The organism is Ohessyouella blattaphilus, from assembly GCF_024721265.1.
GTDB classification, from domain to species: domain Bacteria; phylum Bacillota; class Clostridia; order Lachnospirales; family Lachnospiraceae; genus Aequitasia; species Aequitasia blattaphilus_A.
This window is the reverse complement of sequence record NZ_JAMXOC010000001.1, coordinates 1-57,671: the sequence shown is the minus strand read 5'-3', so window position 1 is coordinate 57,671 and position 57,671 is coordinate 1. Positions and strand designations below refer to the sequence as shown.

Sequence of the window (57,671 nt, the reverse complement as noted above, 5' to 3'; positions counted from 1 at the left end):
GCCAAGTTTATCTGTTATGGGGAGCATGCATGAGGTAGGCTATTGGGAAGGTGCTATAGATGAAAATACGCCTACAAATCCAAGGTCGATGTATGGTATTTCTAAGAATGCTTTGCGGCAAGCGGCTTTTCTGTTAGGTGAGAATAAGACGAATATAAAATGGCTTAGAGCATATTATATTCTTGGAGATGACGAGCGCAGTGGCTCTATATTCGGGAAAATAATTAAATGGGAGAGAGAAGGACAAGAGAAATTCCCATTTACTTCAGGGAAAAATCGCTATGACTTTATTACTGTCGATGAGTTGGCAAAGCAGATTGCATGTGCTTCTATTCAAGATGAAGTGAGTGGAATTATTAATTGCTGTACAGGAAAACCAGTATCGCTTGCAGATAGGGTTATGCAATTTATTGAAGAGCATAATTTTAAGATTAGACCAGAGTACGGTGCTTTTCCTGATAGAGCGTATGATTCGCCAGAAATATATGGAGACGCAACGAAGATTAATAAGATAATGAGTAAATGGTCATAAATTATAGGAGGACGGTTAGATGGAAAGAAAACAAAAAACATATCTAGTAACAGGTGGAGCGGGTTTTATTGGATCAAATTATATTTTATATATGTTTAGAAAATATGGACAAGAAATTAGAATTATCAACGTTGATAAATTGACATATGCGGGTAACTTGGAGAACCTTCGAGCTGTGGAGAAACAAGAGAATTATTCATTTGTTCATGCTGACATATGTGATGCTGAGGCAATAAACAAAGTATTTGAAGAGAATGATATCGATAGAGTGGTTCATTTCGCAGCAGAAAGCCATGTTGATCGAAGTATTAAAAATCCGGACGTGTTTGTCAAAACAAATGTCTTAGGTACATTAGTTATGCTTAATGCTGCTAAGGCGGCGTGGGAAATAGGAGACAACGTATATAAAGAAGGAAAGAAATTCTTGCATGTATCAACAGATGAAGTATACGGATCACTGGGGGATGAAGGATTCTTTTATGAAACGACACCTTATGATCCACATAGTCCTTATTCGGCAAGCAAAGCTTCTTCAGACATGTTGGTAAAATCTTATATGGACACATATAAATTCCCAGCAAATATTACAAATACAAGTAATAACTATGGTCCGTATCAGTTCCCGGAAAAGCTGATTCCACTTATTATTAATAATGCACTTCAAGGAAAAAAATTGCCGGTTTATGGTGATGGAAAGAATGTAAGAGATTGGTTATATGTTGAAGACCATGCAAAGGGAATTGATATGGTTCAGGAAAAGGGCAAGCTTTTTGAGACGTATAATATTGGGGGACATAATGAAAAGCAGAATATTGAGATTATCCATATTATTTTAGATACTCTTAGAGAAATGCTTCCTGATAATGATCCGCGGAAAGCAAATGTGAGTGAGAGCTTGATCACATATGTAGAGGATCGCAAGGGACACGATCGTAGATATGCCATTGCGCCAGATAAGATTATTAAAGAAATAGGATGGTATCCAGAAACCAAATTTGAGGATGGAATAAAACTGACTATCAAGTGGTTTTTTGAAAATGAAGACTGGATGAATCGTATAACTAGTGGCGACTATCAGAAGTACTATGAGGAGATGTATAAACACTAATATTTGTGGCCGTAGAAAGGAACGCTAATGAAAATATTGATCACAGGAGCCAAAGGGCAATTGGGAACAGATTTGAGTACGGAGCTTCAAAAAAGAAAACACGCTGTTATAGGTATAGATATAGATACGGTAGATATTACAGATAAGAATGCAATTCAGAAAGTGATTTGTGATAATAATGTCGACGCAGTAATTCATTGTGCTGCGTATACAGCTGTGGATGCAGCAGAGGAAAATCCAGAACTATGCTGGGAGATAAATACGCTTGCAACTCAATTTATCGTAGATGCATGTAAGGAAGTCAGAGCAAAACTGTTATTTCTAAGTACTGACTACGTGTTTGATGGTGAAGGCACACATTATTGGAAACCAGATGATGAAAGACATCCGTTAAATGTGTACGGTGAAACGAAATGTAAGGCTGAAGAATATATTGAACAGAATCTAGATAATTATTTTATAGTTCGCACAGCATGGGTATTTGGATTAAGTGGGAAGAATTTTATTAAAACTATGTTGCGTTTAGGTAGTGAACGACAAGAGATTAACGTTGTCGATGATCAAGTAGGGTCACCAACATATACGATTGATCTATCTATATTATTAGCCGATATGATAGAGAGTGAAAAATATGGCCGGTATCACGCGACTAATGAGGGAGTGTGTAGCTGGTATGAATTTGCAAAGGCAATATTTGAAATAAGTAAGATGAATGTGAATGTTTTGCCTGTCTCGAGTGATACATACAAAGCTGCGGCCAAGCGACCGAGCAATAGTAGACTAGATAAAAGTAAGTTAAGCGAAAATGGTTTCACGCGTTTACCGTGTTGGGAGGATGCTTTGAAACGATACTTATCTGCTACTAAAATGTAGGTGTTCGAATAGAATAAAATTTGAAAGGAAATGATGGTTTACGTGTGTAACCAAGAATTTGAAATTATATGACGAAATTAATTAGTGTTGTAATACCTTGCTATAATGAAGAACAAAGTATTGATAAAATGTATGATCGAATAACTAAAGTGTTCAAGGACCAGTTGTCAGCTTATCGATATGAAATTATTTTTGTTGATGATTATTCACAAGATGAAACAAGGACAAAGATAGAAGAGCTATGCATGAAAGACAAGAATGTTAAAGCGGTATTTAACGCACGCAACTTTGGTTTTCATAGAAATGTTTTTTCGTCGCTCACCTACGGTAAAGGCGATGCAGTTTTTTTACTGTTTGGAGACTTGCAGGATCCGCCAGAAAATCTCCCCAAATTTGTTGAGAAGTGGGAAAAGGGAAAGAAGGTAGTTATCGGGCAGAGAAGTAAAAGCGATGAAGGAATATTTATGACATTTATGCGCTTTTTGTATTATAAAATAATAGATTGGTTTTCTGATACAAAACAAATTGATCGATTTACGGGATATGGATTATATGACAGGGAATTTATTAATGTTCTTGAGGAAATTGATGATATTCAACCATATTTTAAAGCGATTGTAGCAGAGTATGGAATGGAACTGGAAATCGTTCCGTATGAGCAAGATAAAAGCGATCGTGGTAAATCGAATTTTAATTTTTTAAGAAACTATGATTTTGCAATGCAAGGCATTACATCATCTACTAAATTATTGATGCGACTAGCAACTTTTATCGCAATGATAATCGCGGTGATATGCGTCGGTGTTGCGGTGTGGGTTTTTGTGAACAAGCTTTTACATTGGAATACGTATCCAGCAGGGATGGCATCATTGATGGTTGGTATTTTCTTCTTGGGAGCCATTCAACTTTTTTTTATCGGAATCCTAGGAGAGTATATATTGAATATTAATGGTAAAACGGTTCATAAACCAAGGATTGTAATTGGAAGAAAAATTAATTTTGATAATGCGGAGAATAAGTCGTAAAGGAAGGGCTCATGATGAATATAGCAAGACGATATGAAGCGGGAAAAAAGTGGTGGAAATCCACAGAAGAGCCATCTAAGCTAGAGTGGGGATTGATGCTTATAGTGTTGTTGTTTGGAACGGCTTTTTTTCTATACGGAGATATTCAAGCAACGATTGAACATTCTTTTAACCTTATAGATAGTGTTTTGCAAGGTCGTTTTTTTGATTTTTATCAAATTGCGATAGAGAACAACACTTTCGGACATCCTGCTGTTTATGATATACCTATTTATGTTATCTTTGCGGTATGGAATATACCGATTTATTTGGTGTTTAAAATGACGGGTATAGATTATCTCGCATCCTTTCCGTGTATGCTTTGGTCTAAGTTAATGGTGGTCTTGTTTGTAGTGTTGACGGCTCGAGCACTTTATTTGCTGGCAAGAGAACTAGGGATTGAAAAGAAAAGGTCAAAATGGATTGTTTTCTTTTTTTTGACCAGTACAACTCTGGTTATACCTTGTTTTGTAATCGTTCAATATGATATAATTTCTGTTTTTGTAATGCTTTTAGGAATGAAGGCATATGTAAGAGGGGAAAAAAGAAAATTTATTCTTTATTTTATTTTGGCAAATACGTTAAAGATGTTTTCGCTATTTATTTTTATTCCGTTAGTTTTGCTAAAGGAAAAAAAGATAATAAGGATATTAGGGCAGTGTATTTTAGGAGTTTCGGGACTTATAGCATGTAAGTTGATATTTAGTAGTAACGTATTTTATCAAATATCTACAAAAAGTTTTTCGTCACTATTAATTAATCGTCTACAGACAACAGGGTTTACATGGCAATATGAAGTGTATGTTCTGCCTATATTTATTGTGTTTATTGTTGGGTTATTTATTTATGCATATATTATGGAGGCAAAAGATGAACGTGAATTAGGATATTATGCTGTATATATTGCGACTGTTGCATTTGTTGGTCTGATGACGCTGATTCTATTTAATCCATATTGGATGGTTCTTATTAGTCCTTTTATTCTACTTGTAATTTTTATGAATCCTCGTTTTTTTAAGTTAAACATCCTCTTGGAAACGATAATAAGTGCGATTCTTTTATTTGTTTCTATTGTAATTAATTACTGGGTTTTTGGGCAATCCACAATGACGCGAATGCTGTTTGGAGTCTTCTACCCAGAAGGGCGGAGCGCAAGGTTTACAACGATAAATGATTTGTTTAGAACGCTTGGGCTTGATAAATATATCAACTTTGCATTTGGTGCATTAGTTGCATGTGTAATTGCATTTTTTATCATCAATTACCCGTCAAAAGTTTTTCGCAACTTGCCGATGAAACTTAAAAATCAAGAAACAGTGGAAAGAAGTGTCGTTTGGAGTCGTTGTGCTGTTCCGTGTATGCTGATAGGGATGATGCTTTTGTTGGTTGTAATTCCAGGCAAGAACATGGTTTATTCTGTATCAGCAGAAGCTAGTATTGACTTGGAAAATAATCTTTTGCAGGAAGGGCAAGTAGCTTGTGAAAAGATAAGGCTAGATAAAACGCTTCAGGTAGAAAGCGTTGAGGTTGCCTTTGCAGATATTGCTTTTGAGTGGATAGATTATTCTGCGGTAAATTTTGATATTTATTTAGAAGACGAACTTTTGGGCCACTATGAGAGCGCAGCAAATCTAATGGAAAATGGTGTTGCAAAATTCGAGTTAGCAGATATGGTGCTGGATAAAGATAAAACATATTTAGTGAAAATATATGGGACGAATGGAAAGGATACTCCGTTAAAAATTAAAATAAACCTAAATACAGATGATAACCAGACAACGGTAGGCGGGAAAGATGTAAAAGGTGATTTGTGTATGAATATGTATGGAAAAGAAGTTGGTTTATAAGTTCTGTGTATTGAGAAAGTAAGTTTTACAACTGATAATAAGTAGATCGAGAGTATCTAATGGATGAGAATTGAACCATAAGATGCTCTCGATTTACTTTAGAGGAATTTAATGGACAAAAAAAATGATGTTTGTTATAATTCACACTAGATAAGAATGACGTTTTACAAGTGTAAAGGGGAGTATTATGAATCAAAAAACAAAAGGGAGCAATAATGCGATGAAAAGAGTTGTATCGGTAATACTTATTTTTGCTATGGTTTTTACAGTGGGAAGTTTTCAAGCTGTTTTCGCAGTAGAGAGTGGTGATGTCGTACAAGATAAACAGGATTTAATCGGAGAGAACAACGAGGTTCCGGTTTTGAATGAGGGTGATGCAGAGTCAAATCCTAATGCTGAGGTGGCAGAGCCGCAACAAGAAATAGATGTGATTAGAGAACAGGGAAGGATAAATTATTTATATATCGAAAGTCCGTCGATTGCTCCAAATCAACAACAGAATATAGTCGTTTCTTTTGGTGATGGTTCAGAAAATCTGAATAATATAGAGTTGAAGGTTAGTTGCCCAGATGGGAGCACTGATAAATTGACTCCTAGTCGTATAGAAAAAGAGATTATTGTTTTTACGAATACATATGATGTTGAGAATATAGGAGTCTTTACGTTAGATTCGTTTTGCGTGTCAGTTGACGGAGTGACACAAGAGATCGTTTTGTCTGAGGCTGGAATCGAAGCAACTTTCAATGTTGCGCTCGGGGCTGAAATAGTAGAAGAAGATATTAGCGCCTCTGTTATAGACTTGTCGGGTGAAGAGGATGTTGAAACGGCTGTAGAAGCGACACTTGAGTCGAATGCAGTAAAGTTAAACAATAATGAATTATCAAGAAACGTATTATCTCGTTCGGCAAATGGAAATATTGTTGTTGTCTTAGATCCGGGGCATGGTGGGCGTGATCCAGGAGCAAGTGGGAATGGTCTGGTTGAGAGTCAAGTGAATCTTGCAATTGCATTGGCCTGCAGAGACGAATTGCAACAATACGCCGGCGTTGAAGTGGTGTTAACAAGAACTACTGATGTGCATCTTGGGGCGGATACAGCTGCAGATCTTGAAGCGAGGGTTCAGATTGCTAAAGATGCTGGAGCTGACTTGTTTGTTTGTCTACATAATAATTCTGCATCTAGTTCAGCATCCGGTGCTGAAGTATATTATCCGAATTCGAATCATAATAGTAGTGTCCATAACTCTGGGAAAAACGTCGCTCAGCTAATTCAAAATGAGCTTGTTGCATTAGGGTTCGATAACAGAGGAATCAAAGAGGGGTATTCGAGCGATGGTTCTGGAGATGATGCGTTTTATGTAATTAGAGAATGTAAGGCAGTTGGTATTCCGGCTGTGTTAGTGGAGCATGGCTTCCTAACAAACGCCTCAGATGCTGCGAGACTTCGTGAACCAGAGAAGCTTGGAATTGCCAATGCCAATGCGATAGCTAGTTTTTTTGGCTTAACTAAAGAATGCGCATTAATGATTAAGCCGAGTAGAAATGTAACGATTGGAGATACTGTTACTTTTCAAATTAAAACTGAATATATAGAAAATTCGAGCCAGTATAAGAGTTACCGTGTAATCTGCAATCCAGGTAATGGAAATTGGGTTGAACTTAGTTCGAGTTCTAAGGATATGATACGAACTTGGACGGCAGACAGAAGTTTTACCGATGGTACGATTCTTCTTGAAGCACTACGTGTAGATGGTACAACGGAACCACTTTGGAGTTATGCTCAATCGATGAGTGTGAAACCGGCAATTACGAAGATAAAGTCCCTGAATTTTAGTGAGATTAGTAATGGCAAAATCACTATTGACAGCGAAATTGAAAGCACTGATCGAGATTTGAAATATACTTATGAGGTATATGATATGAATACCTGGAAAGGTTTGGTGACGGAGAGTGAAAATTCAAAAGTTGAATGGAAACCAAGCAAGACTGGGCAATATTTGATTAATTTAACAGTGAAAGGGAAGTATGGAGAAAAAACAAGTCTTGCATGGGGGACAGAGGTAAAGGCAAATGCCAGTATTTTGAGTTTCACAGCAAACAAATCTACTCCTCAAACGGTTGGTAGTCAGATGACATTGTCAGGACGCGCAGATATAAGTTTTATGAGCCCTACTTATCGCTATATATATTACGATGGAACGAGTTGGAATGAGATAGCGAGTTCTAAGGTTCAGAAAGATGTTATGTGGACGCCGCAAAAGGCGGGAAACTACCTCTTGTGCTACCAAATTCTTATGCCAGATGGAAGTAATATAGATCGTTTTATGGGATACGATATTACAGGTCCATCTTTAACAATCAACAATTTAACTGTGAGTAGCTTAAGCGGAGATGGAAAAATTACGCTAAATAGTAAAGTGACTTCTACAGATACAGAACTAAAATACACGTATGAAGTGTATGATATGAAAACATGGAGCACCGTGAAAAGGGATAGCTCTACCTCAGCAGTAGAATGGACTCCAAAAAAAGAGGGAACGTATCTGGTGAATGTAACGGTTACAGGAAAGTCGGGTACAAGGGAAAGTCGCGCAGTAGGAACTAGTGTGGTAGGCACAGCCAATATCACGAAATTTACAGTAGATAAAAATACTCCTAGAGCGATAGGTGAAGAAATTACACTCTCAGGTCGAGCAAGCGTCAACATGCAGAACGCGACGTATCGTTACATTTATTATGATGGAAAGACTTGGAATTTGATAGCGAGTGATACAAGTCAAAAAGATGCTGTATGGAAACCGCAAAAGGCTGGAAACTATACTTTGTGTTATCAAGTGGTGATGCCAGGAGGCCGTGAAGTAAATCGCTTTATGGGATACGATATCACAGGGCCATCTTTAACAATCAACAATTTAACTGTGAGTGGCTTGAGCGGAGATGGAAAAATTACGCTAAATAGTAAAGTGACTTCTACAGATACAGAACTAAAATACACGTATGAAGTGTATGATATGAAAACATGGAGCACCGTGAAAAGGGATAGCTCTACCTCAGCAGTAGAATGGACTCCAAAAAAAGAGGGAACGTATCTGGTGAATGTAACGGTTACAGGAAAGTCGGGTACAAGGGAAAGTCGCGCAGTAGGAACTAGTGTGGTAGGCACAGCCAATATCACGAAATTTACAGTAGATAAAAATACTCCTAGAGCGATAGGTGAAGAAATTACACTCTCAGGTCGAGCAAGCGTCAACATGCAGAACGCGACGTATCGTTACATTTATTATGATGGAAAGACTTGGAATTTGATAGCGAGTGATACAAGTCAAAAAGATGCTGTATGGAAACCGCAAAAGGCTGGAAACTATACTTTGTGTTATCAAGTGGTGATGCCAGGAGGCCGTGAAGTAAATCGCTTTATGGGATACGATATAACGGGGCCGTTCTTGACAATCAAAAGCTTGACTGCGAGTAGCTTGAGTAGGTATGGGAAGGTGACTCTGAATACGGAGGTAACCACTACAGATACAGACTTAAAATACACGTATGAAGTGTATGATATGAAAGTATGGAACACAGTAAAAAAAGATAGCTCTACCTCAGCAGTAGAGTGGACTCCAACAAAAGAGGGAACTTATTTGGTTAATGTGACGGTTACGAGTGCATCCGGTCTAAAGGAAAGTTACGCTGTTGGGACGGAGGTTGCATATCAGGCGGAAATTACGGGTTTTACATTAGACAAAAGTAATCCACAAACGGTTGGAACGGTAATTGGAATGCTAGGTTCTGCTAAGGTGGATGTAGAAGGGGCCATATTCCGGTATATATACTTCGATGGGGTTACGTGGAATGAAATTTACTCCTCTAATAAGCTTGAGCGAGCAACGTGGACGCCAACGCGAGCTTCAGAGTATGATATTTGTTTTCAAATTATACTACCTAATGGCAGAATTCTTAATAAAATGTATCATTATCATATAACAGATGTGCATTCTATTTTAGGAAAAACAGAGGTTAGTGTTCAGCAACTTTGCAATTATTATAAGAAATCAGGCGCAACTTTTCCAACGGATCGATACAAGTGTCCTACGGGAAAAAATCCGTCTGATTATGCATCAACGTTAGAAGCGTTCTGTACAATGTATGTCCAAGAGGCCAATAAGTATGGTGTTAAGGCGGAAGTTGCTTTTGTTCAAGCTATGCTGGAAACCAATTACTTACGCTATGGTGGAGATGTGAAAGCAGAGCAATTCAATTTTGCGGGTCTCGGAGCAACGGGAAATGGTGAACCGGGAAATGTGTTTGCAAACGTGAGAACTGGAGTTAAAGCTCAAATTCAACATTTATATTGTTATGCAAGTACAGAACCTTTGCCGTCAGGTGAGCTGTTGGTAGATCAGCGGTGGTCAAATAATCTGCGCGGAAAAGCGCCCTATGTAGAGTGGCTTGCTATTAAGAAAAATCCATATGGTACAGGTTGGGCTGCTGCTGAAGATTACGGCGAGAGTATAGTTAAAGGTCTGAAAATCATTCAGGGACTTTAAAAGTCTAAAAATTGCAAAAAGAAGAGGGTTAATAGATGGGAAAAAGAGGGTTGGCATTCGTTTTGGTGATATCATTAATAATTAGTAGTTTGTCTTTGGGCAGTATAGTACAAGCGCAGGATTCACCGACAGAAATTAAAACTTTGACGCTGAAGAAAGAAATAGTATTAGAAGGACAGGGCATGGAGCAACAGTTGTCAAAGTACGAGGATAATGTGATTGAGGGGTTGTTGGCATGTGAGCAATTAGCCATCATTACGAAAGATTATTCTTTTACGTGGGATGACTATGTGTACTTAAAAAATCAATTTGTTCAACTTAAAGAACTAGATTTAAAAGAGTGCCAGTTTGCGGATACAAGTGTTTGCGAGAATATCCAAAAAGACATGTGGGTTAGCACCTCGTTTTCGACATCGCTAGTGAATGACGAGCAGCAGAAAGATGATATATCCAGTATGCAAGATATAACTGCATCTGAAGTCGAAAATCTTTCTCGCGGAATCGAATTACGTGTGCAACTTAACGGCTTTTGTATAATTAATAATGGCAGTTCTATAGACTTGGGTGTTGCTTATGATTCAAATGATCCAGATGTTTTGTTTGCGTTTGAAATTTATGATTTGCAAACAAAAAAATGGATAACTGTGGCAAATTGGCAGAAGGGTAACTGGGTAACTTGGCATCCTATAGCACGTGGTAATTATTGGCTTCACGTAAAGGCGAAGTTGACTGATGGAAAAAGCGTGACGTACACTCAAGGTTATTTCTATGAAGGTGTTAGTTTGGAACTTCAAGCGCTACATATACTTGATAAAGTCGATCATTATGATTTGGGAATCGCCTATAAAACAAATGATAAAAATGTAAGTTTTACTTGGAAAACCTATAATTTACAAACAAAGACCTGGGAAACGATTTCCGAGAGCTATAAAGGGAATTGGGTATCTTGGGAACCGAAGAAAAAAGGAAGTTACTGGATACATGTTGAGGCGAAGGCGGCAAATGGATTAAAAAAGTCGTATACTCAGAGTTTTTATTATTCGGGAAAATATCTAACATTTGAAGGGATATGTCAAATTCAACAAAAAAATCAGATTGATTTAGGGGTGGCGTATAAATCGAATGATAAGCATGTTGAATTCAAATGGCAAGTGTATGATATAAGTTCACAAACATGGTCGACCATTAGAAAATTCGGAAAAGGGAATTGGGTATCCTGGAAACCAAAAAAATCAGGTGATTATTTGATTCATGTAGAAGGAAGAACCAGTACAGGTGAAAGTGTTTCTAAAGCAATAGGGTATCATGTTGTAGGTCCTAAAATTCAGACGTATACAGCTAATCCCAAGTCTCCATATTGGGTAAATAAGTCGATTTCTTTTGCAGGTGAGTATTCGGATTTTACCCAACAAGTGAAGAGAGAGCGTTTCTTGGTTTATGATGGAAGAAGTTGGACAGAAATGCCTATGGTAGATGGGGTGGCGACTTGGACAGCGAAAGAGGTTAGGCAATATGCTGTTTGTTATCAACTACTTGATGAAAATAATAGCGTTTTAGATGAGAAGTTTCAATATTATAATATTGAAACTCCGTATTTACGCCATAATGGTATTTATGTTCGTTATGATGGTAATCGAACATATGGGATTGCAGCCAATGTTAGTACAAATGATCGCGACGTAATGTATAAGTGGCAATATTACGATGTGACAAATAAAAAGTGGTATTTAATAAGTGACTGGAGTCGCTCGAATGCATCTACATGGAAGCCGCAGTCACAGGGATACTATTGGTTACATGTGACCGCTAGACGAAGTGACGGTGTGGAAAGTTCGTATACGTTAGGGTATAGTGCAAGCTTTATAAAAGTATTAGGCTCGTTTAGTACTCAATCTACAAATAATGCCAACGGTTGGCATAATATGGCGTTAGCGCTGAATAGATGTAATGGTGTTACACTTATGCCAGGTCAGACTTTTTCGTTTTCACTTCAAACAGGTCCTTGGTCTGGAGGAAATGGATATGTAATTGGAGGAGTAGTTGGTGGTCAAGGCTGGGGAGGCGGAGTATGTCAAGCCTCGACAACACTATATGGTGCTGTAATTAGAAGCGGAATGACGATTGTGGAAAGAAAAAATCATAGTGTGCCGTCAACTTATTGTCCACGTGGCTTAGACGCGATGGTAGCAACAGGAAGTTCGGATTTGAAGTTTAGAAATGATTTTAACTTCCCAGTTACAATTCGCACGTCTGCATACGGGAATGTACTCTATGCAGAGATTGTAGGAGATGATCCAGGCTGGTTTGATAGGATTGAACCATTTTCATGGTCAACGGGTGGTGGTTCTTATGCCGCATGTCGTGTGTATTATAAAAATAATGTAGAAGTGTATCGAAATGCTCTGCCAAATTCATATTATTAGATTTTGATGAGTAAGTATAAAGCCGCTAATTTCCGTAGGATATTAGCGGCTTTATACTTTTGATATTGTTATTAGATGTATATTTTGTTATACTTTATAGGATGTTTTGAAAAGATTTGAAAAAAGGAGGAATAACGGTGAAAGGAATTATTTTGGCAGGAGGTTCAGGAACAAGATTATATCCACTTACAAAGGCGGTTTCAAAGCAAATAATGCCAGTATATGATAAACCAATGATTTACTATCCTCTATCCATACTGATGCTAGCAGAAATAAATGAAATATTGATCATTTCGACGCCCCGTGATGTCAAAGTCTTTGAAGAATTACTTGGAGATGGATCACAACTCGGGTTAAAGCTATCTTACGCTATTCAGGAAGAACCGCGAGGTCTGGCTGAGGCGTTTATTATTGGTGAAGATTTTATTGGTCAGGATAATGTAGCTTTAGTTTTAGGAGATAATATCTTTTATGGGCAGAGTTTTTCACGTATATTAAAGAATGTTGTTTCGCGGGAAAAAGGGGCGACTATTTTTGGTTACTATGTACGTGATCCTAGAGAGTACGGTGTAGTGGAGTTTGATGAAAACAACAAAGCTATTTCGATAGAAGAGAAACCTGAGAGACCGAGATCAAATTATGCGGTCCCGGGTCTTTATTTCTATGATAATGATGTTGTTGAGATCGCAAAAAATACAAAGCCTTCTGCGCGAGGTGAATTAGAGATTACAAGTATTAATAATGAATATTTGCGTCGAGGAGACCTGTATGTGGAGACACTAGGAAGAGGGTTTGCATGGTTGGACACAGGCAATCACGATGCACTTTTAGATGCCGCCGATTTTGTGGCTGCTTTCCAAAAGAGGCAAGGTCTATATATTTCCTGTATTGAGGAAATTGCGTATAAGCGTGGATTCATCAATAAGGAACAGTTAATTGAACTTGCAAAGCCGCTTGCAAAGACAAGATATGGTGAATATTTGATGGAGATTGCAGAAGGATTATAAGAAAGAGGTAAAAAAATGGGACAGATTCAAGTGGAAACATGTGAAATTGAAGGGCTTAAAATTATTACGCCAACAATTCATGGTGATAAACGTGGCTACTTTATGGAGTCATATAATCTTGAGGATTTTAAAAAAGCGGGTATCGATACAGTTTTTGTGCAAGATAATCAATCATCTTCGACAAAAGGTGTTTTACGCGGATTACATTTTCAAATCAATTTCCCACAAGATAAGCTCGTCAGAGTTTTACGGGGCGAGGTATACGATGTGGCTGTTGATTTGAGAAAAGGATCGCCTACATATGGTCAATGGCAGGGGGTACTGTTATCAGAAGAAAATCATAAGCAGTTTTTTATTCCTAAAAATTTTGCACATGGTTTTTTGGTATTATCCGATAGTGCTGAGTTTGCATATAAGTGCTCGGATTTCTATCATGCAAACGACGAAGGTGGAATTCTGTATAATGACCCAGCGTTAGATATAGATTGGCCAATCAGCGAAGGAATGGAGCTGAATATCTCTGAAAAGGATCAAAAGTGGCCTGTTTTATCAGATATTAGATAATTGGAGTAATGCATGAAAAAGTATATCAATAATTTTATGAAATATCGAGAATTACTACTTGAGTTGATACGAAGGGATATTAAGACAAAATATCGTCGTTCGGTATTGGGGATGTTATGGTCAGTGCTTAACCCATTGGGAATGATGGTGGTTTTGTCAGTTGTATTTTCAAATGTGTTTAGAGCGAATATTGAGAATTTCCCGGTATACTTAATGTGTGGTCAACTAATTTTCAACTTCTTTAATGAAGCTACAAATGTGGCGATGGGGTCAATACTTGGAAATGCATCCTTAATCAAGAAGGTATATTTGCCGAAATATATTTTCCCAACAGCTAAAATTTGTTCTACTTTTGTCAACTTAATGACCTCGTTTATTGCACTGTTGGTAGTAGTTGTTTTTACAAGAACACCAATACACCCAACTATTTTTTTGGTGATATTCCCCATTATATATGTGTTTCTTTTTGCTTTGGGCTTTGGAATTTTCTTATCAGCGATTGTAGTTGTTTTTCGAGATATGCAACATTTTTATAGCATCTTGGTGACCGCTTGGATGTATTTAACTCCTATTTTCTATCCAATAGATATTTTGCCGAACTATCTTAAGATTATTGTCGGGTTAAATCCTTTAGCAAATATTATCGAAATGTTTCGTGAGGTCGTGTTATATGGAGCGGTTCCCAGTATGGTACTTCATGTTAAGTGTTTAGTTAGTTGTGGGATTGCATTAGTTGTAGGCCTGTATGTTTTTTATAAACAACAGGATAAATTTATTTTAAGAGTTTAGTCATGTAGGAAGGACAGTTATGCAAGATACAGTAGTTCGCGTAAATGATGTTTCGATACAATTTCGACTTTATAAAGAAAATGTTGATAGTTTGAAAGAATATCTAATTAAGAAATTTAAACAGAAATTAACATATGATGAATTCTGGGCGTTACGGAATATCAACTTTGAAATAAAAAGAGGAGAGTCCGTTGCGCTAATAGGGAAAAACGGTTCTGGGAAAAGTACTTTGTTGAAAATTATTGCGGGGGTTTTAAAACCAACAAAAGGCGTTGTTCAGACGTATGGAACAATCGCACCAATGATTGAATTAGGAGCAGGGTTTGATATGGATCTTACAGCTCGAGAAAATGTGTATCTGAATGGTTCTATTCTCGGTTACTCTAAGAGTGAGTTGCGGAAGCAAGAAGAGAATATTCTTGAGTTTTCAGAACTTTACGATTTTTTTGATGTTCCGATTAAAAATTTTTCTTCAGGTATGATTGCTAGACTTGGCTTTGCCATTGCAACCATTTACACGCCGGATATTTTGATAGTAGATGAAATTTTATCAGTAGGAGATTATAATTTTCAACAAAAATGCCATAAAAGAATTCAAGAGATGCTCTCAAAGGGAACAACACTATTATTTGTTTCTCATAGTATTGAGCAAGTGAAAGAAATCTGTGATAGAGCGATTTTGTTAAGTCACGGAGAAATGCTTGCAGATGGCAAAACAGAAGAAGTGAGTGAAATATATAGTAGTATGTGAAAAACCTAATGGAGAATAAGCATGATAATTAAAAGTGAAGCAAAACGGTTAATGATATATTTTTTCTACGATGCAGATGGTATTGTGGATAAATATGTTGAATTCTTTTTGGATGATGTAAAAAAAAGTGTCTCAGAAATAATTGTAGTTTGTAATGGGAAGTTGACAGAAGACGGTAATAAAATTTTGTCAAAATATGGAGACGTTATTGTCCGAGAGAATAAAGGTTTTGATGTTTGGGCTTATAAAGAGGCGCTGATGTCAAAGGGCTGGGATCAACTTAATGAATATGATGAAGTGATTTTGGCTAACAGTACCATTATGGGGCCGATTTATTCTTTTTCGGAAACTTTCGAAAAGATGGATAAAAAGGATTTGGATTTCTGGGGAATCACGTTATATTTTGAATACGAGGGAGATCCTTTTGGGTATTCGCCATATGGTTACTTACCTGATCATATCCAATCACATTGGATTGCGTGTCGTAGGAGTTTGGTATCTTCAAAAGAGTTTCAGAATTATTGGGAAGAGATGCCAATGATAGAAAATTATGAACAAGCGGTTGGAAAGCACGAGTCTATTTTTACGAAAAAATTTGCGGATTTAGGCTTTAAGTGGGACATATCGGTTGAAATGGAGGATTTACGGCAATTCAGTGGATACCCTCTGATGATGTGTCCAAAGTTGTTACTTGCTGAAAAAAGATGTCCTATTTTTAAAAAACGTAGTTTTTTCCATATGCATTCTGATTTATTGCGCAATACAACGGGTGAGCCTACTCGGGAAATGTTTGACTTTATAGATCAAGGTACAGAGTATGATACAGATTTGATTTGGCAGACAGTTATACGAGGGGTTAATCAATATGATTTATTTAGAACTTTAGGATTAATGTATACATTGCCAACACATCTATTAGATAAAGAGCTATTGAAAGAGAATTTGCAAAGCAAACAAGTTGCCCTGGTGATGCATATCTATTTTACGGATTTACTTGAGGAATCCTATCATTCAGTTTCGGCAATGCCGACACAAAGTGATATATATCTTACGACGGATACAGCAGAAAAAAAGAAAGCGATTGAAGAAAGATTTGCGGATTTTCCATGTAATAAATTGGAAGTACGTCTGATCGAAAATCGAGGTCGAGATGTAAGTGCTTTGCTAGTAGGAGTCAAGGATATTATTATGAACTATGATTTAGTGTGTTTTGTTCATGATAAAAAAACTGCTCAAGTAAAGCCGGGGACGGTAGGAGCATCATTTGGGTATAAATGTTTTGAAAATACGCTTTCGAATGAGGATTTTGTTGGAAATGTAATAAATACTTTTTTTGCAAATGAACACCTAGGTATGCTTTCGCCACCAGAACCTAACCATGCGGAGTTTTATCCAACGATGGGTCTAGAGTGGGGGCCTAATTTTGATGTTACGAAAGAACTAGCTGAGGATCTTGGAATATCTGTTCCGATGTCAGCAGGGTGCCCACCTTTAGCGCCATTAGGAACAATGTTCTGGTTTAGACCTTGTGCTATGAAATCCTTATTTGAGCAGGATTGGAATTATAGTGATTTTCCAGAGGAGCCAAATGAAATAGATGGAACGTTATTACATGCAATTGAGCGAATATACCCGTTTGTTGTTCAGGATGCTGGATATTATCCAGGTATTTTGATGTCGGATAAATTTGCTGCGATAGAATACAACAACTTAAAATTTTATATTCGTGGCATTAGTCAGTATTTCTCATATAATGGGATAGGGCCTTATTATGAAGATAGCTTAAATTGGTTAGGGATGATGTTGTCACATAAGGGTATCATACGAGCAGCAATTAAGATGAAAATCAAGCAATTTCTAAAACGTGTTTTGCCAAAGCGTTTTCACAAACCATTAAAGCAACAATGGAGAAAAATGAAGGGTTAGTTTATATGTTTTTTTCGTTTTATAAAGTAAAAAAGACGCTTGCATATGTTAAAAGATACGGGTTTAAAAGTGTATATACTAAGTATAGGGATAAAAAGCTATCTACGAACTCCCAGTACCAGTCATGGTTGCTTTCTCAACGTATTAGCGACAGTATTGCGGAAGAGCAGAGTATTAAGAAATTTGAGGCACAGCCTCAAATTTCTATTATAGTCCCTTTATTTAATACTAATCCTCTCTTCTTACGAGAAATGATTCACTCAGTTCGTACACAAACTTATTCGAATTGGGAATTAATTTTAGGGAATGCTAGCCCTGAGAATAAAGAGATGGAGAGCGCGCTCCTAAAGGCGATAGGTGAAGAGAAACGTATTCAGGTATTTGAAATTAGAAATTCTGGAATATCTGAAAATACAAATGAATTAATTAAACATGCAAGCGGTGAATATATAGGTTTATTAGATCATGATGATGTAATAGAAAGAGATGCGCTTTATGAGTATGTGAATTACTTAAATGTTCACGGAAGTAAGGCGTTATTATATTGCGATGAAGATAAAATGGAAAGTGATTCGGATGGTGGAAACCGTCGGTTTTATGATCCTAATTTCAAACCGGATTTTAGTCTTGAAATGATTAGAGCGAACAATTATATTTGTCATTTCTTAATGATTAGACGAGATGTACTTCAAAAGATAGGTGGGCTTGATTCGAAGTATGAAGGAGCACAAGACTATGATTTGATTCTACGAACGATTGACTATTCAAGAGAAGTAGGCCATATTGACAAAGTGTTGTATCATTGGCGAGTTCATAATGCTTCTACAGCGGATAATCCACTAAGCAAGGAATATGCCTATGAGGCAGGATTACACGCACTGGAAAACCATTTAACGCGTAATCAAGAGAATGGTGTTCTGAGACATACGGACAGTCCCGGGTTTTATGAAATAGAGTACGGTTTGAAAAACGAAAAAAAGGTGTTGATTGTTCTAGAAGATAACAAAGATATTGAGATTGCCTTGAATAAAATGTCTTTTAAAGACCTACCGTTCATAGAAATAGAGGTAGTGAAAGTCAAAAGGAAGGTGACGGCGAAGAGTCTAAATCGTATTGTTTTTGATGCGAAAGCTCATCAAGTTATCTTTATTGGATATATGGTTAGTGGAATTAAGCAAAGAGATTTAACACAGTTGATAGTAAATTGTGCAAGAGACGGAGTCGGGGTTGTTGGGGGCAGAATTATTTACAAAAGAAGAGTTTGCAGTGCAGGTATTACCTTCAAATCAGGAGAGTGCAGAGATTTATTTGCGGGATATAAAAATTATCTAACGGGTTATATGCATCGATTAAATATGCAGAGAAATGTATTAGCGTTGCGTTCAACGTGTTTTGCTTATGATATAAGTGTTTTTAAGAGGATGCAAGGATTAGATGAGGCTTTAGATTTTGAAATATCTCATATTAATTATTGCTTGGCGTGTGAACGTGTGGGCGAAGCCGTTGTGTATTGTCCAAATATTAGTGTTGACATTAATGATCCATTGCCATATGTTTCTGGAGAAAATGTGAGCTGGAATGAACGCGATCCATATTATAATCAGAATTTGTATGCTGTTAATCTTAAGTGCTAGTGAGAAGGTGTGAGATGGATAAAGTAACGATTGTTATTCCGAATTATAACGGTTGTTCTATGCTAGATATTTGCCTTGAGTCAATTATTAAAAATAATACTCTTGAAACGAGTATAGTTGTTGTTGATAATGGCTCGACGGATAATAGTAGAGAGATGGTTAAAACTAAGTATCCAAGTGTACGTTTCATCGGACTAGACAAAAATTACGGTTTTTGTAAAGCTGTTAATGTGGGCATCAAAAGTGCGTATACAGATTACGTGTTGCTTTTAAATAATGATATTGAAATTGATGCATTGTTTGTGGAAAAAATGTACTCGGCGATTCGATTGTCGAATAAAATTTTTTCGGTTGAAGCCTGTATGATACAATATTATAATCGCACGTTAATAGATAGTGCAGGGACCTTCTATAATGCTTTTGGATGGGCTTTTGCACGTGGAAGTGGTAAAGCTGTTGGAAAATATTCCAGATCAATGAAGACTTTTGCTACCTGCGCAGGGGCGGCTATATATCGGAAAAGCGTTTTTGAGGAGATAGGTTATTTTGATGAAGCGCATTTTGCGTATTTAGAAGATGTTGATATTGGATATCGTGCACGTCTACATGGATATATAAATAAATATGAAGCCGAGGCAAGAGTTTATCATATGGGGAGTAAAACTAGTGGTTCTAAGCACAATGGTTTTAAAGTAAAACACTCGGTGCAGAATAATATCTATCTAATTTATAAAAATATGCCGTTTATTCAGATCGTGGTTAACTTTCCTTTTCTGTTGTTTGGTTTTTTGATTAAATTTATCTTTTTCTTTTTGAAAGGTTTAGGGAGGGATTATGCGAAAGGTTTTGTTTCGGGGTTTCGAGTTGCAAAGCAAAATCACGATAAAAAAGTGTGTATTAAGCCCTGTATGATAGGTTCTATCATGAAAATTCAGCTGGAATTGTGGCTAAATCTCATCAGAAGATTTTCTTAAGAATGTTGCAAAAAGGCACTTTATGATGTATCATATGTAATGGTTTGTAACAAATTTGTAATAAATATAGAGCCTTTATAGGCGGGAGAGTGCGATGATTTCGAGGCTGAATGTTGAGCGGGAGAGAAGAAGAAAAAGAAAAAAAAGAATTCGAGCACTAATTTTAGTGCTGGAAGTTATCATACTTTTAGCGCTTGGTGTAGTTGCGTTTGCTATGCGGAAGTTGGATTTAATGGATAAGGTTAATATCGAATCTGTTATTACAAATGAGACTCTAAATGATGAGGACTACACAAATATTGCTCTTTTTGGAATCGATGCACGTGAAGGGGAAACAATAGGAGTTCGAAGCGATACAATAATAATTGCGAGTTTAGATAATGTGAATAAAAATCTTCGTTTAGTCTCTGTGTACAGAGATTCATTTTTGCGTCTAGAGGGAACAGAAGGTCCTTATTATGCGAAAGCTAATGATGCGTATGCGATTGGTGGGCCGCAAGAGGCTGTAAATATGCTTAATCGTAATTTGGATCTTAACATTCAAGATTATGTAACCGTTAATTTTGGGTCGATGTCTGATATAGTAGATCTACTTGGTGGTATAGAAATCGGTATGATGCGTGAAGAAGTGATTCATATGAATAATTATTGTGTTGAAACATCAGAGGTCACAGGTAAAGAGTATGAACCAATTGAACCGCCAGAGGTAATGGGGACATATAATCTAAATGGTGTTCAGGCTGTATCGTATGCAAGAATCCGAGCCACAGACGGCGGTGATTTTAAAAGAACAGAGAGGCAACGCCTCATTTTGGAAAAAATAATGGAGAAGGCAAAACAAACAAATATATTCCAGTTAAATAAAATTGCGAATAAAGTCTTGCCGGAGGTGTCAACGAGTCTTGATATAAAAACAATCTTAAAAATTGGCGAAGCGTTGTTAAATTATGAAATGCTTGACTCAACAGGCTTTCCATATGAAACGGCATTGCCAAGCGAGATACCAGGATATTCGGGGTCATACGTGGTCCCTGTCAATTTATTGAATAATGTTACACAGTTGCATAATTCTCTTTTTCCTGATGTAGAGTATGTGCCGTCGGATATGTTAAACTTGATTAGTGGAGATATAATATACTTGACGGGTATTGCAACGTTGGAAGACGCATATTATTAAGAATACGAAAGGGAGCATTGATGGCGAAAACGCAAAGAAGATATCGAAGAGGAAGACGAAAAAGAAGATGGAGTATACAGAAGAAACTACTTGTTTTTTTTGTAGTTATTATTGCAACACTTTTGACATCTGGAATAATCTATGCAAGTAGCAAACTTACAAAACTTGATATTAATAAACTGGATCCGGAAAAGCTAAGTATAAGCGACGAAGTTGTTCATGAGAAAGGGTATTTGAATGTTGCCTTATTTGGCATAGATTCTCGCGATGGCACACTAGGGGAAGGAAATCGTAGCGATACTATTATGATTGCTAGTCTTAACAAGGAAACAGGCGATATAAAGTTAGTATCCATTTATCGAGATACACTTTTGGAGATGAGCGATGGCTCGTTAAATAAGGCAAATGCTGCGTATGCTTTTGGTGGACCAGAAGAAGCTGTTTCTATGATAAATAAAAATTTGGATATGAATATTGAAAAATATGTATCGGTCAATTTTAATGCCTTAGTTGATGTTGTAGATGCACTTGGTGGAATAGAAATTGGTATGACGGAAGCAGAAGCAATGCATATGAATAATTACGCGGTGGAAACAGCTCAAGTAACAGGCAGAGAATATACTAGAGTTGAACCGGCATATAATACTTATAATTTGAATGGTGTACAGGCTGTTTCATATGCGAGAATTAGATACGAAGGTAATGGTGATTTCCAACGCTCGGAGCGTCAAAGACTGGTTATTGAGAAGATATTAGAAAAGGCAAAAAATGCAAACTTGAGTGCATTGAATAAAATAATTGATGAAGTTTTCCCGCAAGTATCGACAAACTTTACTTTAACTGAAATGTTGGATTATGGGAAAAAAGTAGGTGACTATAACATAAATGAGACTTCAGGATTTCCAGCAGACAATACTACTGACTTATTGAATGAGGTAGGAAGCGTTGTTATTCCGAATACGCTAGTATCTAATGTAGCGGCGGTACATTCCTTTCTTTTTCCAGAAACAGAATATTTGTCATCGACTACATTGAGTGCTATTGAAGTAAAGATTTCTGCAAAGGCAGGGGATCGCGCGAGTAACTCCAGTACGTTTGGGGATGACGATGTGGATATTGATGACTTCGGGAATAATGCCGGAGTCTATGAGGCGCCACAGACAAATTATCCAGAGACGCCACAGACTAACTACCCGGAAAACTCTCAGGATAATCCAACTGATACAGGTGGAGACTCTCCTGTTGAAGAAACGCCGATTCCAGGAGATGGAACGAGTTGAAATAACCCCAATAAATGTGTGACGAAACAAAATATCAGAGCCGATAAATCTAGATTTTATCTGCTCTGATATTTTGTTTGTGGAAATAGGAGAGATTACCAATGTATTCCAACGGCATAATCTACGCATTGCCCGTATGGATTCCTTGCCTCGCAATAGAGAAGGAAGGTTCCTTTATGCGGGATAAGCCAATTTGTCCAGTTGGAAGAAGTATCCCAATCCTTAATTGTGTGCCATTTTTTAGTGCTCAAATCATAATAAAGCCAACGATAATCGTTATCTGTATAGGAACTTAAGTTGATGCCAGCACTTAGTTTGTTTGAAAAGAATTGAGGAATGTAAATACCGTTTGTTGTAAAAGTAGGTTTAGAATAGTTGAAGGCAGTAGTGCACGATTCAATTAGGCCGGTTTTTTGCGAACGAACCTCACAATGGAGCCAATAAACTCCGTTTTTGGGTAGTTCAAATGTAATCCAATTGCTTTTGGATTGCCAATCACTAAGTAAGAACCAGTTCTTCTGTTTAACGTCATAGTATTGCCATCGGAATTCCTTTGAAGTATAATCAGGGGCCACATTGACACCAGCCTTGATTTTGTACGTGTTTAGGGTTGGTATATATATACCGTTTACATGGAATTCCTTAGGTTGTGTATAATAGAAACCATTGGTAGAACTTATAATATGCCCTGTGATAGTTGAACGGACACGACAGTGGAGCCAGTAGGAGCCACTTTTAGGAGGAGTCCAGTTTATCCATGAAGCGTAAGGACTCCAATTCTGGATTAAATACCATTTTTGCTCTTGACAATCATAATACTGCCATTCGAATTCTTTATTACTATAATTAGGTGAAATATTGACACCGGCACTAATTGTAAGCCTATTTATATTTGGAATATAGATTCCATTTACATCGAACTCGGCGGAGCCTGTTGCGACAGTGCTTGCAGTGCTATATGTTTTGTCTTTGTCTCTAATTGTGACATTTATTTGATATTGTCCGCTTTGCACGAGGTGCCAAGTGATGTCTTGCTGCGGTGACCAATCTATTGTGATTTTCTGCGAAGTGTTTTTAGTATTGATTATATCCCATTTATATTCTGCTTCGTTGCTGTAAGTGCCACTGACTGTTGCTGTAGCTTTTAAGACTCCATCAGATATATGACTTGTTATATATTCGCATTTAATAGGGGGGGCATTTTGACTAATCATACCATAAATTTTGTTCATTCCAGATTTGTTGGGATGGATTCCGTCGTAGCAATCGATTTCTTCTAGACCGGCTTTGCGAAGATCGATCACCTGCGCATTGTATATAGTGGCAGCCGCGTGGATAGCATTGCAATAATAATCTAAGTCAGAATCAGGTGATTCACGGATTCTAAAAGGCGTTATACAAATTATTTTAGCAGAAGGATATTTTGTACGCATCTTAAAAAGAGCTGTGTGGTACGCGTTTGTAAATGTATCGACGAGACCTATTTGGTTTGGATTATAAGTGCCGATTTGCGGACGCCAATAAAAATCGTTTGTTCCTCCGAAAAATAGTATTACATCGGGGGTTCCACCATAAGCTAATCTATTAATTCGGAAATCAGAAGCCATGTAGCTGTTTTTATCATAGTATGTAGCTATATTTTGACCGTTCCATGTTATGCTAGAAGAACCAAGAGTTTCACTAGCGGTTAGATGACCACCGATATCGTTAATATAGCGCCCCCACCATGTATCATATATAGACATTAAAGATTCATCGTAGAAATAGGTTCCCCAAAGAGAGTATCCTTTGTATGTAGAGATACTATCGCTGAGAATAGCGACCCTTGGTCCACTTTCGGACGCGGAAAAACTCTGCGGTTCAGAGAACGTGTTTGTGTCGTATTTTATATTCCCTTGAAGTGAAAGGATCTCTTCGGGGATATTATTAGAGGCTTTTGTTGGAAGGGCGCATATATGCAGGAGAAAGAGTGTTGTCAAGAGTGTTACTATTTTTTTCATCAAATTTACTTTTCCTTTCTTAATATTCCATGTTTATATTATCATATTTGATAGAAAAAATGAATCTTGTTTGTAGGAGTGAATGTAGTCTTGACTTGCCGATTAATAGAATTTATTGTACTATAAGTAAGACATTGTTTAAAGATAATAGGTGATAAAAGTGATTAAGGATAATGAGAAATTAATAAATAGATTAAGATTTATCGTGGATGCACTGGCGATTATTTTTTCATATATTGCTTCTTGGTATGTAAAATTTAAGAGTGGTATTTTTGCAGATGAATTATGGTACTATTCTTTGAAACAATATTGCATTGCTTTGATATACATTGTTCCAGGTTATTTGATACTGTACTATATATTTCAACTTTATGCTTCAAAACGGTTAGTAGGAAGACGTGAGGAAGCATGGCACATTATCCAGGCGAATATTATTGGACTAATGGCTTTTATTCTAATTCTATATTTGCTAAGAGAGAATGATTATTCGCGTACAATGATTTTTATTTTCTTTTGTATAAATGTATATACTACCGTCATTACGCGTAATATTATAAGGCAAGGAGTACGGGATTTAAGAAAAAGTGGATATAACCAAAAGGATATCTTATTGATTGGGTACAGTAGAGCGGCGGAAGAATATATCGATAGGATAACGATGAATCCAGAATGGGGATATCGTGTACGCGGTATTTTAGATGACCATGTGGAAAGTGGTATTTCATATCGCGGAGTAAAAGTCTTAGGAACGATAGCGAATTTAGATATTGTTTTACCGAGAACGCATTTTGATGAAATTGCAATCACTTTAAGCATTAATGAGTATAGTAAACTGGCTAAGATTGTAGCGATGTGTGAAAAATCAGGAGTGCATACGAAATTTATTCCAGATTACAATAAAATAATTCCAACGAAGCCGTATACAGAGGACTTAAATGGACTTCCTGTAATTAATATTCGTAAAATTCCACTATCTAATGACTTGAATAGATTTATTAAGAGAGCGGAAGATATTTTCGGTGCAGTTGTTGCGATTGTGCTTTTTTCACCGATAATGCTGATTACGGCTGTGCTTGTTAAAAGCACCTCAAAGGGACCGTTGATATATAAACAAGAACGAATGGGGCTGAATAATAAAACATTCAATATGTATAAATTTCGTTCGATGGAGGTTCAGGACAAAAATGAAGAGAAAGAAAAATGGACTGTCCCAAATGATCCACGAGTCACAGCTGTTGGGAAGATTATCCGAAAGACAAGCATAGATGAGTTGCCGCAATTGTTTAATGTGTTGATCGGGAAAATGTCATTAGTCGGACCGCGACCGGAGCGTCCGCAATTTGTGAGTAAATTTAAGGAGGAAATTCCGCGATACATGATTAAACACCAAGTGCGTCCAGGGATCACGGGTTGGGCGCAAGTGAATGGGCTTAGAGGTGACACTTCGATTTACAAACGAATTGAATATGACTTGTACTATATTGAAAACTGGACGTTAGGATTGGATTTTAAAATTTTGTTTTTAACATTTTTTAAAGGGTTTATTAATAAAAACGCATATTAAAATATGCTAGGAAGGAACTTATAACGATGAGACAGCGAAGTAACGTGATTTTAGAATATGGGATATATATGTTGGCATATCTTGTTAGTTATATTCTTTCTTTAGCGGAGTGTGAAATCGCTTCTGGGGCGACGTTAATTTTTGCGGCGATTTATTTGTATAGAAAATGGTACAAAGAAACAGGAAATATAGTCGATTTGCGAGGTGTGTTTACATTGGCTTGGGTTGGTGGACAAGGAGTTGCATGCCTGCAACTGAGTCGTTTGCAGACAAGTTGGCATTATCTTACATGGTTATGTTTTTTTGTTGTCTACATGGGATTTGGTGTTGGATATGAATGGGGGCTTCGAGATGGCCGTGTGGATCGAAGAGTTGAAAAGGTAGAAGAAGCAACAAAACGGATATTTCAATGTGTAAATGTACTTGGCTTGGTTTCGCTTACGTGTTTTGTCATAGAGGTTGTGCTTCGTGGTTATATACCGCTATTTTCGCAAGCGGCTCATTCAGCTTTTCTATTTCCGGTGTCGGGACTTCATTACTTAACATTGGGTGGGGCATTAATACCGGCTCTATCGGTGTTGTATATTCAGAGCAAAAAAAACGAAGTTAAGAGGGAAATGGGAATAATTATCCTTTGGAACGTTGTGAGCGTTCTTGTTTTGGTTATGTGTATTGCACGATCTCAGATTCTTTTAGCGGTTGGAATAGCTTTAACAGTATATATTGCCACGAATAAGCGAATAAATGGACGGATTGTCGTGTTGCTTCTTTTGGTGTTGATTCCTCTATACGTATTATTGACAATTGCTAAAGACCATAATGTAGCGTATTTAAATAGTGTATTTGAGATGAAAAATCGTGATATGCCAATATTCATTACGCAACCATATATGTATGTAGCGAATAATTTTGAGAATTTTAATGTATTAGTGGAAAATATAGGACGACATACTTTTGGTTTAAAGATGCTTTTCCCCTTTTTTGCTTTAACCGGGCTAAAGTATGTGATTCCCAAGATAGTTGATATACCATTGTATTTGACGAAACCAGAACTGACAACATTGACCATGTTTTATGATGCGTATTATGACTTTGGCGTTGTGGGAGTGTGTGCTTTAGCTATTTTGGTTGGGGTGATTGCGAAAATAATAGTAAGAAAAGTGCGTGATACAAATAATCCGATTATTTTTTTGTTTTATGGTCAATTTGCCGTATACCTTGGGCTTTCTTTTTTTACAACGTGGCTCAGCAGTCCTGTAGTCTGGATGTGGTTTATTCTTTCGGCTATTGTTTTTTGGTATGTGGGTAAAGGAATGGAGAAAGACGACGTATGATTAGACAGATGTATGATGTGGTAATTCCTACCTTCAAACCGGATGGGAAATTAAATCGATTAATTGAAGGTTTGAAATGCCAAAGAAATCAGCCTAACAGAATAATACTACTGAATACCGAATCGAATGTTTCTGTGAGAGGTATCGAAGAAAAATATGATGTTGAGATATACACAATTAAAAAAGATGAGTTCGACCATGGGGGGACGAGAGACTTCGGGATGCGTTTATCCCAAGCGCCATATGTTTTGTTGATGACTCAAGATGCGGTGCCGACGGATGAAATACTATCAGAAGAACTATTAAAACCGTTTGTTGATACAGCAGTAGCCGTATCATTTGCGCGGCAGCTTCCTATAGAGGATACAGATATAATTGAACGATACACTCGTTTGTTTAATTATCCAGATAAAAGCCGGATTAAAAGTATGAGCGATATTGACGAGCTAGGTATAAAAACGTTCTTTTGCTCGAATGTCTGTGCAATGTATAACAGAGAGATATATATAAAGAATAACGGGTTCGTCCGCAAGACTATTTTTAATGAAGACATGATCTATGCAGGAAAAGTGATTAGAGTAGGTTACAAGGTGGCTTATCAAGCAGAGGCGAAAGTGATTCATGCTCATAATTATTCGGGACGGGAACAATTAAAGCGAAATTTTGATATGGCAGTCTCACAAGTTGATTATCCAGAAGCTTTTGCGGGAATCAAGGCGGAATCGGAGGGGGTAAAACTTGTGAGAAGAACAGCAAACTATCTTTTTCGAAACCACAAATATAAGGAGATTGTCGTGTTGATTTACAAAAGTGGCTGTAAATATCTAGGATATCTTCTTGGTACAAAGTATAAGCGTTTACCAAGGTGGCTTGTTAGGCGAATTACAATGAATCAAGCATTTTGGAGATCAAAGTTAGGTGATTCTTGACATATAGGTGATATTGTAAGAAGATGATTATAGAAAGAACATGTTTTAAGAAGGAGGGTTGATATAATGAAAAGGGCGAAGTTGTTTTTGTTAATAGTAGCGAGTTTTGTAATGAGTTTTTCTGCATGCGGGAAGAAGGAAGATGAAGTAAAGGTTCCTGATAGTGCGGATAAGCTTGTGATTGAAGATGCGTCGAAAGAGGATAACAAGAACGAGAACGAAAATGTGGCTGAGAATGTAGAGGAACCGCAGCCGGAAAATAATAATAATTTTCCGATGGTTATTTTTCACCCTGATGAGCAGTATATGAGCTTTGAATCGGAGTCAGTTGTGGTGGATGAGTTGACGCCAGACGCTATTTTGAACAAAATGATTGAGTATAAGGTTATGATTTCAGACGTGAAGGTAGTGGGATTCGAGGAGGTTACTGATAATGGTCAAAAAGCCATTGATTTAACTTTGAACCAAGCTTATGCGGATTATCTAGGTAAGATGGGCAGCACAGAGGAATACTATTGCTTAGGAGCATTATGCAATTCATTTATTGATAGTTTTAAAGTTGATAAAATTAAAATTAGTATAGATGGAGAAGTATTACAAACAGGGCATAACGTCTACTCGAACTATATGTTTAAATTTGAATAGTTAGGTGAAGAGAAAGCAATGACAGCAAAAACCAAAAAGATGAAAGCAAAGACAATTTCAAAAAGTACCTCAGAGTATTTTGACTACAGCCTCTTAGCGGTTTTAGTCTTTTTGGTGTGTTTTGGCCTAGTGATGCTTTATTCTGTAAGTTCCTATAGTGCCTTAATTAAATACGGAAATAGTATGCACTATTTGACGAGACAGCTGATCTTTACGGTGGCAGGTTTTGCCGGGTTATATGTGGCAAGCCGACTGCCTCTGGAGTTTTATCGTAAGGTGGCTTTCTTCTCATACATGGCTTCTCTCGCTTTGATGGCCTTAGTACAGACGCCTCTAGGAAAAGAGGTGAACGGTGCTAAGAGATGGTTAAAGCTTCCGGGAGATCAACAATTACAACCAGCGGAGATTGCCAAGATTGCCCTAATTATTTATATTCCGCTGCTGATAATTAAATTTGGTAAAGAATATAAGCAGCTTAAACAGACCGCAAAGGTTTTATGTGCAGGATTAGTAGCAGCGGCTTTTGCTCTATTTTTGACAGATAACTTAAGTACGGCGGTTATTCTAATGGGGATTACCGTTATTATCGTGTTTATCTCGCATCCCAAGACGAAACCCTTCCTTATGATAGGGGTTGCCCTAGTGGTGCTGGTGGGTGGTTTTCTGGTTTATGTTGTCAATTTTGTAAATTCTACAGGGAATTTCCGCATGAACCGAATTTTAATGTGGTTAAAGCCAGAGGAATACTCAGGAGACAACTTTCAGAGCTTGCAGGGGTTATATGCCATCGGCTCTGGTGGCCTTTTTGGCAAAGGGCTGGGAAACGGCGCTCAGAAGATGGTTATCCCAGAGGTGCAAAACGATATGATTCTCTCGGTTATTTGTGAGGAGCTGGGAATATTTGGCGCAATTATGATCTTGATACTTTTCGGCTTGGTGCTATACCGGCTATTCTTCATTGCTCAGAATGCACCGGATCTTTATAGCTCGTTAGTGGTGACGGGAATATTTGCCCATATCGCTTTGCAGGTGATGTTTAATGTAGGTGTAGTAACTGGGGTTTTGCCAACGACGGGGATTACCTTGCCGTTTATCAGTTATGGCGGCACATCCACCTTGTTTTTGTTAACAGAGATGGGAGTAGCACTGGGGGTATCAAGACGGATTCGGCTTGACTAGAGCGTCTTGAAGAAAGAAATAGGTGAAGAATGGAATACAAAATTATTATTGATAGCTGTGGGGAATTGACATCGGAGATGAAAGCATCGGGAATCTATACATCTATTCCTCTTTATATAACGGTAGGGGAAAGAAACATGGTTGATGACGAGACTTTTGATCAACAAGAGTTTTTGCGAGCGGCAGCGGCGACGAAGGAATGTCCACGGTCTTCCTGTCCCTCTCCTGATCAATATTTGGAGTCGTATCGGGGGAATGAAAAGCGAGTCTACGGTGTGACGCTATCAGCTAATCTAAGTGGTTCTTATAATAGCGCCATGTTAGCAAAGACGATGATGGAAGAGCAAGAGCCGGATAAACAGGTGTATATCTTTGATTCACGCTCGGCTTCTGTTGCTCAGACCTTGATTGGTCTGAAAATTAGAGAGTGCGAAGAAAAGGGACTTTCTTTTGAAGAGGTGGTTACGGAAGTGGAAGCCTACATTGAAGGCCAGAACACGTATTTTGTCCTTGAAGATTTAGAGACGCTACGAAAGAATGGACGCTTAACAGGGCTTAAGATGCTTGTGGCTTCGGCCCTTAATATTAAACCAGTCTGTGGTGCAACAGCAGAGGGGACGATCTTTCAACTAGGCCAAGGACGGGGAATTAATAAAGCCTTGCAGAAAATGGTTCAGTACTTAACGACGGAGGTGATTAATCCGACGGAGAAGGTTCTGGCTATTTCCCACTGTAACTGCTTAGAAAGAGCAGAAAGTGTGAAAAAGATGATCCTTGAAAAAGTCGCGGTGAAAGAGGTTATTATTCTTGATACTAGGGGCATCAGTACCATGTACGCTTCTGACGGTGGTATTATCGCAGTTGTTTAAACAATAAAGATGTGTTAGAATAACAAAAAAGTTTAAGTATAGGGGAGAAGGAGAGACGATTTTATGAGCCAAGAAAAAGTGGATCGATATAAAGAGAGTAAGGCGACAAGACGGGAACGCCAAAGAAAGGCGAGACGTAAGCAGATTATGATGCAAATCGGTTTGCTGGTGGTAGCGGTACTTTTGGTGGTCTGGATTGGCTACTCGGTGGTACGAAGTGTGGCAGATAATAAGCCGAAGACAGCAGTTGAAGTAAAATACGATGATGTAAATCAATATTTGACAGAGTTAAACACGGAGCCGGCAGCGGAAGAGGAAGCACCGGTGGAGGAAGTACCTGCAGACGAAGAGGCAACGGAATAAATGCACTAAAAAAGGAACTAGCGTTCGAAGCTAGTTCCTTTTTTTTATGCTTTTTTTACAATTATAGGGTTGAAATAGTCTTAAGAATGTAATAAAATGGTTTCAAGTGGTAGGAAGTGGTGAGAAGTGGAAGAAAGTGGGTGAATCCATTGTTGAAAGGAGAATACAGTCATAATATTGACGCCAAGGGCAGGTTGATTATACCTGCTAAAATGCGTGATGACCTAGGGAAGGATTTTGTTATCACGAAGGGTCATGAAGATTGTCTGTATGTATATCCGGAAGACGAATGGGAAGAATTCGAAGCCAAGTTAAACAAACTACCGATTACTACTAATGATGTTGCCAGAGAGATGATGTACCACTTTGTAGCAAGCGCTACAGACGGCGATATCGATAATCAAGGGAGAACCTTGATTCCTCAGAGCTTACGCGGATTTGCGAAGTTAAGCAAAGAAGTCGTCTTTATCGGTATGGGGAAGCGTGCCGAAATTTGGGACAAAGCTTTGTGGGAGGAGAAGAACGCAGCTGCCGACAAGAATTTCGTTCAGAATGCCAAGCAGCTTGAAGCAGAAGGTTTTAGCTTCTAAGGGAGATGTATATGGAGTTTAAACACACAACCGTTCTTCTCGATGAGACAGTAGATGGATTAAATGTTAAACCTGACGGAATCTATGTAGATGGAACGTTGGGCGGTGGTGGGCATGCATACCAAGTATGCAAAAAGCTTACCGGCAAAGGGAGTATTATAGGTATAGACCAAGATGAGGAAGCGCTTAAAGCAGCCGGAACTCGTCTGGAGGACTTTGGCGACAAAGTCACATTAATCAGAAGCAATTACAAGGATATGCAAGTAAAGCTTCTGGAGATAGGTGTTGACAAGGTGGATGGAATCATACTTGACCTTGGTGTGTCCTCTTATCAGTTGGACAACAAGGAGCGAGGCTTTTCGTACCGCGAAGATGCACCCTTAGATATGCGGATGGACAATCGTCAGGAGAAGACGGCTAAGGACATCGTCAATACTTACAGTGAGATGGACCTCTATCGCGTGATTAGAGATTACGGTGAAGATAAGTTTGCCAAGAACATCGCCAAGCATATCGTGGCCGAAAGAGCGCAGAGGTCCATTGATACCACTGGTCAATTGGTGGAGATTATCAAGCAAGCGATTCCCATGAAGGTGCGCAAGAAGGCGGGACACCCCGCGAAGAAGACTTTTCAAGCCCTTCGCATCGAGTTAAATAGGGAGTTAGAGGTGTTAAGGGATTCTCTTGATAGTATGATTGAGATTCTAAATCCCCAGGGCCGAATTTGCATTATTACTTTTCATTCCTTAGAGGATCGAATTGTTAAAAATATTTTCCGCACAGCGGAAAACCCTTGTATCTGTCCTCCGGAATTTCCGGTTTGTGTATGTGGACGTGCATCTAAAGGGAAAGTAATTACCAGAAAACCGATTCTGCCAAGTGCAGAAGAGATGGAAGAAAATTCTCGTTCAAAAAGTGCAAAGCTTCGTATTTTTGAACGTAGTTAGTAGGAAGTTGATGAAAGGAGATAGACATGGCTTATCAAACAAATAAAAATTGGAATACAAGACAGCAGAGTAGAGCCTATGTCTATGGTAACCTTTCTCCTGTTCGCGAGCCGAGTTTTGAACCGGTACGAAGGGAAGAGCAAGAACCTCGCAGAGCCCCTAGTCGTAAGACGCGGCAAAATCGCCGTCGGGAGAGTAGAATAAGTGGCAGCTACGTGTTTTTTCTTGTGTTAGCATCCGTGATTGCTATGGTGATTTGCGTTAATTTTATAAAGATTCACGCAGAAGTCACAGCAAGCTCTAAGAACATTACAAAGATGCAAAGCCAATTATCAGAGCTTAAAGAGATGAATAATTCTAAAGAAGGGGCAATTATGGATCCCATCAATTTGGATCAGGTGAGAGACCGGGCGATTAACGAGATGGGTATGACGTATGCCGCTGACAATCAAATCGTACATTATGCCAATCCCTCAGGAGATTATATTCGCCAGGTGGAACAAATACCGAAGGAAGGTATGTTAGCGTACGCTGGCAATTAGGTGAAAGTGATGGCTCGTAGGAAGTTCCTTAAATATATGAAACGGAAGCTAGCATTAGTATTTATTTTAGTAATGCTAGTTTTTCTTGGTTTAGTGTGCCGCATTACCTATATTAATGCGGCCAAAGGAGATAAGTATAAAAAGACGGTTCTTGATCAGCAGCAGTATAACAGTCGCCAAATCGCCTATAAGCGTGGCGATATCTTAGATCGAAACGGGACGAAAATCGCTCTAAGCGAACGAGTATATAATGTTATCCTCGATGCTAAGATTCTTCTAGGTGACGAGGATTATATTGAAAAGACTTTAGAAATAGCTAGTACGTGTTTTGAAATTCCGGTAGAAGAGATGGAAGCGATTCTTGAAGAGACGCCGGAAAGCCGCTATGCCATTCTCAAAAAGGACGTAGATTACAATACGGCGACCACTTTTACAGAGATGATGAACGATGAAGCGGATGGCGCTAATAGTAACGGTATTTGGCTTGAAGAGGATTATATTCGTAAATATCCTTATAATGCCACCGCCAGTGATGTGATTGGCTTTGTAAATGATGAGGATGTTGGGAGTTATGGTCTTGAATCCTATTACAATGACGTCTTAACTGGAGTAAACGGCAAAGAATACGGGTATCTAGATGAAGATGCGACGTTTAATCGAACGGTAAAAGAACCTGTCAATGGAAGCAATGTGGTTAGTACCATCGATTTACAGATACAAAGCATTGTGGATCGTTACGTCTTAGAATTTAATGATGCTCAAAGAGATAATACAAGACCGGGAGAAGGAAGTCTAAAGACGAATGTACTGGTGATGAATCCGCAAAACGGTGAAATTCTCGCAATGACGGATTTCCCTAGTTATGATTTGAATAATCGCTCGGACTTGTCGCGAAATTATACTCCGGAAGATCAACAGGCACTTCGAGATGAAGGCTCAGAAGGCGAGGTGCTGGCAAAGCTTTGGAGCAATGCCTGCGTGTCGGATTCTTTTGAGCCGGGTTCCACCTTTAAAGAGTTTACGGTAGCTGGAGCTCTGGATAGTGGTGTCTTAAACGGTGAAGAAACCTTTTACTGTGGTGGTATGCTACATGTTGGAGACCATGATATCTACTGTAATAATACGAAGGGGCATGGTACTCAGACGTTATCTCAGGCGATGGCCAACTCGTGTAATGTGGCGCTAATGGAAATTGGACTGCGGATGGGTGCAGAAGGCTTTACGAAGATGCAGAGTAACTATGGCTTTGGCCAGTATACGGGTATTGACTTACCAGGCGAGGCGGAGACAGCGGGCCTTATTCACGGCTTGGATGATATTCAAGAGGTTGATATTGCAACCAGTAGTTTCGGTCAGAGTTTTAATGTGACTATGGTGCAGCTGGCGTCGGCTTTCTCTTCGCTGATTAATGGGGGTGACTACTATAAGCCCCATCTGGTAAAAGAGATTCAAGACGAACAAGGTACGGTGACGACCACGGTGGAGCCAGAGATTCTTAAGAAAACTACTTCTAAAGAAACCAGTGATCTAGTGAAGACGTATTTGCGCGAGGTGGTAGTAAGCGGTACAGGAGCGCCGGCCGCGGTGGAAGGATATGATATTGGAGGAAAGACGGGAACGGCAGAGAAGCTTCCTAGAGGACATCGTAATTACGTAGTATCTTTTATTGGCTATGCTCCCCAGGAGAATCCTCAAGTAGTGATTTACATCGCGATTGATGAGCCGAACACCCCTGATCAGCAATACGGTCAATTTACCACAAAGATGTTTGCTGGGATTGCAAGTGAGATTTTCCCCTATCTTGGAGTTGAAAAGGTGCAGTAAATCAAGTATGATAGTTTAGTTACAGAAGATGTAAGGGAGGTTCACTGCGATGAACAATACAACTCTATATGCGGGAATCGGCGCATTTATAATAGCGGCATTACTTGGTCCGGTTATCATTCCTATGTTAAAGAAGCTAAAAATGGGCCAGACAGAACGAGAAGAAGGGGTTGCGTCTCACTTAGAGAAGGCCGGCACCCCAACGATGGGGGGCGTTATGATTATCTTAGCGCTAGTTATCCCTTCGCTGTTTTATTTACGAAGCTATCCCAAGATTTTGCCAGTGCTTATGCTAACGGTGGGCTTTGGACTGATTGGTTTTCTAGATGATTATTTAAAAGTGGTGAAGAAAGACCCTGATGGGTTAAAACCAAAACAAAAGTTTCTTTTGCAGTTTGTTCTGACAGCGTTCTTTGCTGGTTACTTATATTTTTTTACAGAGAGAGGATTAGAGCTGCGAATTCCTTTTGCCGGAACGTATCTCGATCTGGGTATCTTGGCAATTCCCCTTCTTTTTGTTGCTGTTATCGGTACGGTAAACGGGACGAATTTTACCGATGGTCTGGACGGCTTGGCTTCTAGTGTGACCATTCCCGTGGCCATTTTCTTCGGCGTTGCCTCGGTGCTACTAAAGGGCGGCGTGGAGCCAGTGGCCTTTGCAGCTTGTGGAGCGCTAATGGGATTTTTGCTCTACAATGTGTACCCGGCCAAAGTATTTATGGGTGATACTGGTTCCTTAGCTCTTGGCGGGTTTGTAGTAGGGATGGCGTATCTATTAAAGATGCCGCTTTTTATCGTGATTGTTGGTCTTGTGTACCTAGTAGAAGTGGTGTCGGTAATGATTCAAGTGACGTACTTTAAAAAGACGGGTGGTAAGCGCTTCTTTAAGATGGCGCCGATTCATCATCATTTTGAGTTATGCGGCTGGTCGGAGACGAGGGTGGTGGCAGTCTTTACCATAATCACGACCCTATTGTGTGTGATAGGATATCTAGCGATTTAAATAAAGGAGAGTTCATGATACTTAAAGGAAAGAAGACCTTGGTCTACGGCCTTGGGAAAAGCGGGATAGCCGCAGGTGCGCTACTGGAAAAGGCGGGTAGCGAAGTATATCTCTACGACGGGAATACGCAGCTGGATAAAGAAAAGCTTTGCCAGGAGATAGGCGGTCCTTGTCAAGTGATGCTAGGGGATTTTCCGCGAGAGATAATGAAAGAAATAGATTTAGTTGTGCTAAGCCCTGGGGTGCCGACGGATTTACCGGAAATTGTCGAAATGAAGACGGCAAATATTGATATTATCGGGGAGATTGAACTGGCGTATCTCTGCAGCAAGGGCGAAGTGCTGGCGATTACGGGAACCAATGGAAAGACCACCACGACGGCTCTTTTAGGCGAGATTATCAAGGCGTACAATGAGAATTCCTTTGTAGTTGGCAATATTGGAACACCCTATACACTAGTAGCCGAGAAGACAGATGAGAATTCGACGGTGGTAGCTGAGGTTAGTAGCTTTCAGCTAGAGACCATACGAACCTTTCATCCGCGAGTGAGTGCGATTTTAAATATTACGCCAGATCATTTAGATCGCCATCATACAATGGCGGCTTATATTGCGGCTAAGGTACGGATTACTGAAAACCAAACGGAAGGGGACTACTGCATTCTTAATTATGAGGACGAGGTAACTAGAAAACTGGGTGAGACGTTATGGGCTCAAGTGATTTATTTTAGCAGCAAGTCTGTCCTAGCGGAAGGGGTTTACCTTAAAGATCAAAAAATTGTCTTACGCTACGAAGATACGGAAGAAGTGGTGTGTGACCTTGATGATTTGCAACTCTTAGGTGTGCATAATTACGAGAATGTAATGGCGGCAGTGGCGATGGCTCTTGTGTATAAAGTGCCGCTAACCATCATTAGAAAGGTGCTGGGAGAGTTTGCTGGGGTGGCTCACCGCATTGAGTTCGTCACTGAGAAAAATGGGATAGCCTACTATAATGACTCTAAAGGGACCAATCCTGATGCAGCGATTAAAGCAGTAGCAGCAATGGTGAGACCGATCGTATTGATCGCCGGCGGTTATAATAAGGACGCGGATTACCGGGAATGGATTGGTAGCTTTAATGGTAAAGTTAAAAAGATGGTTCTGCTAGGTGAGACGAAAGAGGATATTGCCCGGACGGCTATGTCTCTAGGATTTCATGACTACGTGTTGGTTGATTCCTTCGAAGAGGCCGTGCGGACGGCTACAGAGCTGGCGGGTAGTGGTGACGCCGTGTTATTATCACCTGCTTGTGCCAGTTGGGGGATGTTTAAAAACTTTGAAGAGCGCGGGGATGTATTTAAGAAATTGGTGAAAACCGAGTAGAACAAAGGGGAAGGCATGAATGGTAAACGAAAAAAGAAGCTAAGCGTAAGAATATATCATTTCTTTACAACCGTGATTGGGCTGGCGATTTTTGTACTTGGTGTATTTGTGCTCTTTCACATCCAAGATGTGGTTGTTACGGGGAATACGTACACAGATACCAATCAAATAATCGAAACAGTAAGAGACGACCCGTACTCTATTAATACTCTTTACGTAATGGGTAAATATAAGTTAGGCAAAGGACAAAGCCTAGAGACGCTGGATAAGATTAAAGTGGGAATAAAGAACCCGTGGACGCTAAAGATTACGGTTACGGAAAAGCCGATTGTGGGCTATATCGAAATGTCAGATGGGTACGCTTACTTAGACATTAACGGTCTGGTGGTCTATAAGCATCACGAACTTTTACCAGATGTTCCGAGAATCGAGGGCATCTCTGGGGAAGGATTGCAGGTTGGCGATACTCTTGAGGCAACCGATAAGCAGCTTTTGCAGCAGATACTGCTGGCGACTGACGAAGCGAGAAAGAAAGAACTGCCTGTAGAGCGGGTGATGAATATCGAAAATAGTGTGTATCTGATTATGGGAAATATCTATATAAAGCTTGGACAAGAGGTAAGTGAAGAGCAAATTGCGCAAATTGCCCCCATTCTTCCGAATCTAGAAGGAGAAGAAGGAACCTTGCATTTGGAGAACTATTCTGAGGATAACGATACAATTACCTTCAAAAGAGGAGAATTCCCCATACAAATTGAGTGAAATGCAGAAAAAAACCTAAAAACAAGGAAAACTCTATTGATATTTTACAAAAAAAACGATATTATATAGGTTAGTAATGTACGAAATTATGTGTGGGTAGTATAGATATTTAAGGAAAATAAAGGAGGACGAACCTTTGCTAGAAATTAAGACTAATGAATCAGAAGCGGCAGCAAAAATAATAGTTGTCGGTGTCGGAGGCGGCGGTAACAACGCAGTTAACCGAATGATAGACGAACAGATTGCTGGAGTGGAGTTTATCGCCATTAATACCGATAAGCAAGCTTTGCAATTGAGCAAGGCGCCAACACTTATGCAGATTGGTGAAAAAATTACAAAAGGACTCGGTGCTGGTGCCAGACCAGAAGTTGGTGAGAAGGCGGCAGAAGAGAGTTCAGAAGAGATTGCGGCAGCCTTAAAAGGTGCAGACATGGTCTTTGTTACTTGCGGTATGGGCGGCGGTACAGGAACAGGTGCAGCGCCAGTAGTTGCCAGAATTGCTAAAGACATGGGAGCGTTGACGGTTGGTGTAGTTACCAAACCTTTTAGATTCGAGTCAAAAACCCGAATGAACAATGCCCTTCAAGGAATTGATAAACTAAGTAAAGAGGTTGATACTCTAATTGTTATTCCGAATGACAAATTATTAGAGGTAGTGGATAGACGCACGACTATGCCAGAAGCCCTTAAGAAGGCAGATGAAGTCTTACAGCAAGGTATCCAAGGTATTACAGATTTGATTAACGTTCCATCACTAATTAACCTTGACTTCGCAGATGTGCAGACGGTTATGACCGATAAAGGCATTGCGCATATCGGTATTGGTATGGGTAAAGGTGACGATAAGGCTCTTGAAGCGGTTAAGCAGGCAGTGGCAAGTCCTCTACTAGAGACGACGATTGCTGGTGCAAGCCATGTAATCATCAATGTATCAGGAGATATTACTTTAATGGATGCTTCTGATGCAGCAGAATACGTACAGGAACTAGCAGGTGAGGATGCGAATATTATCTTCGGTGCTATGTATGATGATAGTCGAGCGGATGAAGCGACGATTACCGTTATTGCTACCGGTCTTCATCAGCAAGGTACGGCCTCTAAGTTAAAGAGCCGTCTAGAAGGCCAGAAGCAGCGCGGCATTCCCCCGATTGTTGGGAATGAAGAGAGCGTAGCACGCCCGCGAACAGAGCGTAAAAGCTTAGACTTTATGCCTAGTAAAGAAGAAGGAACCCAGGCAGGTGGAACAGGTGGTGAGACACCGAAGCTTAATACCCCGACAGTGCCTAAGAGTACCGTGAAGGAACAGGATATTAAGATTCCGGATTTCTTTAGAAGAAAATAATTGATAATCTTTGAGCTGCCTTAATAGGCAGCTCATTTTCAACTAGGAGAGCAACTAAGAAAGGATATTGCATATGAAATTAACAGTTATAGGGGCAGCTCATGAGGTTACAGGAAGTTGTCACGTTTTGGAGGTGGCAGGCAAGCACATTATGGTGGATTGTGGAATGGAACAAGGTCCAAACCTATATGAGAACCAAGAACTGCCGGTGGATCCTAGTGAAATAGATGTAGTGTTACTTACTCACGCTCATATCGATCATTCGGGAAAGCTTCCGCTGTTAGTACAAAAAGGGTTCACAGGTCCCATTATCTGTACGTTTGCCACGGCTGATTTGTGCGATATTATGCTCCGAGATAGTGCTCATATTCAGGAGTTTGAGGCAGGGTGGCGCAACCGTAAGGCGAAACGAAGTGGTCGGGAGGAATATGAGCCCCTTTATACCATGGAGGATGCTGAAAAGGCGATTCGTCTTTTGCATCCGGTGGACTATAACCAAGAGGTTGCCGTATTAGAAGGAGTAAGTGCAAGGTTTACTGATGTTGGTCACCTTTTAGGATCGGCCGCCATTGAAGTCTTTGCAACCGAAGAAGGCCAGACGAGAAGTATCGTCTTTTCAGGCGATATCGGCAATGTAGAGCAGCCGATCTTAAAGGATCCTCATTATGTGGAAGAGGCGGATTACGTTGTCGTTGAATCCACTTATGGAGACCGAATTCACGGGGATACAAGGCCTGATTACGTGGCTGAGTTCACGCGGATGATGAGGGAGACGTTTTCAAAAGGTGGGAATGTAGTCGTTCCTTCTTTTGCGGTGGGACGTACCCAGGAGATGCTGTATTTTATCCGGGAGATAAAGGAGCATAACCTCTTGCCGGAGTTCCCGAATTTTAAGGTGTATGTGGATAGTCCCTTAGCGAATAATGCCACCAAGATCTTTAATAAGAATTATGCGTCTTGCTTTGATCAAGAGGCCCTCAGTCTAGTGGAGCAGGGGATTAATCCCTTACTATTTGATGGGCTTGTGGCCACGACCACCAGTGATGAGTCAAAACTGATTAATGTAAATAAAGAGTGTAAGGTAATTATCTCGGCTTCGGGAATGTGTGAAGCGGGACGCATTCGTCATCATCTCAAACACAATCTCTGGCGTCCGGAGTCGACGATTTGCTTTGTAGGCTATCAAGCTGTAGGAACCCTCGGCAGGCGCTTAATCGAAGGGGTAGATAGTGTGAAGCTCTTCGGTGAGGTGGTAGAGGTTAAGGCGCGAATAGAGACACTGAAGGGTGTTAGTGGACATGCTGATCAAAACGGATTGTTGGATTGGTTGGCTGGCTTTAAAAGAAAACCGAAAAAGGTAGTGGTGGTACACGGTGAAGACACGGTAACCGACACCTTTGCGGCTTTACTGGGAGAGGCGCTTGGTATTGAGGCTTTTGCGCCTTTTTCTGGGGGCACGTTAGATCTAATTACTGGCGAGGTAGTTACTTTAGGAGTGAGAAAGGTCTACGAGTCTGAAAAGGATGAGAAGAAGGTGCGTAACCAAAGCGCGTTTAACCGTGCGGTAGCTGCCGCTAAGCGCCTCTTAGAGGTAGTGAACCAGAATGAAGGGATAGCGAATAAGGACCTAGCCAAGCTACGAGATCAGATTGATAATCTGGCGGATAAATGGGAGCGTTAGCGTCTGGGTAAGATTGTCCTTGTTTTTTTGCGCCGTTCATAATATGATTAATTTAGTGGAGGATATGTCATGAAGGCGTGTATATTTGACTTAGATGGAACTTTAGCGGACACGATGGAGTCGCTGACTTATTCTGTGGGGCTAACCTTGGAGAAATTAGGGCTGAATCCTATCTCTGATGAGCAGTGTCGCTCGTTTGTAGGTGAAGGTGCAAAGGTGCTGATAGAACGAGCGGTCACAGCGGGCGGTGGCAGTGTTTCCCAGTATTTACCAGAGGCGTTAGGGATTTACAAAGAAATATTTGCTAGTCACTGTACGTATCGTGTGCGAGCCTACACAGGTATTACGGAGATGGCAAAAGAGCTGAAAAAGCGAGGTTACAAGTTAGGCGTGCTGTCTAACAAACCTCACGAGCAAGCCATGAAAGTAATGTGGACTTTATTTCCTGATGGATTGTTTGAGAGGGTCTATGGACAGCGGGACGAGGTGCCGAGAAAGCCGGATCCAGCGGGTGTTTGGCAGATTCTTGAGGAATTAGAGGTGGCTAGAGAGAATTGCTCCTATATCGGTGATTCTGATGTAGATCTACTTACAGGAACGAATGCAGATGTTGCAACGTTATTAGTAACTTGGGGCTTTCGAAGTGAGACGGAACTGATAGAGGCTGGCGGGAAACTACTCTTTCATAGTCCGGAAGAGTTACTTGAGTATTTAAAGTGATACAAGGGAGGCGGGAACATGTATGAATATAGTGAAGAGATTTTGGATGTCTTTTTAGAGAATCAAGAGCAGTTATTTGATGAGCCGGTGGCGAAAAACTATGCAGAAGCGGAAGCGTTTCTCGAGGATTGTATGGCTATTGTGGTTGATAGTATCGAAGAAGTAAGAGAGTATTTTGAAGAAGAAGGTATCGATACGGCCCAGATGAGTCTAGACGAGTTAGAGGAGGCTTCGGAAGTATTTCCGATTCCCGGTGGTCAGTATTTGATTGTGCAAGGATAAGTAGTTAAGATGCTTTTAAAAAAGGAAGTCCACCAGGACTTCCTTTTTACCTGAAAGATAGAGGAGAAGATAGAATGTATATTATTGCGGGTTTGGGAAATCCTACAAAAGAATACGTAGGCACCAGGCATAACGTTGGCTTTGCCGTAATTGACACATTAGCGGCTAAGTATAATATCGATGTGGAGCACCGCAGTAAGCGGGCTTTTATTGGTAAAGGGATGATTGCTGGCCAGAAGGTGATTCTGGCGAAACCGCAAACCTATATGAATTTAAGCGGAGAGAGTTTGATTGGTTTAGTAGACTACTACAAGATAGATCCGGCTAGTGAGCTGATTGTCGTCTATGATGATGTGAGTCTGCCGGTAGGTCAACTGCGAATCAGGAAAAAGGGCAGTGCTGGGGGGCATAATGGGATTAAAAGCATTATTTCTCACTTAAAGACAGAGGTTTTCCCGAGAATCAAGGTGGGAGTGGGAGAAAAACCCAAAAAGTATGATTTGGCAGATTATGTGCTGGGGCATTTTACAAAAGCGGAACAAGAGAAAATGACAGAAGGCTACGAAGAGGCCTGCGAGGCCATCGAAAAGATACTAAGTGGCGAGATTGAAGCTGCGATGAACAGATATAACCGCAAGGTTCACGAGAAAGCAGAGGAATAGATGAAAGCGATAGTTGCTCCTCTTAAAGAGTTAGACGCTTTTCAAGAGGCGAAATCATGTCTGGGTAAGGAGAAGGGGCTGTTTCAACTCTCAGGTCTTGTATCCTCCCAAAAGACCCATATGATGTACGCCCTTAGCGATGGTTTTAAATACAAAATCATCGCTTGTTCTAGTGAGCTGCGAGCAAAAGTTTGTTTTGATGAATATTCGGCCTTAGACGAGAGAACGTACTACTATCCCGCCAAAGATTTGCTGTTCTTTCAGGCGGATTTGCGAAGTAAGGATATCTTAAAGGCGCGTTCGGAAGTGCTAGAGGCGATTTATGGAGGAAGTGAGGTTACCATCGTTACCTCTATCGAAGCTCTAATGGACACCTTGGTGTCGAAAAGCTTTATCGAGAGTAGAATTATTCGGATTAAGGAAAACGATAGCTTAGATTTAGAAAAACTAACTAAGGATTTGGTGGCTGCTGGCTATGAACGAGTAGAGCAAATCGAAGGGTTAGGACAATTTGCTCTACGTGGTGGTATTATCGATATCTACCCGATTACGGCAGAGGAACCGGTAAGAATCGAACTGTGGGGTGATGAGATAGACTCGATGCGAACCTTTCAGGTGGAGACCCAACGTTCGCTAGAGAATATTGGTGAAGTTACGGTCTTTCCGGCCTCGGATTATTACGAAGAGCGACGTAATCAGAGTTTTCTAGATTATTTTGCGCCGGAAGAGACGGCCATTTTTTTGGATGAACCCTTGCGAATTGTGGAAAAGGGCGAGGGTTTAGAGCAAGAGTTTTTAGAAGCCCAGTCCCGGCGAGTCTTAGAAGGGGTCGATGTGGCCGAAAGCGAAAGCCTAATTTTTACTACTTCTCAGGTAATAAAGAAGCTAAATGGCTATCACTGCGTAGGCTTTTACACCTTGGATACGAAAAAACGAGGTTTTAAAGTGGTAGGCAGTGCCAGTGTCCACGGTCAAAATGTGAATCCTTATAATCGTAGCTTTGAGCTACTGACAAAGGATCTGAAAAGACTTAAGCGAGAGGGGTATCAGGTCTTGTTACTGTCGGCATCTAGAAGCCGAGCAAAACGGTTGGCCGAAGATTTGCGGGATTATAGCCTCCATAGCTTTTATAGTGAAGATTTAGGCCAGGAAATTGCCGCTGGCGAAATTATGACGAGTCGGGGCTACGTAGAGACAGGATATGAATATCCCATGCTTAAGTTTGTTGTGATTGCCGAAAGCGACATCTTTGGTAAGGTACGAAAAAAGAAGAAACGAAAGACCTATGAAGGGCGCAAGATTAGCAATTTCCAAGAGCTCCAGGTAGGCGATTATGTGGTTCATGAAAACCACGGTCTGGGGATATACCAAGGGATTGAAAAAATCCAGGTTGATAAGAATGCCAAAGACTTTATGAAAATCGCTTATGCAAAAGGCGGTAATCTATATATTCCGGCCACCCAGCTAGACTTAATTCAGAAATACGCTGGTGCCGATGCCAAGAAGCCAAAGCTTAATACCCTAGGAACGAAAGAGTGGGGTAACACCAAGAAAAAGGTTCGGGGAGCCGTACAAGAAATCGCCAAAGAACTGGTAGAGCTGTATGCAAAAAGGCAAGAAGAAAAGGGCTTTCGTTACGGCGAGGATACCGTTTGGCAACAGGAATTCGAGGAGCTTTTTCCCTTTGAAGAGACAGAAGATCAGCTTCACGCTATTGAGGATGTGAAGCGTGATATGGAAAGCGATAAGATTATGGACCGCTTAATTTGTGGCGATGTGGGTTACGGCAAGACGGAAATCGCCGTACGAGCGGCTTTTAAAGCGGTTCAAGAGAATAAGCAGGTGGTGTATCTAGTGCCGACTACGATTTTGGCTCAGCAACACTTTAAGACCTTTTCTCAGCGGATGAAGGATTATCCGGTGCGAGTGGATTTGCTTAGTCGCTTTCGCTCGGCGAAAGAGCAGAAGCAAACACTGACAGATTTGAAAAAAGGCTTGGTAGATATTGTTATCGGTACTCACAGGTTACTTAGTGCTGATGTAAAGTACAAGGATCTGGGTCTTTTGATTGTGGATGAAGAGCAACGCTTTGGCGTAAAGCATAAAGAGCGAATCAAAGAACTGAAGACCAATGTGGAGGTAATTACCCTGTCAGCGACACCGATTCCTAGAACTCTTCATATGTCCTTGATTGGTATTCGGGACATGAGTGTCTTAGAAGAAGCGCCAAATGAACGAATGCCAATCCAGACTTATGTGATGGAGCATCATAATGAAATGGTACGGGAAGCCATCGAGCGGGAAGTGGCTAGAGGTGGTCAGGTCTATTATGTATACAATAAGGTAGAGGATATCGATCAAGTGACCGGCAAGCTACAAAAGCTAATTCCAGATGTAACGGTGGCCTATGCTCACGGGCAGATGCGGGAGAATAAATTAGAAAGCATTATGCTGGACTTTATCAATGGTGAAATAGACGTCTTAGTGTCTACCACTATTATCGAAACGGGGCTAGATATTCCTAATGTCAACACCATGATTATTCACGATGCCGACAAATTTGGGCTTTCTCAGTTGTATCAGCTGCGTGGTCGGGTGGGGCGTTCTAACCGAATGGCGTACGCCTTCCTTCTGTATCGTCGCAATAAGCTTTTAAAGGAAGTAGCGGAAAAGCGCCTCTCGGCTATTAGAGAATTTACCGACTTAGGTAGTGGTTTTAAAATCGCTATGCGAGATCTGGAGATTCGCGGTGCCGGAAACTTACTAGGGGCCTCACAGCACGGCCACATGGAAGCAGTAGGGTATGATCTCTACTGTAAGATGCTTAATGAAGCGGTTCGCCACTTGAAGGGGGAAAGCAGTGCCCCCGACTTCACCACAACGGTGGATATTAGCGTGGATGCATTTATCCCAGATACGTATATAAAGAGTGGCAACCAGAAGCTAGATATGTATAAGCGTATAGCTACCATCGAGAACGAGAAGGACAAGGACGATATTACCGATGAACTGATCGATCGCTTTGGTGATTTGCCGAAGAAGGTGGAAGTGCTGATTGCAGTAGCGATGCTAAAAGCCAGAGCTCATGAGGCATATATTACTAGCATTGAGCAAAAGCAAGATGAACTTAAGTTCACTATGAAAAGCGATGCGCCGGTGGATATAAATAGGATTGCGGATTTTGTGAAAAATTATCACGGAAAGGTTATCTTTAGGGCGGATTCACCACCGGCTTTTTACTACCAGAGCAAAGGCGGAAACCGGCAGGATAAAAAGCCAGATCCACTGATAGTTGCCGAGGAGATGGTGACAGGAATAAAAGGATTGCTTGAAGGGTGAAAAAAGGCTATAATATTATGAGTTATGATGACCAGGAGGGTAAATAATTATGAAGAGAACAATTTCCGGAATATTAGCACTTTTAATGACTACAACGCTGCTTACAGGCTGTGGGAGCCTGAAGGACGATGATACGATTGTGACGGTAGATTCCCATACGGTTACAGCTGGAGTGGCTAATTTCTACACTCGCTTTAACCAAGCGGAATACGAAACCTACTATAGCGCTTACCTAGGAGAGGATTTCTGGGGCAATGAAGCGGCCGAAGGCAAGACCTACGAAGAATCAGTGAAAGAGACGGCTCTTGAGCAGTTAGAAGAGATGGCGATTCTTCAAGATCACATGAAAGATTATAAAGTAGAGGTTACAGAAGAAGAGGAAGCAGCGATTACAAAGACAGCGAAAGCTTTCGTAGAGAACAATGATAAGAAAACCATCGAGACAGTCTCAGGAACGAAAGAAAACGTAGAGGAAGTCTTAAAGCTGATGACGATTCAGAAGAAGATGAAGGATGCCATCGGCGCAGAAGTTAGTACCGAAGTCTCAGATGAGGAAGCAGCCCAGAAGCAAATGGACTATGTCTCTTTTCTCTATAAAGAGCAAGATGAAAGCGGCACTCAGGTAGATGTAACTGACGAAGCAAAGAAAGCAGAAATCAAGAAAAGTGCAGAGGATTTTGCCAATGGTGTAGCAAGTGCTCCTGACTTTAAGGCGTATGCTACAGAACAGGGACAAGAGCCGGTGTCTACAACGTTTGATAAGGATAGCACCTCCCTTACAGCCCAGTTCTTAGAAGCGGTGGATCAGTTAGCAGAAGGAGCGACCTCTGGTGTAATTGAGACTGATAATGGCTGCTATGTAGCGAAGGTGAATACCTACTTGGACCGAGAAGCCACAGATGCCAAGAAAGAGCAGATTGTGACCGAGCGTCAGAACGATCATTATACCGAAACGGTAGAGAAATGGCTTAAAGAAGCAGATGTGAAAGTAAATAAAGGCAACTGGAAAAAAGTTAGCCTTGATAAAGTAAGTGTAAAGATGTATCAGGAACCGGTGGAAGATACTGGGGCGACTGAATAGTAAAAAAGAGTGCGTAATATTGTGTGAAGATTTCTAATGATGGGGGACGCGACGTGAAAGAGGAAGCATTAGTGAGCATTGTAATGGTTAATTACAATAAGGAAAGATATTTACGCCAAGCAATTGCAAGTGTTGTATCTCAGACATATCATAACTGGGAATTGATTGTTGTAGACGATGGCTCTACAGATAGTTCAAGGGACATTATAAAGAGTTTTAAAGACAATCGGATTAAACCTATTTTTTTGAAGAAAAATAGTCATATTTGTGTGGCGACAAATACAGGACTTAAAGCAGCAAAGGGAAAATATATAGCGCGTCTGGATAGCGATGATGTATGGAAAATGGATAAGTTATCTAAACAGCTTAATGTATTAGAAAGCCACGTGGATGCCAAGGTGTGTTTTACAAAACTTGAAATAATTGACGAAAACAGTGATATACGTTGTGATTGTCAAGAGTTATTAGAGTTATATAATAGTAGACAAGAAAATGGGGAGGCTTGGTTACGTTTTTTCTTTTTCTTTGGGAATAGCTTGATTCAAAGCTCAATGGTATATGAACGAGCGTTGCATGAAGTGGTTGGATATTTCAACCTGACCTATATTCAAGCTCATGACATGGACTTCTTTGTGCGTTTGGCAAAGCAAACAGAGTTCTATTTCGTTGAGGAAGCACTTACATTATACAGAAGGACGGAAGAGCAAAACAGTAGTGTTTCAGAACGTAATTCGATTAGATTTATGAACGAACACATGAATATTCGCAAACATTTTTTTGATGATATTGATAGTCAGCGCTTTGTTTCGGCATTTGGTGGTTTGTTTATTAATCCGAGTTCTGAACTAGAAAACGAGTTAGAGTGTGAAAAAGCGTTACTTTTGAGGAGAGCAATTGAATGTACAGAAGTAAATCCCGTATTGGGGATGGATGCTCTAGAGCGCCTATATCAGTGTGATGAGAATGTAGAGGTGTTGAGCAATCAATATAGTTATTCGCTATTCGATTACTATGCGGATAATGCTAAGAAGCAATACTATTCTATAGAGACAATAAAGGAAATTGAACGATACAAAGAGGAAAAAAGCTCATTAATGGCTCATAAAGATAGCTTGCAGGATATGGTGACGGAACAACAAAAGGTAATTGTTAGTATGAAGAGATCAACAAGTTGGCGCGTTACAAAACCTCTAAGAGCGATAAAAGATTTATCGAATAAAAGAAATGGAGCTTTATCGAGGAAGAAGAAAGTCCTTATACATGCATATTTATTTTCAAATTTAGGCGATGATTTATTTGTTAGAGAACTATGTGATCGATATAGAAATACAGAGTTTTTGGTGCTTGCTCCCAAGTATTATCGAGAAACTTTTAGCAATTTAAATAATTGTAAAGTGATTTCAACAGATAGTTTTGGCACCAAAAGAAAAAATAAAAAGGGAATAAAAGAGGGAGAGTTTGATGCTGCTAAAATGGAATTAGCTAGAAGGAGCGATCTTACGGTTCATATTGGAGGGTCTGTATTCGTTCAACATGGGACAGAATGGAAAGCTTTTTTTGAATATGATAGGAACTTAATTCTTAATAGTAAAAAATTATATCAAATAAGCGGAAATTTTGGTCCGTATACAGATGACAGCTATTTAGCAAGCTATAATGAGCTGTTTAAAGAATATGGTGGTATTTCTTTTAGAGATAGATATTCATATGAGCTATTTCAGACACTCGGGAATGTTACTTGTGGTCCAGATGTTTTGTTTGGTATGACCGCTCCAATTAACGAAAAGAAAAAAAACGTCACTATTTCGGTTATTAATTTGGAACATCGAGAGGAATTATGTGATTTTGAGAGGGAGTATATTAATTTTATCGTAAGGATAATCGCATACTTTAATGAAAAAAAGTACTCAATCTCTTTAGTTTCTTTCTGTAGTTTTGAACAAGATACAGTAATGCTTAATAAAATATGGGCATGCTTAAATGAAGAATTACGTCAGTCGACAAAGTGTCATGCATATGAAAAAAACATAGAAGAGATATTGAGTTTGTTTGCGGATTCGGAATATGTAGTGGGTACACGTTTTCATTCGATAGTGTTGGGACTGATTTATGGATGCAAGGTGATTCCGCTGAGTTATAGTAATAAAACAAGTAATATGCTATTTGATTTGGGGTTTGACCAATATTATGTGGTGTCTGAATTGAACCACGAATTATGTATTAGTGAAATAGTAGATAAGGCGATTTCTTTAGAACGAAAGGATGAAATAAAACAAGAGGTTGAAAGGATGTATCAATTTCTGGATGCAGAATTATTGTAAGTATATAAACGTATGAGAATGAAGCATATGAGTAAAAGAATATTTTTCACAGTAATAAGCATTATTGTATTTTTTTTGATTGTGTTTAAGACTGTGAGCGCGCAGGACACGTCCTGTGAGTTAAGCGAACTGATTGTAGTTTATGAGCATCAAACAGGAATAAGAGCGCGTTCATTGTCAGAACCTACAATCGTAGGAGACACAGTTAAGGAACGGTTTTTGACTGAAATAGGTATGGCGGCTGTGATTGAAACGGAAGTCTCTGTTGAAGAAAGGGCCGGGCAATATGGTGATTTGCCAAGTGTTAAATATGTTCAGCCAAATTTTCGTTATTCGTTGATGGAAACTCCCAATGATCCAGGCGTCTCGCAACAGTGGTATTTATGCAGCGATGCTAGGATAAGTGAAGCGTGGGGATTGGTGCGAGCAAAACACAAGGTTAAAGTTGCAGTTATTGATACTGGAGTCGATAAGGAACATGATGATTTAGTAAATATAGTTGATCATGAAAAATCGTATGACGTTGTTAATGAAACTTCTGAACTTACAGACCTGAATGGCCATGGTACCCATGTAGCAGGGATTATTGCAGCGGAATCGGGAAATGGAAAGGATATCGCAGGTGTTTCTTATAACACGGAGCTTATTTGTTACAATGTGTTTGAAAAGAATAATGGCAAATACAGCGCTTCGACGGCAAATATCATCAAAGCTTATGAGCTTGCAGTAAGTAGTGGGGCGCGTGTCATTAATATGAGTTTGGGAGGTTATATTAGTGATACAGAAAAAAGCGATTTTCTCTTGGAGGAAGCGATAAACAGAGCGGCTGCTAGCAATGTTATAACAGTATGTGCAGGTGGTAACGGGCTTGAGGGGATTGCACAGACAAGCCGAATATATCCAGCAGACTTTGGAGCCAGTATTTCAGTTATAAACACAGACCAAAATAATAGGCGAGCAAGCTATGCCGATTACAATGCTTATAAAGATATTTCTGCACCGGGAGTTAATATCTATAGTATTCAAAGAGGTGGTGGATGTATATACAAAAGCGGAACATCTATGGCGGCACCAATAGTAAGTGGTGCAGTTGCATTGATGCTAGGTGTGAATCCGAATTTAACGACGAATCAAGTGAAAACGATTTTGTTTGGTACTGCTAAAGATTTGGGGAGCGTTGGCTGGGATTGGCAATATGGTCATGGGTTAATAGATTTAGAGGCGGCGATAAACTTTGCCTTAAATGATAAGCAAATTGAAAGTTTATATATACCCATACAGGATATTTCTCTTGAACAAACGGAGATTTCAATCGGTTCGTCAGCGACCTTACAAGCGATAGTTTCTCCTAAATTTACGACAGAAGATAAGCGCATTCATTGGACTAGTAGTAATCCGGAAACAGCTACGGTCGATGCGAGTGGATGCGTAATTGGGCATAGGGATGGGAAAACAGTAATCACGGCAACTTTAACGAATGGTCTAAAAGCAGAGTGTGATGTAACGATAGACCTACCGTTATCTTTTGTTGATGTAAAAGAAGACGACTGGTTCTACTCACCTGTAAAATATATGTATCAACGAGGTGTTATGACCGGGCTGAACTCGCTGGTATTTGGGGTTAATGAGAATCTCGCAAGAGCTCAGTTTGCTGCGTTACTTTATAAGCTAGAGGGTAGTCCGGCGGTTGCATACGAAAGTCGTTTTAGTGATGTGGCTGATGGGCAGTGGTATACCAAGCCGATTTTGTGGGCCGCTCAGAATGGTATTGTTAATGGTTATCAAGATGGTCGGTTTGGTGTTGGTGACAGTATCAATAGAGAGCAGATTGCAACGATGCTATATAGCTATTCTAAGTTTAAAGGGTATGATTTGAGTCAAAGCGGAGATTTATCAGGATTTCCGGATAATAGCAGCGTCTCAGCATATGCGATGAAACCACTTCAATGGGCAGTGGGTGTGGGCTTTGTTTCAGGCACAAATGGTAACTTAGACCCGCAAGGCAGTGCAGTAAGAGCGCAATGTGCAACAATTATGATGCGTTATTTGAATGTGTACGAATAAGAAGTGAAAGAAAAGAATTTTATGTCAAGTGTTGGGGCGGATGATTTTATAAATCATTCACCCCAACATTTAGTATAGAATCTTAAATGCATATTGTGTTCAAAGTGTGAACATGATAAAATTGTAACAACATAAATTCAACGCACAAGGAGGAAGAAATGAGAGAAAAAAAAGAGAACAAATGTAAAGGTCTGTGGTTAGTGATTGCAGCATTTTTTATAGCGGTGCTGATGACGCAGGGGGTAGTGATAGCTGCTGATTCTGAGGACAGCGGTGATTATCAAGACCAAAATCTTGAGAGGGTTCACAAAGATGATGAATTTAGTCAGCAGGAGTTAGTTGAGGATGCAGATTATAATCAGATGAGTTCAGATAATGTTGAACTTTTAATAAATGAAGATGGAGGAAATGTATACAAGGAAGTTTATTCTTCAAAGAACGGACATAATCCTGCTTATGCTTCTTTTTTTAACTATAACCCAAGCACAAAAATATTGACGGTAAACGGGTACCAGGGGAATGGAGATTTATTTATAAGGGATGCAAATGATGAAAGTCCTATGAAAGTGGTGTTTAAAGGGAAGAATTATTTTGAACAGATTACAATGCTCAATCGTGGTGTTGGACAATTAAATTATATTTTCAGTGGAGACGATGAAGTAAACTGCGGTATGATTTTTCTGGGAGGTCATTCCAATTTAACTATTGAATCAGGCATATACAATATTGTTCAGCAGCGCGAGTATGATTTATATCAAGGGATTCATGTGACTGATGAGGAGGAATACCATCCGTTGATAAAAATATTGGGTGGAACTGTAAATATTACAAGCAAAGACTTTGATGCAAGAATAAGAATGGGAATAAATGTGCAGTATGGGAATCTGGAGATTCGCAATGCGAATGTTAACATTGATTTAGGAAGTGCAGGCTGGGCTTATGGACTTTATTCTGCAGGTGGATTGTATGGAGGGGGATTGATTATTGAGAATTCAAATGTAAGAATTAAGACAGTAGGTACTAATTATTCGTGTTCTATTTGGACCTATAATCCTGAATTTATAGGTGACATGTCTTTTTATGTTGGACCGAGAGTTGCTAATAAAAAGATTGATGCCAGTAAAGTCTTCGAAAAATATGAGAGTATGAATAATCTTCAGGTTTGTGGGGAGAATTTAATAATCTCCACAACTCCTATTGATGTAGATATTGCTTTTGATGATGTGAAGGTAGGAGATTGGTATTATGAACCGGTAAAGAGCATGTTCCAAAAAGGAATTATGACGGGAATCGATGACTATACTTTTGGCTCAACGCAAAATCTAGCACGTGCTCAGTTTGCAGCTCTGCTTTACAAACTAGAAGGTAGTCCTAGCGTGGAGTATGATAACCGCTTTAGTGACGTTGCTGATGGTCAGTGGTACACTAAGCCGATTTTGTGGGCCGCTCAGAATGGTATTGTTAATGGTTATCAAGATGGTCGATTTGGTGTTGGAGACAGTATCAATAGAGAGCAGATTGCTACGATGCTATATAGCTATTCTAAGTTTAAGGGGTATGATTTGAGTCAAAGCGGAAATTTATCAGGATTTCCGGATAATAGTAACGTTTCTGCATATGCGAAAAAGTCACTTCAATGGGCGGTAGGTGTTGGCTTTATTTCGGGAACGAATGGTAAGTTAGATCCACAAGGCAGTGCAGTAAGAGCGCAATGTGCAACAATCATGATGCGTTATTTGAAAGCGTATGAGTAAAAAAGTGAATAGTACCAAATAGAAGCCTTGTATATGAGGAGAATGAGATAAACACATTTGGAAAAACACATTGTGAGGGAAGCATAGGAGTATTCTGAAGGAGTTTTAATATACTTAAAAGTGAAAGGGAAACAGTTATGAGAAGAGGGTATATACGAAAGAAGAAATTAATGTCTATAGTCTTAGTCTTTATTTTAAGTCTTTCTCTATGTCAGGTATCAATGGCAACGGAGGCAACCGTTGAAGTTGAGGTGTTTGGAGCGGAGCACTATGATATGGCATGGGAAATATTAGATATTGTAAACCAAGAGCGAAGTGCCTTAGGAGCTGCACCTTTGACCATGGATGAGAGTTTGATGGACTATGCCATGCTCCGTTCAGCGGAGTGTGCGGTATATTATAGCCACACGCGACCAGATGGTACCCTAAGTTTAGAAGGTTGCAAAGCTGAAAATATTGCTGCGAAATTTTATTCGGCTGAAGAGGTGATGAAAGCATGGATGGCATCGACAGGACATAGAGGAAATATTATAAACACGGAGAACAAAAGTATTGGTATTGGTGTGTATGAGGTGGCAGGACAAGGGTTTTACTACACACAAATATTTGCAGAATCTGCAGCAGGCGCAGAGCCAATCAGAAGTAATGGCATGGTTGATAAGCCTCATACAATACCAGTAGATTTAGCGATAGCAAAGTTGGCTCTATCATCATATCAGCCAGATACGTCATATAATTTGCACATTGGCGAAACAATGAACCTAGATCTCCCACCCGTTTATGTTGAGACAGGTGAATGGAGTGCAAGTGTTTGGATTGATCAACGTGACTTAACATGTAAAATGGCGGATTCGACGATAGCAACAATGACAAGCGTTAATACTGAGCTTAGATTGAAGGTATCGCTTACTGCAAAAAAAGTTGGGAGTACAACTTTAAATGTGTATATACCTGGTGCGGAAGCGAATGCACTTACGATTCCAGTTCATGTCTCTGCTCATAATTATGTTTCGAAAATCGTGCCACCATGTACTACAAAGGGATATACGGAATATACCTGTAGTATCTGTGACCATACATATCGAAGCAATGAGACAGAAATGACAGGTCATGCGTATGTTTTAGAGCATACAGGAGAAGGTTACAAGAAATATGTTTGCTCTCAGTGTGGTGAAGAGAATATAAAATATTCGCAAAACTTTGCGGATGTTTCAAAAGAAAACTGGTTTTATTCGCCAGTAATGTTTGTAAGCGAACGTGGCATCATGACAGGTCTGAATCAGACGCTTTTCGGAGCTAATGAAAACTTAGCGCGCGCTCAATTTGCAGCTCTGCTTTACAAACTAGAAGGAAGCCCGGCGGTTGCATACGAAAGTCGTTTTAGTGACGTTGCTGATGGGCAGTGGTATACCAAGCCGATTTTGTGGGCAGCTCAGAATGGTATTGTTAATGGTTATCAAGATGGTCGGTTTGGTGTTGGTGATAGTATCAATAGAGAGCAGATTGCTACGATGCTGTATAGTTATTCGAAGTTTAAAGGGTATGATTTGAGTCAAAGCGGTGACTTATCAGGATTTCCAGATAATAGTAGCGTTTCAGCATATGCGAAGAATCCACTTCAATGGGCGGTGGGTGTTGGTTTTATCTCGGGAACGAATGGCAAGTTGGACCCGCAAGGCAGCGCAGTAAGAGCGCAATGTGCGGCAATTATGATGCGCTATTTGAATGCATATTGTGTTTAAAGTGTGAACATGATAAAATTGTAACAACATAAATTCAACGCAAAAGAAGGAGGAAGAAATGAGAGCCAAAAAGGAGAACAAATGTAAAGGGCTGTGGTTAGTAATCGCTGTTTTTTGTTTAGCGCTACTGATGACACAGGTCGTAGTTAAAGCGGCTGATGCTGATGACAGAGGTGATTATCAAGACCAAAGTCTTGAGAGGATTCACGAAGATGATGAATTTATTCAACAACAGATGGTAGAGAATGCAGAATATAATCAGATGAGTTCGGATGATGCTTATATCGTAATAAGAAAGTTTCGTGGGGATGGATATGCAGAGATATATAGTCAAGAAGAAGGAAATAATCCTGACTATGCCGGTGTCTTTAACTATGATGTGAGCACAGGAATACTAACAGTAAATAGTTATCAGGGAGGGTGGCAGCTTGAACTTGCACATCACAATGAAAATCCTCTGAAGGTAGTGTTCAAAGGGAAGAATTACTTTGATGAGATTGAGCTTGGAAGCGGGGATTATATTTTCGGTGGAGACGGTGAAGTAAATTGTAGTTCGATTTTTGTAAATGGTCCTCAAAATTTTACTGTTGAATCAGGTCTGTATAATATCGTTCAAAATTTTGGGTGGGGTTCCTATTATGGCATTAATATGTGGTCTTCAAAAGAGAACCATCCATGGATAAAAATATTAGGTGGAACAGTAAATATTACTAGTAAAGGCTTTGCTTCAAGCACAAGAGTAGGAATAGATGCGCAGGAAGGGAATCTTGAGATTCGCAATGCGAATGTTAATATTGACCTAGGAAGTGCGCAAAGAGTGTTTGGACTTGCCTCTGGACTTACATATGCAGAAGGCGAATTTTACGGCGGCGGGTTGATTATTGAAAACTCAAATATAAACATTAAGACAGCGGGTACTGTGTATTCGTATTCTATTTACGCCTACACACCTCAATTGATAGGTGAGATGTCTTATTATGTTGGGCCGCGAGTTGCTAATAAAAAAATAGATGTTAGTAAAGTCTTTACAACACAGGAAAGTATGAACAATCGTCAGGTTTGCTACGATGACAATTTGATAATCTCCACAACTCCTATTGACGTAGATATTGCTTTTGATGATGTAAAAGTAGGAGATTGGTATTATGCACCGGTAAAGAGCATGTTCCAAAAAGGAATTATGACGGGAATCGATGACTACACTTTTGGCTCAACGCAAAATCTAGCACGTGCCCAGTTTGCGGCGTTACTTTACAAACTAGAAGGTAGCCCGGCGGTTGCATACGAAAGTCGTTTTAGTGACGTTGCTGATGGTCAGTGGTATACTAAGCCGATTTTATGGGCAGCTCAGAATGGTATTGTTAATGGTTATCAAGATGGTCGGTTTGGTGTTGGTGATAGTATCAATAGAGAGCAAATTGCTACGATGCTATATAGCTATTCTAAGTTTAAAGGATATGATTTGAGTCAAAGCGGAGATCTATCAGGATTTCCAGATAATAGTAACGTTTCTGCATATGCGAAAAAGTCACTTCAATGGGCAGTGGGTGTTGGTTTTATCTCGGGAACGAATGGCAAGTTGGACCCACAAGGTAGCGCTGTAAGAGCTCAATGTGCAACAATCATGATGCGTTATTTAAAAGCGTACGAATAAGAAATAAAGGAAAGGGAGCAGTTGGAGTTATTTCCGAAGCTCCTTTTCGGGTTAAAGTTAAAACACTAAAGGAGAAGTTGGGTATGCAGAGAGTTAAACGAATTTGTATTAGTGCGTTGATTGGCATGGCGTTTCTAGTTTTATTTAATCGTAAATGCTCCATAGTCGGTACCTTGACAGAAACACGCCGTCTTTAAGACGGCGCTGTTAAAATTATTTCCGACAATTAGCCGGTAGCTTGTCTGACCAAGGTAAGAGATATTCTAAAAAGCCACGGCCAGTATCCTCTAGGTGTTTTGGTATCTCCGTTAGGAGATGCTCATAATACTCATACGGTTTCAGATTATTTGCCTTTGCTGTCTCGGCAATGCTATAAATAATCGCACTTGCTTTGGCGCCACTAATGGTATCTATCACCATCCAGTTACGCCTACCAATACAGAAGCTACGTATAGTCTGTTCAGCAGCATTGTTATCCATCGGCACTTCTCCATCTTCAAGAAAGCGTTTGAGATACTTTTCTTGATTTATAGAGTAGGTAAGCCCGCTATGTGTTTTGGATTTCTTTAATACTTTATCGACGTTCTGCTTGACCCACTTGAAATAAGCCTCGACCAATGGCTTT

Annotated in this window: 44 protein-coding genes (1 of these 44 running past the window's edge); 42 read left to right on the top strand and 2 right to left on the bottom strand. The window is 39.7% G+C overall.

Translation table 11 applies throughout. The annotated features are described in order from the left end of the window. The 16 genes from NHH16_RS00220 to NHH16_RS00145 form a co-directional block, all read left to right on the top strand. Nucleotides 1-532, top strand: partial view of an NAD-dependent epimerase/dehydratase family protein gene (locus NHH16_RS00220; protein WP_262067584.1) — the 3' portion only. It extends 308 nt beyond the left edge of the window; only the last 532 of its 840 coding nucleotides appear in the window; its start codon lies beyond the left edge, outside the window; its stop codon occupies nt 530-532. A 19-nt stretch (nt 533-551) separates the two neighbouring features. Then, nucleotides 552-1,640 carry a dTDP-glucose 4,6-dehydratase gene (gene rfbB, locus NHH16_RS00215; protein ID WP_262067583.1) on the top strand — a complete coding sequence of 363 codons (1,089 nt, stop codon included), beginning with the start codon at nt 552-554 and terminating at the stop codon, nt 1,638-1,640. A gap of 27 nt (nt 1,641-1,667) precedes the next feature. Further along, nucleotides 1,668-2,513 carry a dTDP-4-dehydrorhamnose reductase gene (rfbD, locus tag NHH16_RS00210; protein WP_262067582.1) on the top strand — a complete coding sequence of 282 codons (846 nt, stop codon included), beginning with the start codon at nt 1,668-1,670 and terminating at the stop codon, nt 2,511-2,513. Nucleotides 2,514-2,581: 68 nt separating this feature from the next. After that, a complete protein-coding gene (locus tag NHH16_RS00205; RefSeq protein WP_262067581.1) occupies nt 2,582-3,538 on the top strand; it encodes a glycosyltransferase family 2 protein in 957 nt (318 codons plus the stop codon). Between the two features lie 11 nt (nt 3,539-3,549). Next, complete coding sequence (locus NHH16_RS00200) at nt 3,550-5,424, top strand: hypothetical protein (RefSeq protein ID WP_262067580.1); 1,875 nt, start codon at nt 3,550-3,552, stop codon at nt 5,422-5,424. A gap of 187 nt (nt 5,425-5,611) precedes the next feature. Beyond that, nucleotides 5,612-9,964 carry an N-acetylmuramoyl-L-alanine amidase gene (locus NHH16_RS00195; protein ID WP_262067579.1) on the top strand — a complete coding sequence of 1,451 codons (4,353 nt, stop codon included), beginning with the start codon at nt 5,612-5,614 and terminating at the stop codon, nt 9,962-9,964. Between the two features lie 35 nt (nt 9,965-9,999). Beyond that, nucleotides 10,000-12,387: a VanW family protein gene (locus NHH16_RS00190; RefSeq protein WP_262067578.1), complete on the top strand. Its 2,388-nt coding sequence runs from the start codon at nt 10,000-10,002 to the stop codon at nt 12,385-12,387. Between the two features lie 137 nt (nt 12,388-12,524). After that, nucleotides 12,525-13,394, top strand: coding sequence for a glucose-1-phosphate thymidylyltransferase RfbA (gene rfbA, locus NHH16_RS00185; RefSeq protein WP_262067577.1), 870 nt, complete (start codon nt 12,525-12,527; stop codon nt 13,392-13,394). Between the two features lie 15 nt (nt 13,395-13,409). Further along, nucleotides 13,410-13,958 carry a dTDP-4-dehydrorhamnose 3,5-epimerase gene (rfbC, locus tag NHH16_RS00180; protein WP_262067576.1) on the top strand — a complete coding sequence of 183 codons (549 nt, stop codon included), beginning with the start codon at nt 13,410-13,412 and terminating at the stop codon, nt 13,956-13,958. 12 nt (nt 13,959-13,970) lie between these two features. Further along, nucleotides 13,971-14,747 carry an ABC transporter permease gene (locus NHH16_RS00175; RefSeq protein ID WP_262067575.1) on the top strand — a complete coding sequence of 259 codons (777 nt, stop codon included), beginning with the start codon at nt 13,971-13,973 and terminating at the stop codon, nt 14,745-14,747. A gap of 19 nt (nt 14,748-14,766) precedes the next feature. Next, nucleotides 14,767-15,498: an ABC transporter ATP-binding protein gene (locus NHH16_RS00170; protein ID WP_262067574.1), complete on the top strand. Its 732-nt coding sequence runs from the start codon at nt 14,767-14,769 to the stop codon at nt 15,496-15,498. Nucleotides 15,499-15,519: 21 nt separating this feature from the next. Beyond that, nucleotides 15,520-17,424 (top strand): rhamnan synthesis F family protein, encoded by a 1,905-nt coding sequence (locus NHH16_RS00165; protein ID WP_262067573.1) that lies wholly within the window; start codon nt 15,520-15,522, stop codon nt 17,422-17,424. After that, a complete protein-coding gene (locus tag NHH16_RS00160; protein ID WP_262067572.1) occupies nt 17,403-19,058 on the top strand; it encodes a glycosyltransferase family 2 protein in 1,656 nt (551 codons plus the stop codon). Before NHH16_RS00165 ends, NHH16_RS00160 begins: the two co-directional genes overlap by 22 nt. 14 nt (nt 19,059-19,072) lie before the next feature. Then, a complete protein-coding gene (locus NHH16_RS00155) occupies nt 19,073-20,032 on the top strand; it encodes a glycosyltransferase family 2 protein (RefSeq protein ID WP_262067571.1) in 960 nt (319 codons plus the stop codon). Between the two features lie 94 nt (nt 20,033-20,126). Next, nucleotides 20,127-21,209 carry an LCP family protein gene (locus NHH16_RS00150; protein ID WP_262067570.1) on the top strand — a complete coding sequence of 361 codons (1,083 nt, stop codon included), beginning with the start codon at nt 20,127-20,129 and terminating at the stop codon, nt 21,207-21,209. Between the two features lie 20 nt (nt 21,210-21,229). Then, complete coding sequence (locus tag NHH16_RS00145; RefSeq protein WP_262067569.1) at nt 21,230-22,489, top strand: LCP family protein; 1,260 nt, start codon at nt 21,230-21,232, stop codon at nt 22,487-22,489. A gap of 95 nt (nt 22,490-22,584) precedes the next feature. On the opposite strand, the gene NHH16_RS00140 is transcribed toward NHH16_RS00145, so the two are convergent. Next, nucleotides 22,585-24,489: an SGNH/GDSL hydrolase family protein gene (locus NHH16_RS00140; protein ID WP_262067568.1), complete on the bottom strand. Its 1,905-nt coding sequence runs from the start codon at nt 24,487-24,489 to the stop codon at nt 22,585-22,587. Nucleotides 24,490-24,649: 160 nt separating this feature from the next. Here NHH16_RS00140 and NHH16_RS00135 point away from each other — a divergent pair, with 160 nt between their 5' ends. The 26 genes from NHH16_RS00135 to NHH16_RS00010 all read left to right on the top strand — a co-directional run bounded on the left by NHH16_RS00135 (nt 24,650) and on the right by NHH16_RS00010 (nt 57,046). Continuing rightward, the gene (locus NHH16_RS00135) at nt 24,650-26,053 is read left to right on the top strand and encodes an undecaprenyl-phosphate glucose phosphotransferase (protein ID WP_262067567.1); all 1,404 of its coding nucleotides are present in this window, start codon (nt 24,650-24,652) and stop codon (nt 26,051-26,053) included. 26 nt (nt 26,054-26,079) lie between these two features. Continuing rightward, nucleotides 26,080-27,387, top strand: a complete 1,308-nt coding sequence (locus NHH16_RS00130; RefSeq protein ID WP_262067566.1) for an O-antigen polymerase — start codon at nt 26,080-26,082, stop codon at nt 27,385-27,387. Continuing rightward, nucleotides 27,384-28,316, top strand: coding sequence for a glycosyltransferase family 2 protein (locus NHH16_RS00125; protein ID WP_262067565.1), 933 nt, complete (start codon nt 27,384-27,386; stop codon nt 28,314-28,316). Before NHH16_RS00130 ends, NHH16_RS00125 begins: the two co-directional genes overlap by 4 nt. A 66-nt stretch (nt 28,317-28,382) precedes the next feature. Next, nucleotides 28,383-28,961 (top strand): hypothetical protein, encoded by a 579-nt coding sequence (locus tag NHH16_RS00120; RefSeq protein ID WP_262067564.1) that lies wholly within the window; start codon nt 28,383-28,385, stop codon nt 28,959-28,961. Between the two features lie 18 nt (nt 28,962-28,979). Then, complete coding sequence (locus tag NHH16_RS00115) at nt 28,980-30,140, top strand: FtsW/RodA/SpoVE family cell cycle protein (protein ID WP_262067563.1); 1,161 nt, start codon at nt 28,980-28,982, stop codon at nt 30,138-30,140. A gap of 29 nt (nt 30,141-30,169) precedes the next feature. After that, complete coding sequence (locus NHH16_RS00110; RefSeq protein WP_262067562.1) at nt 30,170-31,009, top strand: DegV family protein; 840 nt, start codon at nt 30,170-30,172, stop codon at nt 31,007-31,009. 63 nt (nt 31,010-31,072) lie between these two features. Further along, the gene (locus NHH16_RS00105) at nt 31,073-31,372 is read left to right on the top strand and encodes a hypothetical protein (RefSeq protein WP_262067561.1); all 300 of its coding nucleotides are present in this window, start codon (nt 31,073-31,075) and stop codon (nt 31,370-31,372) included. A gap of 149 nt (nt 31,373-31,521) precedes the next feature. Continuing rightward, nucleotides 31,522-31,962: a division/cell wall cluster transcriptional repressor MraZ gene (gene mraZ / locus NHH16_RS00100; protein WP_262067942.1), complete on the top strand. Its 441-nt coding sequence runs from the start codon at nt 31,522-31,524 to the stop codon at nt 31,960-31,962. 11 nt (nt 31,963-31,973) lie between these two features. Beyond that, on the top strand, nt 31,974-32,909 hold the full coding sequence (gene rsmH, locus NHH16_RS00095; protein WP_262067560.1) for a 16S rRNA (cytosine(1402)-N(4))-methyltransferase RsmH: 936 nt from the start codon (nt 31,974-31,976) through the stop codon (nt 32,907-32,909). Between the two features lie 26 nt (nt 32,910-32,935). Beyond that, a complete protein-coding gene (locus NHH16_RS00090; protein WP_262067559.1) occupies nt 32,936-33,451 on the top strand; it encodes a hypothetical protein in 516 nt (171 codons plus the stop codon). Nucleotides 33,452-33,487: 36 nt separating this feature from the next. After that, nucleotides 33,488-35,275: a peptidoglycan D,D-transpeptidase FtsI family protein gene (locus NHH16_RS00085; RefSeq protein ID WP_262067558.1), complete on the top strand. Its 1,788-nt coding sequence runs from the start codon at nt 33,488-33,490 to the stop codon at nt 35,273-35,275. A 49-nt stretch (nt 35,276-35,324) separates the two neighbouring features. Further along, nucleotides 35,325-36,278: a phospho-N-acetylmuramoyl-pentapeptide-transferase gene (mraY, locus tag NHH16_RS00080; protein WP_262067557.1), complete on the top strand. Its 954-nt coding sequence runs from the start codon at nt 35,325-35,327 to the stop codon at nt 36,276-36,278. Nucleotides 36,279-36,292: 14 nt separating this feature from the next. Beyond that, nucleotides 36,293-37,642, top strand: coding sequence for a UDP-N-acetylmuramoyl-L-alanine--D-glutamate ligase (murD, locus tag NHH16_RS00075; RefSeq protein ID WP_262067556.1), 1,350 nt, complete (start codon nt 36,293-36,295; stop codon nt 37,640-37,642). A 15-nt stretch (nt 37,643-37,657) separates the two neighbouring features. After that, a complete protein-coding gene (locus NHH16_RS00070; RefSeq protein ID WP_262067555.1) occupies nt 37,658-38,404 on the top strand; it encodes a cell division protein FtsQ/DivIB in 747 nt (248 codons plus the stop codon). A gap of 136 nt (nt 38,405-38,540) precedes the next feature. Beyond that, nucleotides 38,541-39,746 carry a cell division protein FtsZ gene (gene ftsZ, locus NHH16_RS00065; protein ID WP_262067554.1) on the top strand — a complete coding sequence of 402 codons (1,206 nt, stop codon included), beginning with the start codon at nt 38,541-38,543 and terminating at the stop codon, nt 39,744-39,746. 73 nt (nt 39,747-39,819) lie between these two features. Next, on the top strand, nt 39,820-41,427 hold the full coding sequence (locus tag NHH16_RS00060) for an MBL fold metallo-hydrolase RNA specificity domain-containing protein (protein ID WP_262067553.1): 1,608 nt from the start codon (nt 39,820-39,822) through the stop codon (nt 41,425-41,427). Between the two features lie 69 nt (nt 41,428-41,496). Beyond that, entirely contained in the window at nt 41,497-42,147 is a 651-nt protein-coding gene (locus tag NHH16_RS00055; RefSeq protein ID WP_262067552.1) for an HAD family hydrolase, read from the top strand. 18 nt (nt 42,148-42,165) lie between these two features. Further along, nucleotides 42,166-42,429, top strand: coding sequence for a glyoxalase (locus NHH16_RS00050; protein WP_262067551.1), 264 nt, complete (start codon nt 42,166-42,168; stop codon nt 42,427-42,429). A 74-nt stretch (nt 42,430-42,503) separates the two neighbouring features. Continuing rightward, nucleotides 42,504-43,091, top strand: coding sequence for an aminoacyl-tRNA hydrolase (gene pth / locus NHH16_RS00045; protein WP_262067550.1), 588 nt, complete (start codon nt 42,504-42,506; stop codon nt 43,089-43,091). Beyond that, nucleotides 43,092-46,430 carry a transcription-repair coupling factor gene (gene mfd / locus NHH16_RS00040; protein WP_262067549.1) on the top strand — a complete coding sequence of 1,113 codons (3,339 nt, stop codon included), beginning with the start codon at nt 43,092-43,094 and terminating at the stop codon, nt 46,428-46,430. Between the two features lie 49 nt (nt 46,431-46,479). Next, nucleotides 46,480-47,511: a peptidylprolyl isomerase gene (locus tag NHH16_RS00035; RefSeq protein WP_262067548.1), complete on the top strand. Its 1,032-nt coding sequence runs from the start codon at nt 46,480-46,482 to the stop codon at nt 47,509-47,511. A 53-nt stretch (nt 47,512-47,564) separates the two neighbouring features. After that, entirely contained in the window at nt 47,565-49,832 is a 2,268-nt protein-coding gene (locus tag NHH16_RS00030; RefSeq protein WP_262067547.1) for a glycosyltransferase, read from the top strand. A 27-nt stretch (nt 49,833-49,859) separates the two neighbouring features. After that, nucleotides 49,860-51,896 (top strand): S8 family peptidase, encoded by a 2,037-nt coding sequence (locus NHH16_RS00025; RefSeq protein ID WP_262067546.1) that lies wholly within the window; start codon nt 49,860-49,862, stop codon nt 51,894-51,896. Nucleotides 51,897-52,054: 158 nt separating this feature from the next. Further along, nucleotides 52,055-53,650 carry an S-layer homology domain-containing protein gene (locus tag NHH16_RS00020; RefSeq protein ID WP_262067545.1) on the top strand — a complete coding sequence of 532 codons (1,596 nt, stop codon included), beginning with the start codon at nt 52,055-52,057 and terminating at the stop codon, nt 53,648-53,650. Nucleotides 53,651-53,820: 170 nt separating this feature from the next. Then, complete coding sequence (locus NHH16_RS00015; RefSeq protein ID WP_262067544.1) at nt 53,821-55,392, top strand: CAP and S-layer homology domain-containing protein; 1,572 nt, start codon at nt 53,821-53,823, stop codon at nt 55,390-55,392. 58 nt (nt 55,393-55,450) lie between these two features. Continuing rightward, on the top strand, nt 55,451-57,046 hold the full coding sequence (locus NHH16_RS00010) for an S-layer homology domain-containing protein (RefSeq protein ID WP_262067543.1): 1,596 nt from the start codon (nt 55,451-55,453) through the stop codon (nt 57,044-57,046). 213 nt (nt 57,047-57,259) lie between these two features. On the opposite strand, the gene NHH16_RS00005 is transcribed toward NHH16_RS00010, so the two are convergent. Next, nucleotides 57,260-57,671 (bottom strand): IS66 family transposase (locus tag NHH16_RS00005; protein ID WP_262067542.1); only part of this gene is annotated, 412 nt, incomplete at its 5' end.

Bases quoted from the DNA above. Each gene is read 5' to 3' on its own strand.
- NHH16_RS00150 (WP_262067570.1), top strand. From the start codon at position 20,127: ATGATTTCGAGGCTGAATGTTGAGCGGGAGAGAAGAAGAAAAAGAAAA.
- NHH16_RS00060 (WP_262067553.1), top strand. From the start codon at position 39,820: ATGAAATTAACAGTTATAGGGGCAGCTCATGAGGTTACAGGAAGTTGT.
- NHH16_RS00130 (WP_262067566.1), top strand. From the start codon at position 26,080: ATGAGACAGCGAAGTAACGTGATTTTAGAATATGGGATATATATGTTG.
- NHH16_RS00125 (WP_262067565.1), top strand. From the start codon at position 27,384: ATGATTAGACAGATGTATGATGTGGTAATTCCTACCTTCAAACCGGAT.
- rfbD (WP_262067582.1), top strand. From the start codon at position 1,668: ATGAAAATATTGATCACAGGAGCCAAAGGGCAATTGGGAACAGATTTG.
- mraY (WP_262067557.1), top strand. From the start codon at position 35,325: ATGAACAATACAACTCTATATGCGGGAATCGGCGCATTTATAATAGCG.
- NHH16_RS00195 (WP_262067579.1), top strand. From the start codon at position 5,612: ATGAATCAAAAAACAAAAGGGAGCAATAATGCGATGAAAAGAGTTGTA.
- NHH16_RS00110 (WP_262067562.1), top strand. From the start codon at position 30,170: ATGGAATACAAAATTATTATTGATAGCTGTGGGGAATTGACATCGGAG.
- NHH16_RS00170 (WP_262067574.1), top strand. From the start codon at position 14,767: ATGCAAGATACAGTAGTTCGCGTAAATGATGTTTCGATACAATTTCGA.
- NHH16_RS00105 (WP_262067561.1), top strand. From the start codon at position 31,073: ATGAGCCAAGAAAAAGTGGATCGATATAAAGAGAGTAAGGCGACAAGA.
- NHH16_RS00175 (WP_262067575.1), top strand. From the start codon at position 13,971: ATGAAAAAGTATATCAATAATTTTATGAAATATCGAGAATTACTACTT.
- NHH16_RS00140 (WP_262067568.1), bottom strand. From the start codon at position 24,489: ATGAAAAAAATAGTAACACTCTTGACAACACTCTTTCTCCTGCATATA.
- rfbC (WP_262067576.1), top strand. From the start codon at position 13,410: ATGGGACAGATTCAAGTGGAAACATGTGAAATTGAAGGGCTTAAAATT.
- NHH16_RS00010 (WP_262067543.1), top strand. From the start codon at position 55,451: ATGAGAGCCAAAAAGGAGAACAAATGTAAAGGGCTGTGGTTAGTAATC.
- NHH16_RS00115 (WP_262067563.1), top strand. From the start codon at position 28,980: ATGACAGCAAAAACCAAAAAGATGAAAGCAAAGACAATTTCAAAAAGT.
- pth (WP_262067550.1), top strand. From the start codon at position 42,504: ATGTATATTATTGCGGGTTTGGGAAATCCTACAAAAGAATACGTAGGC.
- mfd (WP_262067549.1), top strand. From the start codon at position 43,092: ATGAAAGCGATAGTTGCTCCTCTTAAAGAGTTAGACGCTTTTCAAGAG.
- NHH16_RS00085 (WP_262067558.1), top strand. From the start codon at position 33,488: ATGAAACGGAAGCTAGCATTAGTATTTATTTTAGTAATGCTAGTTTTT.
- NHH16_RS00165 (WP_262067573.1), top strand. From the start codon at position 15,520: ATGATAATTAAAAGTGAAGCAAAACGGTTAATGATATATTTTTTCTAC.
- NHH16_RS00055 (WP_262067552.1), top strand. From the start codon at position 41,497: ATGAAGGCGTGTATATTTGACTTAGATGGAACTTTAGCGGACACGATG.
- NHH16_RS00145 (WP_262067569.1), top strand. From the start codon at position 21,230: ATGGCGAAAACGCAAAGAAGATATCGAAGAGGAAGACGAAAAAGAAGA.
- NHH16_RS00015 (WP_262067544.1), top strand. From the start codon at position 53,821: ATGTCTATAGTCTTAGTCTTTATTTTAAGTCTTTCTCTATGTCAGGTA.
- NHH16_RS00190 (WP_262067578.1), top strand. From the start codon at position 10,000: ATGGGAAAAAGAGGGTTGGCATTCGTTTTGGTGATATCATTAATAATT.
- NHH16_RS00070 (WP_262067555.1), top strand. From the start codon at position 37,658: ATGAATGGTAAACGAAAAAAGAAGCTAAGCGTAAGAATATATCATTTC.
- rfbB (WP_262067583.1), top strand. From the start codon at position 552: ATGGAAAGAAAACAAAAAACATATCTAGTAACAGGTGGAGCGGGTTTT.
- NHH16_RS00160 (WP_262067572.1), top strand. From the start codon at position 17,403: ATGGAGAAAAATGAAGGGTTAGTTTATATGTTTTTTTCGTTTTATAAA.
- NHH16_RS00035 (WP_262067548.1), top strand. From the start codon at position 46,480: ATGAAGAGAACAATTTCCGGAATATTAGCACTTTTAATGACTACAACG.
- NHH16_RS00050 (WP_262067551.1), top strand. From the start codon at position 42,166: ATGTATGAATATAGTGAAGAGATTTTGGATGTCTTTTTAGAGAATCAA.
- NHH16_RS00155 (WP_262067571.1), top strand. From the start codon at position 19,073: ATGGATAAAGTAACGATTGTTATTCCGAATTATAACGGTTGTTCTATG.
- murD (WP_262067556.1), top strand. From the start codon at position 36,293: ATGATACTTAAAGGAAAGAAGACCTTGGTCTACGGCCTTGGGAAAAGC.
- NHH16_RS00020 (WP_262067545.1), top strand. From the start codon at position 52,055: ATGAGAGAAAAAAAAGAGAACAAATGTAAAGGTCTGTGGTTAGTGATT.
- NHH16_RS00205 (WP_262067581.1), top strand. From the start codon at position 2,582: ATGACGAAATTAATTAGTGTTGTAATACCTTGCTATAATGAAGAACAA.
- NHH16_RS00120 (WP_262067564.1), top strand. From the start codon at position 28,383: ATGAAAAGGGCGAAGTTGTTTTTGTTAATAGTAGCGAGTTTTGTAATG.
- NHH16_RS00090 (WP_262067559.1), top strand. From the start codon at position 32,936: ATGGCTTATCAAACAAATAAAAATTGGAATACAAGACAGCAGAGTAGA.
- NHH16_RS00200 (WP_262067580.1), top strand. From the start codon at position 3,550: ATGATGAATATAGCAAGACGATATGAAGCGGGAAAAAAGTGGTGGAAA.
- rsmH (WP_262067560.1), top strand. From the start codon at position 31,974: ATGGAGTTTAAACACACAACCGTTCTTCTCGATGAGACAGTAGATGGA.
- NHH16_RS00025 (WP_262067546.1), top strand. From the start codon at position 49,860: ATGAGTAAAAGAATATTTTTCACAGTAATAAGCATTATTGTATTTTTT.